This is a genomic window from Streptomyces sp. NPDC014889, from assembly GCF_043081205.1.
Taxonomy (GTDB): Bacteria; Actinomycetota; Actinomycetes; order Streptomycetales; family Streptomycetaceae; genus Streptomyces.
On the sequence record NZ_JBIBWH010000022.1, the window covers coordinates 57,521 to 102,104 of the forward strand.

At 68.8% G+C, this 44,584-nt stretch carries 37 protein-coding genes and 2 pseudogenes (1 of these 39 only partly in view); 20 read left to right on the top strand and 19 right to left on the bottom strand.

The genetic code is table 11. The features are described from left to right. A protein-coding gene (locus tag ACF09J_RS32705; protein ID WP_392309088.1) for a hypothetical protein crosses the window boundary here: on the top strand, positions 1 to 344 show its 3' portion. 31 nt of this gene lie to the left of the window's left edge; only the last 344 of its 375 coding nucleotides appear in the window; its start codon lies beyond the left edge, outside the window; the stop codon is at positions 342 to 344. Positions 345 to 424: 80 nt separating this feature from the next. Continuing rightward, positions 425 to 1,990, top strand: coding sequence for a UvrD-helicase domain-containing protein (locus ACF09J_RS32710; protein ID WP_392309089.1), 1,566 nt, complete (start codon positions 425 to 427; stop codon positions 1,988 to 1,990). Positions 1,991 to 2,253: 263 nt separating this feature from the next. Here the strand turns inward: ACF09J_RS32710 and ACF09J_RS32715 are convergent, their stop codons facing one another. The 5 genes from ACF09J_RS32715 to tpg (ACF09J_RS32735) form a co-directional block, all read right to left on the bottom strand. Continuing rightward, the gene (locus ACF09J_RS32715) at positions 2,254 to 2,976 is read right to left on the bottom strand and encodes a helix-turn-helix domain containing protein (protein WP_392309090.1); all 723 of its coding nucleotides are present in this window, start codon (positions 2,974 to 2,976) and stop codon (positions 2,254 to 2,256) included. Next, positions 2,976 to 5,051 carry a hypothetical protein gene (locus ACF09J_RS32720; protein ID WP_392309091.1) on the bottom strand — a complete coding sequence of 692 codons (2,076 nt, stop codon included), beginning with the start codon at positions 5,049 to 5,051 and terminating at the stop codon, positions 2,976 to 2,978. The genes ACF09J_RS32715 and ACF09J_RS32720 overlap by 1 nt, the downstream gene beginning before the upstream one ends. Before the next feature lie 24 nt (positions 5,052 to 5,075). Then, positions 5,076 to 5,672 carry a helix-turn-helix domain-containing protein gene (locus ACF09J_RS32725; protein WP_392309092.1) on the bottom strand — a complete coding sequence of 199 codons (597 nt, stop codon included), beginning with the start codon at positions 5,670 to 5,672 and terminating at the stop codon, positions 5,076 to 5,078. A 119-nt stretch (positions 5,673 to 5,791) separates the two neighbouring features. Further along, positions 5,792 to 6,763 (bottom strand): hypothetical protein, encoded by a 972-nt coding sequence (locus ACF09J_RS32730; RefSeq protein ID WP_392309093.1) that lies wholly within the window; start codon positions 6,761 to 6,763, stop codon positions 5,792 to 5,794. 15 nt (positions 6,764 to 6,778) lie between these two features. Next, a complete protein-coding gene (tpg, locus tag ACF09J_RS32735) occupies positions 6,779 to 7,348 on the bottom strand; it encodes a telomere-protecting terminal protein Tpg (RefSeq protein WP_392309094.1) in 570 nt (189 codons plus the stop codon). Positions 7,349 to 7,452: 104 nt separating this feature from the next. Here tpg (ACF09J_RS32735) and ACF09J_RS32740 point away from each other — a divergent pair, with 104 nt between their 5' ends. After that, positions 7,453 to 8,511 (top strand): hypothetical protein, encoded by a 1,059-nt coding sequence (locus ACF09J_RS32740; RefSeq protein WP_392309095.1) that lies wholly within the window; start codon positions 7,453 to 7,455, stop codon positions 8,509 to 8,511. Positions 8,512 to 8,561: 50 nt separating this feature from the next. On the opposite strand, the gene ACF09J_RS32745 is transcribed toward ACF09J_RS32740, so the two are convergent. Next, on the bottom strand, positions 8,562 to 10,727 hold the full coding sequence (locus ACF09J_RS32745; RefSeq protein ID WP_392309096.1) for a helix-turn-helix domain-containing protein: 2,166 nt from the start codon (positions 10,725 to 10,727) through the stop codon (positions 8,562 to 8,564). 435 nt (positions 10,728 to 11,162) lie between these two features. Here ACF09J_RS32745 and ACF09J_RS32750 point away from each other — a divergent pair, with 435 nt between their 5' ends. From ACF09J_RS32750 to ACF09J_RS32810, 13 genes and pseudogenes are all read left to right on the top strand, one after another. Next, positions 11,163 to 11,882: a TnsA-like heteromeric transposase endonuclease subunit gene (locus tag ACF09J_RS32750; RefSeq protein WP_392309097.1), complete on the top strand. Its 720-nt coding sequence runs from the start codon at positions 11,163 to 11,165 to the stop codon at positions 11,880 to 11,882. After that, positions 11,882 to 14,071, top strand: coding sequence for a Mu transposase C-terminal domain-containing protein (locus tag ACF09J_RS32755; RefSeq protein ID WP_392309098.1), 2,190 nt, complete (start codon positions 11,882 to 11,884; stop codon positions 14,069 to 14,071). The genes ACF09J_RS32750 and ACF09J_RS32755 overlap by 1 nt, the downstream gene beginning before the upstream one ends. 97 nt (positions 14,072 to 14,168) lie before the next feature. Next, positions 14,169 to 15,197, top strand: coding sequence for an ATP/GTP-binding protein (locus ACF09J_RS32760; protein ID WP_392309099.1), 1,029 nt, complete (start codon positions 14,169 to 14,171; stop codon positions 15,195 to 15,197). A 212-nt stretch (positions 15,198 to 15,409) separates the two neighbouring features. Then, positions 15,410 to 16,273, top strand: a complete 864-nt coding sequence (locus ACF09J_RS32765) for a hypothetical protein (RefSeq protein WP_392309100.1) — start codon at positions 15,410 to 15,412, stop codon at positions 16,271 to 16,273. Then, positions 16,270 to 16,986: a hypothetical protein gene (locus ACF09J_RS32770; protein WP_392309101.1), complete on the top strand. Its 717-nt coding sequence runs from the start codon at positions 16,270 to 16,272 to the stop codon at positions 16,984 to 16,986. Before ACF09J_RS32765 ends, ACF09J_RS32770 begins: the two co-directional genes overlap by 4 nt. A gap of 155 nt (positions 16,987 to 17,141) precedes the next feature. Then, positions 17,142 to 17,537 (top strand): hypothetical protein, encoded by a 396-nt coding sequence (locus ACF09J_RS32775; RefSeq protein WP_392309102.1) that lies wholly within the window; start codon positions 17,142 to 17,144, stop codon positions 17,535 to 17,537. Positions 17,538 to 17,605: 68 nt separating this feature from the next. Further along, on the top strand, positions 17,606 to 21,358 hold the full coding sequence (locus ACF09J_RS32780) for a hypothetical protein (protein ID WP_392309103.1): 3,753 nt from the start codon (positions 17,606 to 17,608) through the stop codon (positions 21,356 to 21,358). 31 nt (positions 21,359 to 21,389) lie between these two features. Continuing rightward, a complete protein-coding gene (locus ACF09J_RS32785; protein WP_392309104.1) occupies positions 21,390 to 21,536 on the top strand; it encodes a hypothetical protein in 147 nt (48 codons plus the stop codon). 634 nt (positions 21,537 to 22,170) lie between these two features. Continuing rightward, positions 22,171 to 22,443 carry a hypothetical protein gene (locus ACF09J_RS32790; protein WP_392309105.1) on the top strand — a complete coding sequence of 91 codons (273 nt, stop codon included), beginning with the start codon at positions 22,171 to 22,173 and terminating at the stop codon, positions 22,441 to 22,443. A 187-nt stretch (positions 22,444 to 22,630) separates the two neighbouring features. After that, entirely contained in the window at positions 22,631 to 23,578 is a 948-nt protein-coding gene (locus ACF09J_RS32795; protein ID WP_392309106.1) for a helix-turn-helix domain-containing protein, read from the top strand. A 438-nt stretch (positions 23,579 to 24,016) separates the two neighbouring features. Beyond that, positions 24,017 to 24,790, top strand: coding sequence for a transposase (locus ACF09J_RS32800; protein ID WP_392309107.1), 774 nt, complete (start codon positions 24,017 to 24,019; stop codon positions 24,788 to 24,790). A 218-nt stretch (positions 24,791 to 25,008) separates the two neighbouring features. Further along, positions 25,009 to 26,940: pseudogene (locus ACF09J_RS32805) on the top strand (Helicase associated domain protein); the annotation flags it as partial. A gap of 158 nt (positions 26,941 to 27,098) precedes the next feature. After that, positions 27,099 to 27,416 carry a hypothetical protein gene (locus ACF09J_RS32810; protein ID WP_392309108.1) on the top strand — a complete coding sequence of 106 codons (318 nt, stop codon included), beginning with the start codon at positions 27,099 to 27,101 and terminating at the stop codon, positions 27,414 to 27,416. A 40-nt stretch (positions 27,417 to 27,456) separates the two neighbouring features. On the opposite strand, the gene ACF09J_RS32815 is transcribed toward ACF09J_RS32810, so the two are convergent. The 3 genes from ACF09J_RS32815 to ACF09J_RS32825 all read right to left on the bottom strand — a co-directional run bounded on the left by ACF09J_RS32815 (position 27,457) and on the right by ACF09J_RS32825 (position 29,631). Then, the gene (locus ACF09J_RS32815) at positions 27,457 to 28,602 is read right to left on the bottom strand and encodes a hypothetical protein (RefSeq protein ID WP_392309109.1); all 1,146 of its coding nucleotides are present in this window, start codon (positions 28,600 to 28,602) and stop codon (positions 27,457 to 27,459) included. 38 nt (positions 28,603 to 28,640) lie between these two features. Further along, entirely contained in the window at positions 28,641 to 28,862 is a 222-nt protein-coding gene (locus tag ACF09J_RS32820; protein ID WP_392309110.1) for a hypothetical protein, read from the bottom strand. 358 nt (positions 28,863 to 29,220) lie between these two features. Then, entirely contained in the window at positions 29,221 to 29,631 is a 411-nt protein-coding gene (locus ACF09J_RS32825) for a PPOX class F420-dependent oxidoreductase (RefSeq protein WP_392309111.1), read from the bottom strand. A gap of 474 nt (positions 29,632 to 30,105) precedes the next feature. On the opposite strand from ACF09J_RS32825, the gene ACF09J_RS32830 reads away from it, so the two are divergent. After that, positions 30,106 to 31,167, top strand: coding sequence for a hypothetical protein (locus tag ACF09J_RS32830; RefSeq protein ID WP_392309112.1), 1,062 nt, complete (start codon positions 30,106 to 30,108; stop codon positions 31,165 to 31,167). Positions 31,168 to 31,519: 352 nt separating this feature from the next. Here the strand turns inward: ACF09J_RS32830 and ACF09J_RS32835 are convergent, their stop codons facing one another. The 4 genes from ACF09J_RS32835 to ACF09J_RS32850 form a co-directional block, all read right to left on the bottom strand. Next, positions 31,520 to 31,840 (bottom strand): hypothetical protein, encoded by a 321-nt coding sequence (locus ACF09J_RS32835; protein WP_392309113.1) that lies wholly within the window; start codon positions 31,838 to 31,840, stop codon positions 31,520 to 31,522. A 257-nt stretch (positions 31,841 to 32,097) separates the two neighbouring features. Beyond that, entirely contained in the window at positions 32,098 to 32,655 is a 558-nt protein-coding gene (tpg, locus tag ACF09J_RS32840) for a telomere-protecting terminal protein Tpg (protein WP_358738335.1), read from the bottom strand. Between the two features lie 10 nt (positions 32,656 to 32,665). Next, positions 32,666 to 34,885 (bottom strand): telomere-associated protein Tap, encoded by a 2,220-nt coding sequence (gene tap / locus ACF09J_RS32845; protein WP_392309114.1) that lies wholly within the window; start codon positions 34,883 to 34,885, stop codon positions 32,666 to 32,668. Between the two features lie 145 nt (positions 34,886 to 35,030). Then, positions 35,031 to 35,387 carry a hypothetical protein gene (locus tag ACF09J_RS32850; RefSeq protein ID WP_392309115.1) on the bottom strand — a complete coding sequence of 119 codons (357 nt, stop codon included), beginning with the start codon at positions 35,385 to 35,387 and terminating at the stop codon, positions 35,031 to 35,033. A gap of 272 nt (positions 35,388 to 35,659) precedes the next feature. On the opposite strand from ACF09J_RS32850, the gene tpg (ACF09J_RS32855) reads away from it, so the two are divergent. Then, a complete protein-coding gene (gene tpg / locus ACF09J_RS32855) occupies positions 35,660 to 36,214 on the top strand; it encodes a telomere-protecting terminal protein Tpg (RefSeq protein WP_392309116.1) in 555 nt (184 codons plus the stop codon). A gap of 19 nt (positions 36,215 to 36,233) precedes the next feature. On the opposite strand, the gene ACF09J_RS32860 is transcribed toward tpg (ACF09J_RS32855), so the two are convergent. The 6 genes and pseudogenes from ACF09J_RS32860 to ACF09J_RS32885 all read right to left on the bottom strand — a co-directional run bounded on the left by ACF09J_RS32860 (position 36,234) and on the right by ACF09J_RS32885 (position 42,023). Further along, on the bottom strand, positions 36,234 to 37,331 hold the full coding sequence (locus ACF09J_RS32860; protein WP_392309117.1) for a hypothetical protein: 1,098 nt from the start codon (positions 37,329 to 37,331) through the stop codon (positions 36,234 to 36,236). 25 nt (positions 37,332 to 37,356) lie between these two features. Beyond that, positions 37,357 to 38,100, bottom strand: a complete 744-nt coding sequence (locus ACF09J_RS32865; protein WP_392309118.1) for an AAA family ATPase — start codon at positions 38,098 to 38,100, stop codon at positions 37,357 to 37,359. Then, entirely contained in the window at positions 38,097 to 39,692 is a 1,596-nt protein-coding gene (locus tag ACF09J_RS32870) for a Mu transposase C-terminal domain-containing protein (protein ID WP_392309127.1), read from the bottom strand. Before ACF09J_RS32870 ends, ACF09J_RS32865 begins: the two co-directional genes overlap by 4 nt. Before the next feature lie 153 nt (positions 39,693 to 39,845). Then, positions 39,846 to 41,057, bottom strand: coding sequence for an AAA family ATPase (locus ACF09J_RS32875; RefSeq protein ID WP_392309119.1), 1,212 nt, complete (start codon positions 41,055 to 41,057; stop codon positions 39,846 to 39,848). A 322-nt stretch (positions 41,058 to 41,379) separates the two neighbouring features. Beyond that, positions 41,380 to 41,487 (bottom strand): annotated as a pseudogene (locus ACF09J_RS32880) (IS630 family transposase); the annotation flags it as partial. Continuing rightward, the gene (locus tag ACF09J_RS32885) at positions 41,484 to 42,023 is read right to left on the bottom strand and encodes a winged helix-turn-helix domain-containing protein (protein WP_392309120.1); all 540 of its coding nucleotides are present in this window, start codon (positions 42,021 to 42,023) and stop codon (positions 41,484 to 41,486) included. The pseudogene ACF09J_RS32880 and the gene ACF09J_RS32885, both read right to left, overlap by 4 nt. Before the next feature lie 316 nt (positions 42,024 to 42,339). Between ACF09J_RS32885 and ACF09J_RS32890 the strand changes: the two genes are divergently transcribed. Together ACF09J_RS32890 and ACF09J_RS32895 are read left to right on the top strand one after the other, a co-directional pair. Then, complete coding sequence (locus tag ACF09J_RS32890; protein WP_392309121.1) at positions 42,340 to 43,257, top strand: cellulose-binding protein; 918 nt, start codon at positions 42,340 to 42,342, stop codon at positions 43,255 to 43,257. A 482-nt stretch (positions 43,258 to 43,739) separates the two neighbouring features. Further along, positions 43,740 to 44,584 (top strand): MFS transporter (locus ACF09J_RS32895; protein ID WP_392309122.1); only part of this gene is annotated, 845 nt, incomplete at its 3' end.

Sequence of the window (44,584 nt, forward strand, 5' to 3'; positions counted from 1 at the left end):
GTGCCCTGCACGTGCTGGGACACCAGTTGGGTTCACGGTTACCGATCGACATCCTGACCACGCACTACCCGGACCGGCACGGCCAGGTCCTGCTCAACATCGCTCTCAGCCGCTCGGTCGATACTGCCCTGCGCCGCAGGGCAGCGGTCCTGGCGCAGCGGCCACAGGATGTGCTCAGCCAGTGCGTGACCGCGGACCTTGCCCGGCGTGAGCAGGAACGCACTCGGCGCCTGGAGGACCGGCTCGAGAGCCTGCTCGCCCACCACACTCTCGAAGAAGTCCTGGTCTGCGCGGCCCGCGCACTACCCAGTCGGCATGTCGGCAGCGCCGTGAGCCCATCGTGAAAGCTGCGCCGTGCCAGGACGGCGGCGAAGGCCGCTGTCCTCACTCCCCCTGATGCTTCTCTTCTTTCGCGGAGCCCTTGTTGCATACGCCCACCGACGAACAGGCGCACGCTGCTGACGTTTTCCGGGCCGGTCACCATCTCGTCCTGCAGGCCGGTGCTGGGACAGGGAAGACCAGCACGCTCGGCCTGCTCGCGGCCGGCACCCGCCGCCGCGGCCGCTACCTCGCCTTCAACAAGAGCATCGCCCAGGACGCCGTCACACGCTTCCCCCGCACGGTGCTGTGCAAAACCGCCCACGCCACGGCCTTCGCCGCCGTCGGTCACCGCTACTGCCGCCGACTCAACAGCCCACGCCAGCCCGCATGGAAAACCGGCCAGGCGCTCGGCATCACCCGTCCGGTCCGCATCGGCGCTCACGAGATCAGCCCCCGGGCGCTCTCCCACACCGTGCTGCGCACCGTCACCCGCTACTGCCACTCAGCCGACCACACCCTGGCCCCCCACCATGTGCCACGCCTGCGCGGCCTGGACACACCCGGCGACCACGCCCAGCTTGCCGACAAGGTGGTGAGGTTCGCCACCAAGGCCTGGGCCGACCTGCATAACCCCGACCAGGGCGTGGTCCGTTTCGAACACGACCACTACCTGAAGATGTGGGCCCTGACCGGGCCGAGGATCGAAGCCGACTTCCTTTTCCTTGACGAGGCCCAGGACACCAACCCGGTCCTGGAAGAAGTCTTCGCCGCTCAGCGCGACCATGCGCAGCTCGTCATGGTCGGCGACTCCGCCCAGGCCATCTACGGCTGGCGCGGCGCCCGCGACGTGATGACCGGCTTCGATGCCACCCCCCTCACCCTGACCCGCTCCTTCCGCTTCGGCCCCCTGATCGCCCAGGAGGCCAACCGGTGGCTCATGCTCGCCGACGCCCCCATCCGCCTGACCGGCACCGAGACCATCTCCGCCGAGGTCGGGAGCCTCACCCGCCCGGACGCGGTGCTGTGCCGCACCAACATCGGCGCCATGGCCGAAGTCATGCGCCTGCTCGGTGCAGGCCACCGCGTCGCGCTCACCCGCGGAGGACAACAACTGGCCGGGCTGGCTCTCGCGGCCCGCGACCTCAAGGACGGCCGCCGCACCACCCACCCCGAACTCGTCCTCTTCCCTTCCTGGGGCGAACTGCAGGACTACGCCGCCCACGACCCCGCTGGACGCGACCTCCAGCCCTTCGTCGACCTCATCGACACCCACGGCCCCGACGCCATCCTCACCGCCGTCGACCAACTCGCCAGCGAGGACCACGCCAACGTCACCGTCACCACCGCCCACACCGCCAAAGGCCGCGAATGGCCCACCGTCCAAATCGGCGACGACTTCCCTCCACCAAAGGACACCGACCAGCACGACGAGCAAGGACGCCCCATCCCAGAACCCGTCAACGACACCGACGCCCGCCTCGCCTACGTCGCCGTCACCCGCGCCCGCCACCAACTCGACCTCGGCGGCCTCTCTTGGATCAACACCCACCCCACCGCACTGGCCCCAGCTACTCCGAGGTTTTCGGTTCAGGGTGACGATGGCCCGACAGCGGGTGCGGACAGTTCCCTGCCGATTCGAGCTGCCGGCCTAAGGTCAACGCTGATGTAGGTGCAACTGCTCGATGCTACGAACGGTCCAGGATCAGGTCCCCGGCCGAAGCACACGCCGTCGTGCCGCCCACTGGGCGCTGCACCCACGCCGTTAGTAAAGGAAAGTCCCTCCAGCCAGATCGACGCCGGGACAGTACTCTTGAGTCGAAAGCCCCGGTGGACCGCTGACCTCGGTCAAGTCGCCGGGGCTAAGCCATGTCCAGAACGAACGGCACCGACGCCGGGACCAGGATCGCTCAGCGCTGGTCCTTGGCGAGTAGGTCAGCGTGCGCGCCAGGTGCGGACTTCGAGGTGGATGATCTGTGCGTCTGCACGGATGCGTCCGGTTTCCACGAGCCACTGGCGTACGGCGGCGGTCACGTCGCCGGCGGCGGCATCGACGCGGCGGGCGAACTCGGCGGCATCGAAGCCGCCGGTGGGGCCGGAGCCGTAGGAGCGTTCTTCGGTGTGGTCGGCGCGTTGGATGATGTTGCGGCGGATGCCGGGTGAGTCGGTGCGGCTGCCGGAGGGGTGGACATAGCCGGTCTTGGCGAGGCGGACGGTGAAGGCCAGGCGCAGGCCGCGCCGGGCGGCTTCGGCGATCAGGGGGCGCAGGCGGGTGGAGCCGGAGGCGATGGCCTGGACGCCGACGCGGCCAGCGCCGGTGCCGGTGGGGGTGATCAGGACGGCTTTGGTGCGTACCCGGGCGGGGGCACCGGTCGCGGTCGTGCGGCGGTGGGTGTGGCGGGCGGCGATGGCGGCGAGTTCGGGCAGGTCGGTGATGCCTCCGGCTTCGACGGCGGTGAGGACTTCGCGTAGGGCGGTGACGAAGGCGGCGCCTTTGTTCCGGGTGTAGAACTGCGAGACGAGGGAGGGGTCGCGGTTGATGATGCGGGCGATGTCGCGTTTGGTGTAGCCGGCCTGTTGGAGGCGGTCGGCAAGGCGTGCCGCTTCGTTCGACCCTCTCTGGTTTCTTGGGCGGTTGCGGCGGGGGCGGGGCGGCATCAGGCCTCCTGGCCGGTGGCGGTGAGGGCGGCGCGTCCGGCGTCCCGCAGGGTCAGGAGTTCTTCTTCGGTGGTGGGGGCGGGCAGGGGGCCGGTGAGGTGGCCTTTGAGGAGGTAGTCGCCGGGCTGGTGGTGGTGGGGCCAGTTCTGGGGCTGGGTGAGGTAGAGGGCGTCGGTGCGGAAGGCGATCACTGTGCCGGGCGGGGTGTGCAGGGCTCCGGCGTAGGTGTCCTCGTCGCGGTGGCGTTGGGTGAGGAGGGCGGCGCGGGCGCCGGACCAGATTGCGGCGGCCCATTCGGGGTGGGCGTTGGGATCCCGGGCGAAGCCGGTGGGCTTTTGCCAGGTGATCAGTTCGTCGTCGAAGGCGATGATCTCGGCGTCTGGGGGCACGTCGCGTTCCAGGGTTCGGGGGGTGGTGCCGGTGACCATGCGGGGGCGTTGGGCGAAGGAGCCGATGCCGTACAGGAGGATGGAGCGCACGGCGCGGGAGGCGAGGTGGGCGGCGCGGGCCTGTTGAGCGTCGCCGTGGAAGTGGGCCTGGGCGGAGAGGTTGGTCCAGGTTTCCTTGAGTTTTTTGGCCCAGTCGTCGAGGGGTTTGCCGTCGTCCCACAGGATGCCGTCGAGGATTTCGATCTTCCACGGCTGGAGTGGGTTGGTCAGGGCGGCGTGGATTTCGGGGCCGCCGGCCCAGGTGGTGAAGGTCGCTCCGGGCGCGGCCGGGTAGTGCCAGGCACGGTCTCCGGGGGCGGGAGCTGGGAGGAGGCCGACATGGTTCCAGGTGTCGGGGACCATCACGCGCACCTGCCAGTGCCCGCACCCGTACAGGGCGCGGATCTGTTCCTTCTCCGGCCAGGAGGCGAAGGTCGCGGCGGTGATGCGGCGGGGGGTGCCGACCGGGGACTTCCAGGTGTGTTTGGCGTAGGCGAAGGTGCGGTCGTACTCGACCAGTTGGGGCAGCTGCTCGGGCACACGGGGCGGAGTGATCAGTTCGTTGCGGCCTTGCCCTGCGGTGGCGTGCAGCAGGCCGCGCAGCTCCTGCGACAGGACGGGGAAGCCGTCGGCGTACTGGCCGCGTTGCGGGATGGTGCGGGTCCACAGGTCACGGCCGGTCTGGGAGGGGGATCCCATGATGACGGCGTCGGGCCAGTGACGGCGCAGGGCCTGCCACAGCAGGACGAAGGCGTCGCGGATGGTGGCTGGGGTGTCTCCGTCGGTGTCGAACCACTCCCCTACCGAGCGGATCTCCACGTGGCTGTCGCCGTTCTCGAGCTGGTAGCGACCGACGGGGTTGCGGGCGTGGACGAAGTGTCCGGCCATCCGGTCGCGGCCGCGGCCGGTGTCGGTGCGCCAGCCCGGTGTGGGGGCGTTCAGCCAGGCGGCGACCGCGTCGCGCAGGTAGGGGTAGCGGTCTGCGTTGCGGTGCCAGGGGTCGCCGGCCGTGATGTAGATCCGCTCTACGCCTTCGGGGATAGTGTGGAAGACGGCGGTGAGGATGTCGGCGGCCGACCTGCTGCCGAGGTCGAGGTGATGGGTCTGGTTGCGGTGGACCAGGAGTCCTGTGGTGGTGTCCAGGAAGACGGTGGAGCGGGCCTGCTGGGTGAAGTTGGGCCGGGTGGAGGCCAGACCAGGAGTGTGGGCGAGCCAAGCATCGCCCGCCTCGCCTTCGGGGATGGAGGGCAAGATTCGTGGCGCTTCCGGTGCGGCGGTGACCGCCGAGGCAGGCTCAGGCGGCGTGGCGCGCCGTGCGGGCGCCGACGCTGCGGACTGCGCGGCCGGTTCGGGCTCGGCTTCAGTAGAGGGTGCGCTTGGAGCGTGAGCCGGGGGCGGCGCTGGGGCGCTGGTGTCTTCGGTGAGGCTGTCGGGGGCCAGGGCAGGAGCGATGGTGACGACGTCGGCCACGCTCAGCCCGGCTGCCGGGGCGATTCGCTCCGCTTTCGCCTTCTCGTAGGAGGCCAACTGGACGATCCGCTTGTCCCTGTCGGCTTCCAGCCGTGCCAGCGCTGCCCGGGCCTTCTTGATCTGATCCCGCAGGGTGCGCAAGTCGGCGAGCGCGGTGTTGTAGCTCTGTGCGTCCATCGGGGTCCCTTGTGCGGCTGTGGGTCAGCTGGGTGTGTGGGGGGTGACGTAGGCGATGGCGCCGCCGGAGTGGGATTCCAGGCGGGTGCCGAGCAACAGCGTGGCTAGGGCACGGTCATCTCGTCGGTGGGAGGTGAGTTCCATGGTGGGGGCGGCGAGGTCGGTGATGTAGCCGGCGAGGCGGGCGTCGGGGAATGCGTAGCGGCCCGTGCTGTTGCGTGTGTAGGTGTCCAGGCCGGTCAGGGTGGCGACGACGTAACCGGACACGGTGACGGGCAACACTCCTGCGGCGGCGATGCTGGAAGGGTCGCAGCGCCACCAGCCGCGCAGGCTTTTGAGGAGATGATCGGGGCCCAGGTGTGGGGCGTACCCGATCCATTCGCGGTCGTCCTCGTCGACGCGGCGTGCGGCATCGACGCGCAGGACGGCGATTTCAGATGCATTGAGGCGGTGCAGGGGGGCGTGTGAGCGCTGGTGGAGGGCCTGGACGACGTCGAGGGGGATCATGACACGGACGCCACGGTGGGAAAGGCGGGGCAGGATTCCAGCGTGGATGAGGCGGCGCAGGGTGGTGATGGCGCAGCCGAGTTCGGTGGCGGCCTGGCCTGTAGTGAGCAGCACGGCCGTCTCTCCCCTCCAGCCCATGAGTGTCTGGTGTTGCGCCAGGAACGCTAGTGGCTCACCCCACATCATGCAAGCCTGATCAGATATCTGATCAGGCTTGTAAAATTCTGTGCTTGTTACAAGACGTTGAAGCGGGCCTGGTCTGCGGCGGGTCCGGTCGCTCCGGTCTTCAGCAGGCGGCTTTCGATGGCCTGTTCGCTGCGGCCGAACTCCTGGCTGAGTTCGGGGATGGTGGCTTTTTCGGCGCAGCGGCGAGCCAGTCGGTGTTCTTCCTCATCGGTCCAGCGGGCGTGGGAGTTGCGGTGGACAAGGCGTCGTTGTTGCAGGATCGGGGAGGGGGTGGGCGGAGCTGCAGGGGCAGTGCGCTTTCGGCCGCCAGGTGTGGAGAGCAGGCCCAGCCGGGTGAGTTCTTGGTAGATGGCGCCGCGGCTGCAGCCGAATTCTGCGGCGAGGACGGTGAAGTCGCGTTCCTGGCGGAAGCGGGCGGCGAGCCGGGCACTGTCGGGGGTGGTTCCCGCGCCGCTCTGGCGGGGAGCAGGGAGGGAAGCGGGATTGGTGAGGGTGCGGGCGGCGGCGTCCAGGAGGCGGGCCAGGGACTGGAGGTCGCCTGGGTCGAGGGCGCCACAGAGTTCGCCGCGGATCTCTCCTTGTTCACTGCTGATGGTGAGTTCGACGGTGAGTTGCCCGTTGTCGCATCGGGTGCCGCTCAGGAGGTAGCGGCGGCCGTTTTCGGCGAAGGCCGTCTCGAGACAGGGTGCCCGCCCAGCATGGGGCGGGTTGGCCGGCTCGGGTTCAGACAGGGGGGCGGCCCCCATGGGGGTGGCAAGGAGGGTGTGAACGTTCCAGGTAGCCAGGAAGCGGCCGCCGGTGTCGAGTTGGTAGGTGACGGGGCCGGCTTCGAGATCGGCGACGCCGTACAAAACGGTGAGCCGCTGTCCGACGAAGGGATTGTGCGCCTCGGGGGTTCCTGGCACTGGCTGGTAGGTGATCGTGCCGCGGCCGGGTTCCTCCTTGGGGTTGAGCAAAACGGCGTCGGGATCACCGTGCCAGCGTCCGCGGCTGTCCTGGAAGGCGTAGATGAGGGTCATGGGCGATTCCGAGTGTTAGTAGTGGAACTGGATGAGGTGCAGGTCGGTGATGGTCACTGCGGCCTGCTGCTGGCCGAGGGGCAGGGCGCGGAAGAAGTAGGCCTCGCCGATGCCGTCGGCGAGGATGCGGCGTAGTTCGTCTTCTGGGGCGTTGCGGTGGCGGGCGTCGAAGAGGTGGCGGGCGTGCAGTGCCGGCAGGTCTTCGGTCACTCGGAGCAGGCGGGGGTCGTCGAACTCGCCGCTGAGGGTGGTGAAGCGGAAGCGGGCGTGGAGTTGTGCGGTGACGCAGCCGTCGTGATCGAGGATCTGCTGGTGTGCGCGGTGGCGGATATGCGGCTGCCAGGTGCGGTAGATCTCGTGCTCGATGAGGGTGGCGTGGGTGGGCTGGAGGTCGTGTGTGTCGCCCTCGGCCCACCGGGTGAGGGCTTCGGGGTAGGCGAACAGGCGTGGTGCCAGGGCGTCGGGGCTTTGGGTACGCAGCAGGTGGCGCAGGCGTGCGGCGGGACGGGTGGGGGGTAGCCGCGTCCAGTGCCGGGCATCGGCGAGGTCGAGCGCGTGGGCGATGGAGGTGTTCGGCAGCGGCACGGTAAGAGCGGTCTCCTCAAGGGCGTGTTACCGGTGTCCGCCTTGGCTCGTTGTCCGTGCGGAGGGCTCGGGCGGGTGTCCGGCAGGGCATGCGGGAGGCAGGTATGGATGCGGAGGCGGCGCCGAAGCCGGTGGAGCTTCACCCGGTGCTGGGCGAGTCGGCGGCGTCGTTTGTCCGGCGGCTGGCACATCTGAACGGGCTGCCCGCTGCGGAGGTGCTACGGGAGGCGGGGGCGCGCCGTCCGCCTGGGGACCTCGATCCGTGGGCACATGAGGTGTTCTTCAGCAAGCAGGCCGCGGACCGGCTGGCGGTCATGGCCTGGCGCACACCCCAGGAGCTGCGCTGCGCGCTGCCCACGCTGGCGTGGGCAGCGGGGCGGCCCGGCCGCCGGCCGGCAGTGCGCATGGAGCCTTGGCCCGGGCGGTGGACACCGCTCGCGCCGTGCGAGGGCTGTCTGGCGCGACGGGAGGATCTGGTGACGCCGGTGGTGCTGGCCAGCGGCGAGCCGTGGCAGGTGTGCGTGCGCCACGGCCGCTGGCTGCGCGCCGCCGGCGACCGGCCCGCTCAGGTCAGCCTGACTGGTTTGCAGGAGGTAGTGGAAGCGCACCGACGGCGGGTGCGCCTGCAGCAGCAGGTGGGACCGTATGCGCGGGCGCTGTTGGCCGATGCCCTGCAGGTGACCGCCGGCTGGTGGCAGAGCCGCCAGATGGGCGCGGAGGCGGAGAGGGTGTGGGCCCGGCGGGAGGCGGTCTTGGGCCCAGGACGGCAGATGTGGTCGGTGCCGGTGGTGGTCTACCCGGAGGCCGTCATCGTCGCCGAGGCGATGGCCGTGTACGAGCGGCAGCGGCGCTGGGGTCGGGAGTTCGACAACGGTGCACCGGCCTGGGTCTCGCGGCACTGGATCGCCTTCGTGGGCGAGCGCCTTGGCATGCCGGGCCCGGTGGAGCAGGGCGGCTACCGGATGCTGCGGGAGTGGACACTGCAGCACCGCATCGCTCAGCCCGTGGTGGACCGGCTCGCACAGCCGGCACCGCCGCCGGGCTACCGGACCGAGCGGCTGCCTGTGATGGATCCCCACCAGTGTCTGCCCGAACACGGTCCGCTGGAGGACGCCTCCTGTCTGGACTGGCGTCTGGGCCGACCGGTGATGGCTGCGGAATAAGGGATGGCCGGCCGCACGGCTCGGGCGGGCGGCGCATGCGGTGGAAGTGGTCACCATGAGGGGCAGGTGTCCTTCAGTACCTGTGCGGGGTTGACGCCCTCGGCGCAGCGGGCCGTGTACCAGGTCATGGAGCGCACCGTGACGGGACGGACGTGGCCGGGTGCGATGCCTAGCCGGAATCCGCTGTCGGGCAGGTCGGTGATTTCGGTGAGGTGAGGGGTGCTGGTGGGATACAGGATGTGGTCGCCCGCCACGGCGAGGGGGAAGTAACCGCTGCGGGCGGTCCGGGCCACCTTGCGGTGGAGATTGGCGCGGGCGCTGGCGTGGACGGCAGCACGCAGGTCGGGGCGCCAGGTGGGCTCCTTGGGGGTGGGCCATGTGACCAGAGCAGTCTGGTCGGGCTGGGTGGGCGGTTGGGCCAGAGCGGCGAAGGCGTCCTCGGCAGTGGCGTGCAGGGCGTGCAGCAGGGCCCGGGTCGCGGCATGAGCTTGCGGCAGTGCGGCGAGGGCGGCCAGCAGGTCGGGGGTGTCCATGGCGGGGGTGATGCCGAGGCGTTCCAGGACGGCCAGGCGAGCCAGGCGCAGGTGCTGGTACCAGGGAGCGAGGTAGGGGCCTGTGGGGCCCGGGCGCAGCCAGCCCTGGACGGGCTTCGGCTGTGCTCCGCGTGCTGCGGCGTAGGCGACGGCGGGGGTGGTGTGCCAGGCAAGGCCCGTGCTGGCGAAGGCTGGGGGCAGCAGGGGGTGTGGGGGGATGGCGGAGAGGTCGACGAGCCAGCTGCCGGGCTGCTTGGGGTCGAAGTCGGAGTAGTGGACGTGGTGGGCCGGTGTGTCGGCGACGCGGATCTCGTTGCTGCCAGCGAAGTGGAGGAGGTTGACCGCGAGGCACACCACGTGCTCGCGGTCGGTCTCGTCCGTTGTGGGCTGACGCCACCAGTCGGTGCCGGTGTCAGCGACGGCATCCTGTGCACTGCGGTGACTGGCCAGCTGGTGGCCGGGCGGGGCCTCGCAGGGGGCCGGGTCGACGACCGTGGTCAGGGCGCCGCGGACGCCGGGGGTCATCAGGGCGCCGGTGACTGTGTGGTGGTGCGCGGATGGGCGCAGGTCACGCATGAGCTGGTGGCCGCAGGCTTCCGGAGGGCCCAGCGGGGTGCGCACGAGTGAGGCGTATTCGCCCAGGGTGGCGGCCAGTTCGCCCGGGGTGAGGTGGGCGGGCAGGTTCCATGCATCGTGGTGCAGGGCGCCCCAGTCGGTGAGGGCGAGGTGGATGCTGTCGCAGGCGGGGTCGCCGTGGGCGGGGTGCAGCCGATTCCAGGGGCCGAGGCCGCTTGCGTCGGTCTGCCAGCCGATGGCGCGGGCCTGCTGCAACAGCGGGTGGTCGCTGCGGGGATGCCGCTCGGGCAGGGTGGGCGCAGCGGCGGGCAGGTGCAGGCGGGCACGGGCGGTGGAGGTGAGCACCAGCAGCGGGCCCGGCGGCAGGGATTCGGGGCGGACGGGGGCCGCACCGAGCGGGGCGTTGATGGTCCAGGCCAGCACAGAGCGCAGGTCGTCGGCAGGGCAGGGGCGGGTGCGGCCATCGGCGAGGTGAGCGATCAGTCCCTGTGGGCCGGCTTCGAGGACGGCGAGGGGGCCATCAAAGGTTTTGCGGGAGCGGGGCGGCGGGTAGTCCAGACGCGCCGCGGGGCCGGGTGGGTATGGGGTGCGCTGGGACGGCAGCGTGTCAGCAGCCGCGGACATTACGGGGGTCTCCGGCCGGGGTGCGGGCGGGACGGGCTGGGCTCGCCCGGTGCCCAAGGCGAGGTTAGGGCAGCGGGTGCCCAGGTGTTGGGGGTGGCCGCCGACGCGCTGCCTCGTGGGGTGCTGGCAGCGTCGGCACGGTGCTTCGTCGGCCGCGAGCGTGGGGATCTCGTGCCGGAGGGCGCCCAGCGCGGCCCAGTCCGGTGTCTGCGCGGGCGGGAGCGCCGACATCGGGGAGGCGGTCTGCCGGGCCAGCAAAGCGTTTAGAAGGTGCCGGTAGAGGGCCGCGGTGTCGCCGCGCGGGGTGGTGGTGCCGCGCTCCCAGGAGCGGACGGTGTCCTCGCTCACCCCGCAGGCGTCGGCGACCTGGTGCAGGGACAGCTCCGCCTCCCGGCGCAGTCTGCGCCGTTCCGCCGGTGCCGGAAGCCCTGCAAGCGCCTGTCCGGGGGCGTGAATGTCGGAAAGATCGAACAGCTCGTCCATGGCTGGGTCGGTTCCCCCACTGGTGCTGGCCGGCGGATACGGGCGCTGCGTCCGGGCATGCTGCGCTTGGCAGCGCAGCATGCCCGATCCATACAGTGCGTGGCGTGGCCTGCATGAACCGTTTCGTCGGGCCTTGACCTGCAAGGACGCCGTGCGAGCGGAGCGAGAAACTCCGCCCGTTCGAGCGAGGCGCACGCTTGGTGTTGTCCTGCGCCCCCCATCGCCATCCCTCAATATGTGCGGTCACCAGGCAAAACGGGCTGCTCGATCGTGCGCTCGAGGAGGCGCGCGGAGTGCGGCGCGCGCTCACTCGTTCGAGCGCGTTCGAGCCAGATCGCTTTCTGTGGCTGCGGTGAGCGGCCACGGTGGTCGACGTCGCCCAAGTCGATCACGTGGGCGGTAGTTCGTTCTGTCGCTTTCGTGTGAGGTGGTGTCGTGGCTGAGGTGGTGTGGGCGCAGTTCCGCTCCCCCGCCGGTCGGCTGCTGGAGCGGCCCGTAGGCCAGGTGCGCGGGGAACGGCTGGAGGAGCGGGAGGAGGTGTGGAGGCCGGCGCGGCATAGGGGGCGGCGCGCGATCGCCACGTGGTGGCGGCCGGCGGGCCAGGCCGGGCACGTCGGCTGCGCCACTCTCCAGGCGCTGCAGGCGGCCGTGGCGCTGGAGTTCGATCCGCAGGTGGCGGCGTTCGCTGGCTGGCCGGTACGGCTGGGCTGGGCTGGCAGCGACCAGGGGTACGTACCGGATTTCTTCGTCCGGCTGGCCAACGGGCGGGCGAGGCTGGTGGTGTGCCGGTCGTCGGGCCGTGCGGGAGCCGGGTGGGAGGAGACGCTGAGGCTGCTCACGGCGGCCGGTGAGCAGGCCGGCTGGGAAGTGCGGGTGTATGCGGGCTCGGACAGTGATGTGGCCGCGCGTAACCGGCAGCGTCTGTCTCGCTACCGGCACGCACGGCTGGCGGACAGGGACACCGCACAGACCCTGCACCAGGCGTTCGCCCGGCCGCGCCCGTTCGCCGAAGGGGTCAGCGCCAGCGGTCTGCCCGAACTGGCCACGGTGGCCAGGGGGCTTCACCTGATCTGGACCCGTGAGCTGGCCATCGACTGGGACGCCCCGTTCGTGCCCGCTCGCTCCCTGGTGTGGTCACCGCGGGAGGTGCTCTGATGACGGCACTTGCTCCGGCGCCGCCGGACGCCGTGGCCGTGGGCCGGGCGGTGCGCTGGCGTGGGGAGACCTACCTGGTCGCGGCGTTGCAGGGCAGCAGCGTGCATCTGCTCAGCCAGCACACCGACGGAGAAGACGCCGTCGTCCTGCTGGACGCTCTGCAGGCCTCGGCAGGCTTTTGCGTACTGGACTCTCCCTGCGCTGGCGACGCGGACGCCTCTGCCGAGCGGCCGGCGCCCTCGCGCCCGGGCCTGGGCGGCATTGATCTGCTGGACGGGCTGCCGGACAAGGCCCGCGAGGATGCCGAGTTCTGGCTGGACCATGTGCTGGAGGTCCACACGGGTCTGCCCGGTTTCGCCGCACCCGGCACCGTGCCGCGCTCCTGCTACGACCCTGAGCGCACCACGGTGCGGCAGCGATACGAGACCAAGGCAGCAGAGCTGACAGCAGCTCACCACCATGTGTCGGCGGCCACGGTGGAACGCAAGCGGCTGGCCTGGCTGGAGCAGGGCCTGTGGGGGCTGGTCGACAAACGGCGGGTGCGCGGTCCAAGCGCGCACGGCCGGGTCGACGAACGGGTGGTGACGCTGCTGTGGAAGGTGCATCGACGCAACAAGAACCGGTCCATCGGGACCAGGTCGCGACTGTTCGAGCTGCTGAGAAGGACGTGCGTGAGGAAATTCAAGAAGCAGGCGGAGAAGCTGATGCCGTCCCGGGCGACGTTCTACCGGCTCCTGGACCGGCTCGGCATCGTCTGCGGCAAGGAGGCCGCCCGCCGCAAGGACGCCGATCACCGTCCCGAGCCGCCGTTCACGCTGGCCATGGCCACCCTGCCGGGTGAGCAGGTGCAGATCGACACCACCTCGCTGGATGTGCGCGCGCTGGATGAGACCGGCCGCGTGGTCTCACTCGAACTGACCGCGGCCATCGACGTGGTCACCCGGACGATTCTCGCCGCCGTCGTCCGTCCCAAGTCCAGCGGCACCAAGACCGGGTCCAACTCCCGCCGACACGGCGGGCGGGCCACCAAAGCCGTCGACGCGCTGTTGCTGCTGGCCCAGATGTGCACACCACAGCCGATGCGCCCCCACTGGTCGGCCAAAGCCCGCGCCGAGGGCTCCGGCCTGCCGTATGCACAGCTCGTCGAGGCCGACGAACGCATGCGGGACGCGGCCGCCCGGCCGGTGATCATTCCGGAGATGATCATCATGGACAACGGAAAGGTCTTCGCCGGGCGAGCGTTCATGGACGCGTGCGCCCAGTTGGGCATCGCTGTGCGTCCGGCCTGTTACAACTCCCCCACTCACAAGGCGATCATCGAGCGGACGTTCTCATCGCTCAAAACGTTCTTCAGTCAGTTCCTGCCCGGCTACACCGGGAAGGACCTCTCTCATCGCGGCAAGAAGGTCGACGGCGAGCGGCTGTGGCGGGTGGACCAAATCAACGACTTCCTGCAGCAGTGGATCGCTGTGGGCTGGCAGCAGCGCCCTCACGAGGAACTGCGCAATCCGTTCCTGCCGTCGATGCCGCCACGCACGCCGAACCAGATGTTCGCCGCCCACGTCGCCAGCAGCGGCTACGTACCGCTGCGGCTGAGCGCCGAGGACCGGCTGCGGCTGCTGCCCACCACCTGGGTGAAGGTCACCGAGAAGGGCATCCGTGTGAACAACCGCACCTACGACAGCCGCACCCTCAACCCCTACCGCAACACCATGTCGGGCTGGCCGGGCAAGGGGCAGCGGTGGCCGGTTCGCTACCACCCCCACCAGCCGGAGAAGGTGTGGCTGCAGGACCACCGCAACGGCGCCTGGGCGGAGGCCGACTACGTCTACCAGCGTCTGATCGGCGACGCGTGGAGCGAGCACGTCTGGGACCAGGCCACCGCCGCCCACCTCGAAAACGGAGGCGGCACCCGGGACGAGGCCGCCATCGCCCGCGTGGCGCGCTCTCTACTCGAGCACGCCGGCCGCGGCCCCTCCCGCACCGCGGTGCAGCAGCCGGCGCCCGTCGACCGCGGCATGTCCGTCGGCCCCATGCCCGCCCAGAACCCCTACCGCGACATTCCCGCCCCCGACTACCAGCGCATCAACGCCCTGCCCAGCATGGACGTCGACCTGCACCGACTGTGCCTGCCGCCCGTCTCCCTCCCCCGACCCGGCGACGGCCACGGTCCGCAAACATCCCGCTGACTCACCCCCGTGTCTCTGTCCTGCCTCTCCCCCCGGGATCTCCCCGGTGAGACCCATCTCCCGCCTACGGCACGCCCCTTAAGGACCCTCCTGCGTCATGTCACTCTCCCGCCCCGATGCCGCTCCCGGCGTATTCCTGCCGGCGACGACCCGTCCCGGTTGGCAGGCCCAACTGGACCTTGTCGTCGTGCCCCCCGATCTGGCCGCATGCCCGCCTGCCGGCTCCGCGCCCGCGGCAGATGATCCACGCATCCGCTATCACGCCACAATGCGCACCGTACAGACCCCGGCCCTGAAGAAGGCCGTCGCCGTCGCCCGGCGCCTGTGGCTGGCCGGCAGCCCGCGCAGCGAAGGCCCCCTGCACCTGGCAGTCGATGGGCCGGGCGAAACCGGCATGACCACGGTCCTGCGCCAGATCGGCCGTGTCTTCGAGGGCCTCGTCCGTGACCACCTGCCGCCCGACCCGAAACGCATCCCAGTCATTCACATCAACACCCCGCTGGCCCCGGGCAGCAAGCTGGACATGTCGATCCCGTTCGCCGAGTTCCTCGGCCACAAGCACACCAAAGACCCTGAGAGCGGCCAGCGCAGCATCGACATGACCGGGCCCGTCTGCCACGTCATGAAGACCTGCGGCACTCGCCTGGTCCTAGTCGACGGCATCGATCGGCTGGACAACTCCGAACTCAAGACGGCCTTCGACTACTTCAACTACTTGGCCGCCGAGTGCAACGTCTCCTTCGGCTACTGCGGGCCCGGCTCCCGAGAGATCGTCAACGAAGTCCGGCGCGGCAAACGCCCCGGACCGCCCGGCGGCGGATCCGGCGGCATCCCCACCCTCGCTGTCCTGCCCGTCTCTTACAGCAGCGACGACTACGCCCTGTTCCACGAAGTCATCAAAGCCTTCGACCAGGACCTGCGCCTGCACCAGCACACGCCTGGCGACCTCCTCCAGCTCGCCACCCACCTGCACCGGCGCACCGGCGGCTACATGAAGCCGCTGTCCTATCTCATCTGCCAGGCTGCACAGGAAGCCATCGAAACCGGCATCGAAGCGATCACCGAGGAACTGCTGGACGACCAGTTGGTGGGCCGGTTCGACGACGATCCGATTCTGCAGGTCTGACGCACATCCCAGCGCTTCCTCTGCTCGTTGCGCTCCACGGGCACACTGCACCAGGCTGAGACACGAAAGGGTGCCACACCGCCGTCCACGTGGCCGACCTTCGGCTTCAGCCTCGCCTGTAGCCCCTCTGCCGCTGGCCCCGCACCGCGCGCCCGGCATGCACCACAGCGGCGGTACATACGGGTCGTCGCCCTCTCCCAGGAAGGACAGCCGTGGTCCTTTACCACTGCTGGATCGAAACTAAATCGCCCGGTTCCACCGAGTGGCAGCACTACGAGTACTTCGAGGAGGAAGCCGATCGGCCCGGCGTGTACCTCGCCGACGAAGGGATGTGTGACGGCGTTGACGACCTCGCGCAGACGGTGCTGAAGAACTCACTCGCATCCGTTCTGCATGCGCACGCCGACCAACCGGAAGTGCAGGTCCGCGCCTACGCCCAGGTCTGCGACGAGACATCAGTGGACCCCACCGGCATCTGCCAGGCATCCCCTGACGACATCGCCGAAGCACGCGAAGCCTTGCGGCTGAAGGCACTCACCCGCCATCTGCGCTCTGCGTGCCACAGCGTGTACGAGGCCCGCCGCAGCCTTAAGGCGGACATCGTGAGAGCCCACGACGAAGGGCTGGACCTTCACACCATCACGGACACAGTCGCAGCGTACTTCGACGCCCAGTCCGTTGCCCGCCTGGTCGACGCGCCCGCCCTGTTTAGCGAGTTGCGGGACCTGATCCGCACACGGCCGGAGCTGGCTGGGCGCACCATCGTGCGCAACGGCGGCCTGACGGGGGTGACGGTGGAACTGCGGTGGACCGACGAGGAGCATGACGCGGAGGAACTGCGGGAACGTGCCTGGAACGAGACGATCGAGGAATACGATCGGGAGCTGGCCGCCTCGCTCCTTTCGGCCGCTCGCAGCGCCGCTGGCGAGCTCCTCGCTCTTCTCTCCGCCCACTTCGAGGTCAGGCCGGCCACGCCTCGCGGCGTGGCTCCGTACGCTCTTGTCTACCGCCCAGTCACAGTGCAGCGTCCTACACAGTCCGCAGTCGGCAACGAGGTGGAAGGAGCGGCCGCATGAGCAGGCGCCGCAAGCCCCATCCCCGCTCACGCTCAAGCGCTGTCGGGCGTAGGACCATCGTCGTCGATCTTCTTGAGATCGGTTCGTCCCACGGCAACCTGACGTTGCGGGCAGGGCGGGACACCGGACAGCTCGCGTGCGTCGCGCTGCCGGCCGAGGTGCTCCCGAGCTTCCTCACCAACCTCGAACAAGCCCGCCTGGACTCCGAGGAGGAATACTGGAGCGTGGTCCGCCACGTGCTGGCTACCGCGTCCGGCAGCAGCCCCGCAGAGACGTCACGGGCCCTTGAGCGGTGGCTGCTCGCGCAGAACTGGAGCAAGGTTCTCGGCGCCCTGCCCGACGACGCCGCCCATTCCCTGCCGTTGGTCACCTACGTCGGTCACATCGGGTTCCAGCTGGCGCCCCCGTTCACCACAAACCGGGTGCTGGCCATCTTTGACCCCCTGCAATTCCACCGCGTGCAGGCAGCGTTGCTGCACCACTGCTCGCTGGCCCAACAGCAAGCGGCAAGCTCACCCATGCATCCACGCGACGCCCTCGCTCTGGCCCTGCGCGACCTGTGCAGCCTGTCTTGGCCCCCGGCGCCTCCCGCAGCTCCGTCCCCCGAGGCTGCCGGCCGGTACATGCAGGACCGATACGAGGCGTTCCACCGCCGCTCCCCCTACATGCGTGCGGAAGAGAACTCCCTCGACCTGGGACCGACTGCGTCCTGAGCGCGACCCGATCGGACGGCCGACCGTTGTCCGTCCGGCGCGAGTGCGGCTCCCCGCAGACCAACCACCCAGGGCAGACAGGTAGCCGTGTGTTTTAAGGAACGGCCCGGGAGGGGCAGATGAATGCTTAGATTGGAGTGATGGTGAGACCTGGAGTGAAGCGGGCCATTGTTGCCGGGAGTTCAGTGGTGGCCTCGGCGGCGAGCGGGCTGGTCACCAACGTGGTGACGGATCAGCCGACAGGTGCCTGGTGGGTGGCGCTCGGAGTTTTGGTGGTTGTCGCCGTTGTCCTGCAGGTGCTTGTGACGGCCGACAGCGGCGCCGCGCAGGCGCCTGGCGCCGGATCGGTGGCGATCGGCGGTGCCGCGCACGAGGCGATCACAACGCAGGTCAATCTGACGGGCGATGTGCCCGCTCAGGGTGCGGGTGCGGTGTCTGTCGCCGGAGACGCCCGCGGGCAGATCTCCACCCATGTGGTCGCGTCTGACGGCAGCCCGAACACGAGTGGCGGCTCTCAGGGGGCAGGTGACAGCGACGGGGGTGCACCGTGACCGCCAGGCGGGCTGGCGCCTTCGGGGACGCTTCGGTTGCGGTCGGGGGTGACGCACACGGGTCGATCATGACCAATCCTGTGTTCGGTACTTCGTCTGTTCCCATGACGGTTGCGCTCAAGGACACGCGGAAGGTGTTCAGCGATGTGGGCGTTGCAGAGTTCACCGGTCGCATTTGGCTGGTGGAGTCTGTCGACTCCTTTCTCGCCGAGCAGAGTTGCGGCTTTCTGTGGGTGGAGGCAGAAGCGGGACTGGGCAAGACGGCCTGGGCGGCGTGGCTGGTTCGTGAGCGTGGCTATGTGTCGCATTTCGCCCGCCACTCCCAGGGCGGATCCGTACGGGTCGGGCTGCGTAATCTGGCGGCTCAGCTGATCCACCGGTTCGGCTTGGCTGCGCAGTTCGCGCCGGGCGGCATGCTCGCTGATTGGGTGTCCGACCCGGAGGGCTTCGACACGCTGCTCAGCGAGGCCGCAGAGCGGGCACGCGTAACACGGGGCGAGCCGCTGGTGATCGTCATGGATGGTGCCGACGAAGCGGACGTCCCGGCGGGCGGGTTGCCCTGGGGGTTGCCGTCGCTGCTTCCGGAGGGGGTCTTCGTCGTCGGGACATACCGCACCGGGAAGCGGCCCGCCTATTCGGAATCGCCCTCGCGGGTGGTGCGCATTGACCGGGACGACGCACGCAATCAGGCGGACCTGCAGTTGTTCCTGGACCGGGCTGTGCGGGCGGAACCGGTGGCAGGGCGGCTGGCGGCAGCGGGTGTGAGCCCCGACGAGGCTGCGGTGCTGCTGGCCGAGCGGTCGGGCGGGGTGTGGGTGTACCTGCGATACGTGCTCGCGGGCCTACGGACGGGGCAGCAGCCGGTCGACGAGCTCCACTCACTGCCGGCGGACCTGTCCGGCTACTACGCACGGCAGTTGATGCGCTGGCAAGGGGTACCAGGTTGGGCAGACGTCGGGAAACAGGTGCTGGCGACGTTGGTCGCTGCTCCCGAAGCCCTGCCCTACAGCACGTTGTACCGGTTGACGGGCGCGAGTGATCAGGAGGCGGTGCGGGGGTGGTGCGACCTCGTGCTACGGCCGTTCTTGACTGCGGACGACGCTCTCGCGGAGCGGAGGTATGAGCTCTACCACGCCACTGCGCGAGGCTTCTTCGGGGGCGCGCTGGACGGCGTGCACGATGACGGGTTGAAGGTCTTAGCGGCGGGCCTCGCTGAGGGCGTTGCGCGGGCCCACCTGCGGATCTCAGAGCGGTACGTGCGGGATTTCGGCGGGTTCGGCAGTGGTGACGGCCAAGAGCCCCTGGCGTTGCTTGCCGCCGATCCCTCCTTGGCCTTGATGGACGGCGGATATCCACTGCGTCATCTCGCCCATCACATGATCTTGGCTGAGTGGGGCGCCGGACTGCGTCAGCTGCTGCAGGCCGAATCGCCGGCCGGAGACCGCCAGGCTCGCAACATCTGGTTTGCCGCACATGAGTATGCGGGGCCGCTGGACGCCTATCTGGATGATCTGGAGCGGGCCCGAAGCGATGCCGCCCGCCGGACGGACGAGGCCATGAGGCGGCGCCTTCCGGCAGCTGAGCTGGCGGAAGAGCTGCGGTACGGGCTGATGACCGCGAGTGTCGCCAGTCACACGGACAGCGTGGGCCCGGAATTGCTGGGACAACTGGTCGAGCGAGGAGTGTGGACTGCGGAACACGGTCTGGCCCATGCCCGCCGTCTTTCCGATCCAGGTGACCGCTACAGGGCTCTGCTCGTGCTGCAGCCTCACATAGCGGAGAGCCAGCGACTGCGGACCATCGAGGAGGCGCTGGAGACCATACGGCTGTGCGACTACGTGGTGGTCAGCAGCCTGAACGGACACCATTACGTCAGCCCCGCACTGGTGATCCCCTACTTACCCGAAGACCGCCAGGCCGACGTGGCCGATGAGGCCGTGGCCACAGCTCAGGAATGTATGGCCGGCGGACTGCGGGGACGTCTCCTAGCCATCGCCGCTGTTCACTCTCCCCCAGAAAAGCGGTCGAAGGTCGCCCTGCAGGCTCTTAAAGAGATCCGCTCAGAGGAGGATGCGTGGGACTCCGACGAGAACGTCAGTGCCCTGGTCTCGCTGGTGTCGCTCCTGCCTGTCCAGGAACGGGACCAAGCCCTGTCCGAGGTACGGAAGGCATTGCTCGACGGCTCCTTCACGCCGCGGCTCACCGAGGACTGGAACGTCCTGCTGCCGTTGCTGTCTCCGGAAGAACAGAACGCTGCCCTGTCCGCAGCCATCGCTGAAGCCGCACCGTTGGAATATCCCCAGGCGCTCGCCCACGATTTGGCCGTCCTTTTGCCTGTGCTGCCTGCCGAACACCGGGAGCCTGTCCTGCTGGAGATGCTTACGCAAATACGTTCCATCTCCCATCCCGCTGATCGCGCTGGCGCGCTGAGCATGCTTCTGCCACATGTGCCCCCTGAGATCCGCTCGGCGATGATCAAGGATATTCTCGGCGCCAACTCCCGCCCCGATCAGCATGTGCTGGCCCGGCTGGCGCCGTACGTGACCGCCGAACAGCTGAAGGACCGGCTCAGAGGCGCACTGTTCACTCCGTCGACCTCTCGGGTAGTGCAACTGGCCTCCCTGGTACTCGAGCTGCCGGCAAGTCGGCAATCGGCATGGGCCGCAGAAGTTCTGGAAGTCGCAACGTTGGTAGGCTCCTTGACCGCGATAGCCACCGGGAAGATCGCTGTACTGCAGACTGCCCTGGAAGCTCACCGGACAGGACAGGCCCGCGAGGCCCTGGACGCTCTGCGTTTGGCTGATGCAAAAGGCCATAGGCGTGACACGCTACGCAGACGGCTCCTGCCCCATCTTTCAGAAGCTGACGTGCAAGAGGCCGCCCTGGAGTGGTTTTCCGAGCCTTATGAACTGCTGTATGCCGATCAGCCGCTGTTGGAACAGGTCGTTGCATATCTGCCAGCGGATCTGCTGGCCAGCGCCCTGTGGCACTGGGTGGAGCAGGATGACTGGGTTGATGACCTGAGCGTGCTGGGCCCGCATCTGTCGGAACAACTTCAGGAAGAGGTTGTGACGACGATCCTGAATCGGAAAGAGGTCGACAACCCTCCTGTCCTAGTCGTCTCGCTCATTCCCTACCTCCCCAACCGACTGCTGGAGCGTGTGCTGGCGGCTGGACGAGGCTTTGAGGACGCCGGGTTGCGCAGCGCTGCGCTGAGTGCACTGGTGCCGCGCCTACCTGTTGAGCAGCGCAGGGGCGTGGCGCAGGAAGCGTACGAGGCGGCACTTGCATGTTCGTGGCGGCCCTGGCTGCCAGAGGTTCTGCCACGGATGCTCGCCGGCCTCCCTGAGGGGTTGCAGCATCGCGTGGAAGAGGCGCTCACCTCTGTCCGAGCTGTCGATGACGAGTGGGAACGGGCAGAGGCTTACACCGTCCTGTTGTCGGTGCTCTCTGAGCAGGAGCGGTCCGCGGTGTTCCCAGAGGTGCTGGATTTCATGTCCCAAGTGGATCCAACTGTCCGTGCCCAGCATTTGGTCGAGCTTGTTCCGTACATGCCCTGGGAGCGGGTGGATACGGTGCTTGCCATCGCACCGGATGACAGTGCACTCGCAACCGCTCTCCTCTCTCGAGCCCAGGATGATCACGGCTGCTCCCCACAGGAGTTCGTCGCACTGGTCCGAGGTGTGCTGTCCCGGACATCGCAGAGCAGAGCATTGGAAGTGATCACCGAGAATCTGTCCCGGCTAGCTTTGGCGGCTGGTGACGAGGTTCAGGATGTATTAGCTCAAGCCACGGATGATGTGCTGACCTGGTGGCCCTAACCGGTCGCGTTCGCAGGTTCTGGCCGCACTGGTGACGGCGGCCGAGGTCCGTCCCGCCGTCATAGCCGAGCTCCTCCACACCTACCGCCAGCTGCCCGTCGACGCCCTCGAAGCGGACAACACGCGCGAGGACCTGCCGTCCGTACGCTCTCCCGGACGCACCCGCACCAGGAAGTAACTGCGAGTCAGTCCCGGTTTGTCACTCGAGCCCATTCGGCGACCCGCGTCAACGCCGCCAAACGCCATAAGGTCACGGCTGCGTGCACCATCCCTCGACAAGCGGCCGATCGAGCCTCCACCGCCTCCACCTCACCGACAGGCCGCGAACTGCACGCACGGGTCTGCCATAAAAACTGGTCCGCGGGCTGTGCCCGGGTTCGGAGCGAGGAACGGGCTGCCTGCAAGCAGCGGAAAACGAGGGCCACCAGCCGCGCACTCAAGCCCATCGGCTACGTGAACTGCGCCGCGGCAAGGGTGCTGCGTCGTCTACCACCAGAACGGCAACGGCACGGCGCAGCCACCTGTACAGCCCAGAGCCGACGCGCCTTGGACGCGCCGGTTGATGGGAGTGGGCGAGGCGGAGCATTCGGTCACTTGCGTTCTTCATATGTCTTAAAAGCTGCCTGCCGGGGCTGCTTCCGTGCATGGCAGGGCAGTTTCGCACGGGTGATCTGCCGCGGCAATCCCCTATGTCAGGCTCATCGGGCTGCGCGCCCCGCTCACCGCGGGAAGCGCAGTCGGGTCGCCGACCGTCTGGCGGACTGCGTGGCGACCCAACTGCCCTTTCATCAAACGAAGGAAGAAACCAAGAAATGTCGTCCCTTCGACGTGCTGCACGCGCCGTGTGGCTCGAGGCGCTGAGCAGCCATTTTGAAAGTAACACCAGGCTGCCGGTGTTTGCTGCTTTTCGTGGATTCAGCGAGAAGGCTGTAAACATCGAACTGAGCGCCCCGCTGGCGGTGGTTCTGGCGTACATCGCGAGCAAGAGCGGTGTCTCGTCATACTCCGTGGTCCTAGCAGCTGGCGCGGCAGGTGCTCTGGGGCGCCGCTCCTACCTGCGTTACCGCCACATCCGGATGTTGTAGCCATCCGGGGTGGCGGGGGGGGGGGGGGGGGGGGGGGGGGGGGCCCCCCCCCCCCGGGGGGGGGGGGGGGGGGGCCGGCCGCGGGGGGGGGGGGGGGGGGGGGGGCCCCCCCCCCCCCCCACCCCTGCACTCTGTTGACCATTCCTGCTCTTTCTTTCCGCTGTGCACACCGGACCAGGAGGGACCTGTGCTTGAGGACAAGCTGATCTGCTGCCACTGCCGTGTTCCGTTCGTGCGACCACATCGCCTGGGCCGGCTGCCGTCCTACTGCTCCGTCGCCTGCCGCAGCGAAGCGCACCGCACCCACTCCCCCAGTTCTTCCGCAGCAGACGTGTCGACCCGGATCAATAAATCGGTGCAGAGCAAGACCAGGGCATTGGCACGGGCTGCTGCGGGTCCTTCCTACGAGTCGGCGCTGACCAAGCTGGCGCGGTGCCGCAACATCCAGCAAGACCTCTCCGATCTCATGGCCGTCCTCTCGCGCCAGGCCCTCCATCAGGAGCAGGCGTCCTGGGACGACATAGCCCGGTCTTGGGGGTTGCCTGCGGAGGAGGTCCGCGCCAGTGTGGAGGCCGCAGACGCGGCGACAAGAAAGCGGCGACCGCTGTCAGGACGCTCGTACCAGGACGCGGACTGTGTGCCGGCGCAGCACCGGCTGGGTCGTGCCCTGTCTCATCTGCAGCGCCGCGACGGACGGTCCGTGCGCGCGCTGGCGCGGGCGCTGGACATCTCACCCTCGTACCTGTCGTTGATCCTGTTGGGACAGCGGGTCCCGTCCTGGGATCGGATCGCTCCCCTCATCCAGGCCTGTGGCGGTCAGCCGGATGATCTGCATGGCTTGTGGGAGCGAGCCCGCGGTCTGCAGTTCGCGGACAAGACACCCGACCAGTACCAGCAGGCACTGCAGGCCATGCTGCGTGGTCTGCATGTCGCCGCGTGCGAACCCGACATCAAGGAACTCACCGCAACCTCACCGTTACTGCGGGCACGGCAGGTACGGGCCATGCTCCGAGGGGCGCCGAACGGGCCTGCGCTGGCCGAGTGGCCTGCCGTCAGTGCGCTGGCCCGTGCTCTGCAGGCTGACGTTCACGAGGTGCGTCGGCTGTGGCGCGGCGCCTTCGACACCTCGCCGTGAGCTGGTGGGCCAGCTGTTCTCCCTTGCGGCAGTGAGGGCTGACAAGCGGCACCCAGAGTTGGAGGCGCCAAGGCAGGCGTCCCGTGGACATCACCGCCTTCGTAGCCGTCGTATGAGGATGCTCGCGTCTCCAGATCCGCCAGGACGACGGTGGCCGTTTCCTGGACAAATGGTCGAAGTCGCGCAGGTCGAGCTCTGGATCGCCGTCCGCCGGCACCGTCTGCGTTAGCTGCGACTGCGCTCCGCTATCCGAATGCTTCCATGGGCGACACAGGCGCTTCTGGTGCCCTTGGGCGACTTCGTGATCACGGTGCTCAGCAAGGTGCGCTAGGCCGTATCCAGTGAAGGCGTTCCCCGAAGCGCGACTATAACCAGCTCCCGGTGCCTCTCCCTAGAAGTTGTCCCGTAACTGCTGGTCAGAGGTGAGATGATCTTGTTGTGGCTGGTGTGATCACGGCGTCGGAGCCCTCGTGGATAGGTCCATTCACCGGGCTGAGCCCGCGGCAGTTCAACAAGTTGATCACCGCGCTGCGGCGTGAGGGAGCCGATCCGGTCCGCAAGGGCCGGCCGTGGTCGCTTCCGTTGAAGGACCGGGTGTTGCTGGTGGCCGCGTACTGGCGCACCAACCTCACCCTGCGCCAGCTCGCCCCGCTGTTCGGCGTCTCGAAGTCGGCGGCCGACCGGATTGTCGACCACCTCGGACCGGCTCTCGCCCTCCAGTCCCGGCGGCGGTTCCGCAAGGACACCGTGCTCATCGTGGACGGCACGCTGGTCCCCACCCGCGACCGAGCCGTGGCCGCCTCCAGCAAGAACTACCGCTACTCCACCAACCACCAAGTCGTCATCCACGCCGACACTCGCCTGGTCCTCGCCGTCGGCAAGCCGATGCCCGGCAACCACAACGACTGCCGGGCCTGGGAGGAGTCCGGCGCGAAGGCTGCCGTCGGTACCACCCCCGCGGTGATCGCCGACGGCGGTTACCGGGGCACCGGCCTGACCATCCCGCACTACCGCCGATACAAGGACGAGGAACTGCCCTCCTGGAAAGAGGAGCACAACGCCTCCCACCGCAAGGTCCGCGCCCGCGTCGAGCACACCTTCGCCCGCATGAAGAGCTGGAAGATTCTCCGCGACTGCCGCCTCAGAGGCGAAGGCGTCCACCACGCCATGCTCGGCATCGCCCGCCTGCACAACCTCACCCTCACCGGATGACAGGCAAACGAGCAGGCCAACCTGCATGCCCCAGAGCATTTACGGGACACCGTCTAGCGCCGCCATAATAGGGGTTCTCACGGCATCTGCGGCAATCTCACCCAACCTGCAGGATCGCAGGTCAACCGCTACGCACAGGGTCCAGAATCCGTCGCGATCAACCTACGGGACCGCAGGCCAACAGAAGGCAGCCACCGCAGAAACAGCGAGACCTCACAGCGATCGAGCGCGAGATCCTCGCCGGGTTCGAGATCGACGTCCTGGAGATCCGTGACCCCTCCCCCGTCGTCGGGGAGTCGGAGGAGGCGCAGCGGGGCCGGCGCCTGGCTCTGTTGCAGACCGCACTTTTGGAGCACGCGGCGGCGTACAACCTCCGTACGGTCATGACCTTCCACCAGAAGGTCGAGGAGGCCGCCGCGTTCGCGGAGAAGCTCCCGGAGACCGCTGCCGAGCTGTACGTCAACGACGCCACCGACGACGACCTGGCCGCCGCCGACAAGCTGCCGAAGTCCTCCATCGACGCGGAGTTCTACGAACTCGAGGCCGGCCGCCACGTCCCACCGGACCGCGTCTGGTCGGCATGGCTGTGCGGCGACCACCTCGTGACCGAGCGGCGCGAGGTCATCAGGCAGTTCGCCAACGGCATCGACGCAGCCGGACGCCGGGTCCACCGCGCCTTCCTCGCCAGCGTTCGCGTCCTCGGAGAAGGCGTCGACATCACCGGCGAGCGCGGAGTCGAGGCCATCTGCTTCGCCGACACCCGCGGCTCCCAGGTCGAGATCGTCCAGAACATCGGCCGCGCACTCCGGCTCAACAAGGACGGCAGCACCAAGGTCGCCAGGATCATCGTCCCGGTCTTCCTGGAACCCGGCGAGGACCCCACCGACATGATCGCCTCCGCCAGCTTCCGCCCCCTCGTAGCCGTCCTCCAGGGCCTGCGCAGTCATGACGAGCGCCTGGTCGAGCAGCTCGCCTCCCGCGCCCTCACCAGCGGCAAACGCAAGATCCACCTCCAGCGCGACGCAGACGGGCGGATCGTCGGGGCCAGCGGCGAGAGCGACGGCGAGGACCAGGAGCAGGACAACACGCAGGCCGCCGCCGAAGCGGCGCTGCTCCACTTCTCCTCTCCCCGCGACGCAGCAACGATCGCCGCGTTCCTGCGCACCCGGGTCTACCGATCGGAGTCGCTGGTGTGGCTCGAGGGCTACCAAGCCCTCATCCGCTGGCGGAAGGAGAACAAAATCACCGGCCTCTACACCGTGCCCTACGACGTCGAGGTCGAAGTCGGAGCGACCAAGGCGTTTCCCCTGGGGAGGTGGGTGCACCAGCAGCGGAAATCCCTGCGGGCCGGGGAGCTGGAGGAACGACGCAAGGTCCTCCTGGACGCGCCGGAAGCCGGGATGCTCTGGGAACCCGGCGAGGAAGCCTGGGAAGCCAAGCTCGCCGCGCTCCGCTCCTACCACCGGGCCACCGGACACCTCGCACCCCGCCAAGACGCCGTCTGGGACGACCCGGCCGGCGGCGGCCCCATGCCCATCGGACAGCACATCGCCAACCTCCGACGCAAAGGCACGAAGAACGGCCTCGGAAAGGACCCGAAGCGAGCCGCCGCACACGCAGCGCAGCTCACCGAGATCGACCCCGACTGGAACTGCCCATGGCCACTCAACTGGCAACGCCACCACCGCATCCTCACCCACCTCGCCGCCGACGAACCCGGCGGGGTACTCCCCGACATCGCACCCGGCGTCCTCTACGAAGGCGACGACATCGGCAAGTGGCTCCAGCAGCAGAAACAGCCAGCCACCTGGACGCAGTTGTCCGCTGAGCAGCAGGAACGGCTGACCAAGCTGGGCGTACAGCCGCTTCAGGAGCCGTCTCCCGCCCCGGCAGCAACGCGTTCAACGAAGGGCCCGAGCAAGGCACAGCAGGGGTTCCAGCGGGGCCTGACGGCACTTGCACAGTGGGTGGAACGCGAAGGCGCCCACCGGCCGGTGCCACGCGGCCACGCTGAGGAGATCGCGGTCGACGGCGAGGCAGAGCCGGTGGTCGTGAAACTGGGCGTATGGGTCTCAAACATTCGCGCGAGGCGGGACAAGCTCACCCCCGAACAGCAGGCCGCCCTCGCCTCCTTGGGCGTGCCCTGGGCGAAGGCGGCGGTGCCGGCCCCGTCCTGCCCGGCATCGGTGGACGACGGTTCCGTCCGGCCCGCGCCGTCGGACGCGCAGGCGCAGGAGGAGGACGACCAGGGCGACACCGTGACGGAGGGCGAGGCTCAGGCAGCGCGGGCAGGGCGCGGATGTCGCGCATGAACGAGCTGATGCGCAAGCACACCAAGGCCGAACTGCTGCGCATGGCCTACGCGGGCGGCCTGGTGAACCACAACTCCCCCGAGCAGTGGCGCAAGGAGGAGATCGCCTCGGCCGTCGTGGACATCGAGTTCCGCGCAGCCGACCAGACTGCCCCGGGCCGGCCCGCCGCAGTCAGCTCGCGGCCCGTTCCGGCGAAGCCGCTGCTGGAGCGGGACCACCATGACGAGTGCGAGAAGGAGTCGTACGAGGGCGGCACCTGCACCTGCGGCCTCATCGAGCAGTACGGACCGCCCTCCGAACGGGACGACTACTGAGACAGTCACCCGATCGGGGAGGCACGTTCGGCGCCACGGCTCAGGCGAGGCGCCGCGACGCGATCAGCCGGTTGGTCAGCTCTACCGTGGCGAGGTACCACCAGAAGATCCAGTCGAGGAATGCTTCGTCGTACTCGCCGCGCTGGTCGGCCCGGCGGTGGCGCAGGTCGAAGCGGTTGGCGATCTCGAACAGCGCGCCTTCGTCCTTCCCGAGGTGCTGCTTGATCAGGGCACGGCGTTCCTCAAGGATGCGGGCGAGGTTGAAGATGGCCGATCGCTTGCTCTCGGCTGACGTGTCACGCCCTCGGAAGAGGGCGATGGCGTGGCGGACACCGGCGGTGGTGTCGGGTGGGCTGTCGTTGAGGGCGCGGTGCACCAGCTGGCTTCGGGCGTCGTCGGTGACGGCGACCAGGCGCCCGAGGTCCTCACCCTCGGCGGCCAGTTCGTAATCGATGCCAGCCTCGCGCAACAGCTGGTTGACTTTCCACCGGTACAGGACGCGTGCCGGGCCGTTGTGAAACTCCGAGTGGTGCCATCCGCAGCCGCTGTAGGAGTGGAAGCGCCGCGTCCGGGGGCGGCTCACCAGGTCGTGGAACACCTCGATCAGCCCGTAGAAGGTGTCTTCGCCCCACGCCTCCGGCGCCAGCGGCCACAGATCAGGGATGCCAAGTCGCCTGTCGATCACGTCGGAGGGGTCAGGCAGCTCGCTGTGATCGTCGATGCATTCCTCGCCGAAGACTTCGACCAGGTAGCCGTTGTCGGCGAACTCGCCGATGAGCCGCGCGAAGTCCCGTCGGGTGTCCCGCACAGTACTGCCATCGTGAGCGAGTCCATTGCCGCGGCGCTGCGGCCAGTACGGCCGGGGCGCGGCCGCATGCCTGAGCTCGGGCGTTCGGCGGATGAGTTCGGTGAACCAGTCGTGCTGGTCCATCACGGCCCGTTTGGTGCCCCAGCCGGTGGCGGTGGTCGCCCAGGGATCGGATGTCGGCGCGGTGTGGTTGGGCAGATCCTCGAAGTCGGCGACTGCGGTTGTGCCGGCCAGGGCCTCCGTCATGAGCCAGACAGCCCGGTCCTGCCAGGAGCCCGCGGACCGGAGCACGCGCTCGCCCTCGGATATGAACAGCGATGCGGGCCAGAGGAGTTCGTAATTGCTCAGGTCCAGACTCACCACAACATCATCACCCATAGGAGATGTGTCCCGACCCTGGGCAATGAATTGCCGTCTCAGTCCCGGATGAGTTCCTGGAACTGCGGACATCCCACCGCATGCCACTCCCTGACGAGGACTTCCCCGGCAACGACCACGACCTCCGCGTACCACGGCAGACAGTCGTGGCACGCACGGATCTCGTACGAGTTGCCGTCTTCGTCGTACGCCTTGAGATCGACGGAGCCGACCGGCGCCCGGTAGGTGACGTCCTGCTGCGGATCGGAGCCTTCTGCCATGGCGGCCAGTATCTACCAGCGCTCAGATGGCCTTCGGGGCAAGGAACGTGACCCGTCCGCCACGATTGGCTTTGATCACCAGAAGGGACAGCACTTGTCCATGAGTTTGGGAGGCAGCCAGCGCTCTGGCTGAATCGAAATGTCCACGGGATTGGACAGCACTGAGCTGGCGCGCGGGGCCTCACACAGAGCTGCCCGGTACGGCCTGGTGATACCGACGGCCACGCCCGATGTCCCCTCGGACGGGCCTGCACCGGGCGGTCGAAGCTGTCGGTGTCCTCGCGCTTCTCTGAAGCGCCGATGTCTCCCGTGGAAAATCAGGGCTCAGCTATCGCAACGGCGGTCCGGTGATGATCGGTCAGGCGGTCGCGGTGCCGACCACCTTGGTCGGGCTGATACGGACGACAACACGGAGAACCTCTGCCGGGAGGGCGAGGTACTCCTGGCCGGCGCCGGAGCCTTCGTACTGTTCGGCGAGGGCAACCGCTAGAGACCGGCCGGTGTCCTCGGTGATTGTGGCGAGGCCGCGTATCTCGGCGTAGCGCAACGGGTCGACCGGATCGTAGATGGTCAGGCTGGTGCGGGGGTCGCGGCGCAGGTTGCGTTCCTTGCGGCGGCCGGCAGCGGTGGAGACGAGCAGGTCATCTCCGTCGCGGCCGACCCAGACCACCGACGTCTGCGGGCTTCCGTCCGGATTGACAGTGGCGAGGACGGCGGGAACCGGCGCATCGAGCAGCGCCCGGACGGAATCGTTCAGCATGGCTGTCATTCGGGCGAAGCTATCTGCCGCCCGGCCCGTCTCGCACCTGGATTTGGTCGACTGAGAGGTGATGCCCTGGCGCCGGGCTACGCCTTGCGGTTCGGGTACCCGCGGGCGCGTTGCCGCCGCACCTCCCACTACGGGTCGCTTGGCCCGGCGCGAATGCCTCCCCCGCCCGTTCACCGGCACGCCGGATCCGCGGCCACGCGTCGATGCGGGACGGGACCTCAGGAGGGTCGTCTGCCGGTGAGCCGAGTGCTGTCGGTTCTCGTGAACATCGAACACGGCGCAGTTTGGGTGCCTCCCGAACTGCTGAACAAGCGCTGTCGGAACTCGTGAACAGAACCACACGATCGTCAGCGGACCCGCCCAGGACTGCCCGCCTTGCCGCCACACCTGCAGGAACGCTGCAGGAAGCGGCGAGGGGCGTTGTCAGTGGGTGGCCATAGCCTGGCGAGACGGGAACCGCAGAGAGGCACGCCCATGAACGCCAGTTACTACCGGAGCCAGTTGGACAGAAAGAACAAGGCTCGCGCTGACGCGGAAAAGAAGGTCGGCGAGTTCCGCAAGAAGGAAGCCGACAAGCGCGCGAAGGCCACGAAGGAGAAAGCCGCAGCCGCCAAGGCGAGCAGCCAGGTCACCGTCAACAGCAAGCAGCGTGCTGCCCAGCGGTACGAGAACGAGGCCAACAAAGCTGGCCAGGACGCCAGCACATGGAGCGCCAAGGTCGGCAAGCTCTCCAAGGAGGTAGCTGACCTGTCGGCCAAGCTGGCGAAGGCGGAACAGACTGAGCGGGCGGCCGCGGAGAAGGCTCGCCAGCGTGAACAGCAGAAGACGGAGCGGCGTGCCGCAGCTGAACAGCAGAAGATCGAGAGCCGCCTGTCGACGACGGAGGGTCAGGTGCGCACGGTGATGAAGGAACTGCGGGCCCCGAAGCCGGAGAAACTGCGGGTGCTGCTGCTGGCAGCCGCCTCCGCCGGTGACCTGCGAGTCGGCCAGGAACAGCAGAGAATTCGCGCGGCCGTGCAGAGTGCCACCCATCGGGACCTTGTCGACCTGGCTCTCCACCCGGCCGCTACCGCGGACGTCTTCCTGGACGCGCTGACCCGGTTCCGTCCCCACATCGTGCACTTCTCCGGTCACAGCACGCAGGACCTGATCGCATTCGAGAAAGGCGAGGACGGCTTCCACGAAGGTGCCATCGTCAGCGCCGGCGCCTTCGCCCGGGCCATCGCCGCCGTGGACGACAAGCCGCTGCTGGTCCTGCTCAACTCCTGCCACTCCGCAGCCCAGACCGGGAAGCTGATCGACACCGTGCCGTTCGCCATCGGCATGTCCGACAGCATCGGCGATGTCGACGCCATCACCTACGCCGCCCGGTTCTACGCCGCCGTCGCCGACGGCCAGTCCGTCCAAGCCGCCCACCTGCTCAGCCGGGCGGCCATCGAAATGAACGGCCTGCTCGACCGCGACCTGCCGACCCTGGCCTGTGCAGCGGACGTCGACCCCAGCGCTACGAAGCTGGTGACGCCGCCTCCGGAGTAGGACGTGGGCATCTCGTGCATGAGCATCCGATCCCCTGCTGTGGATACGTCTGCGAGCCCGGACCGATCGGTTGAGCCGAAGCTCAGGAGTTGTCACCAGCGGGGTCGGATGAACTGGCGAATGGGATCGGCCGAAGCAGTCTGGTTGTCACAGGCGAGGCATCCGACTTGTCACACACGCTCATTCAGCAGTTCTTCTGTCACCAGAAGCGAAGATCGAGAGCCTGCGGCTCTTCATGGCGGCCTATGGGGGCATGGCCGTTACAAGCGCTGGGTTCGGAAGGCTAGTCGAAGCCAAGGGTGTCCGGCCCGGACTCGCACCGGCCGGGCACCCTTGCGCACCTCGCACCGTCTCACCTGACCAGGAACTTCACCGAACCGAAGTGATCGACGCCGCTCTGACCCGGCTCGAAAAAGGCCACGACCGCACCGTCCTGGCAGTCCGCACCCCGGTACAGAACGGCAAGGCGGTCGGTGTGATTGGTCGGCCGGTTTGCTTCAGCCTGCGTGTTGTAGCAGCGACCGTCCTCGGGATCGGGGAGCTCGAATCCCTGCCACCACCCGTCCACGTAGTAGACGAAAGATCCTCGCGCCGCCTGGGCGGGCGTCGCGGACAGGGTGCACAGGGCCGCGGCGGCAACGGCCGCAGCCAGCGCCTTTCGGAGGTTCTTCATGAAATCGCTCCCTCAGGGACGTCTTGCGAGCGGCCAGTGTGTCCGCCCGGACGCGCCCGCGGGGCGACCGTCACCCGACTGGCCGTTGCGGAAACGATCCCGCCTCACTCACCGGGGCTACCCCTCGCCCCGTAAACCCGTCGACGCGGGCCTGCCGCCACCGGAACAAAACCCGGTGACAACGAGCCCGCCTCTATGACAACTATCGTGCTTCGGCTCATCGGTCCGGGCTCGCAGGCTGTTCGGGGGCGTGGCTGCTACAGGTCGAACTCGAGGTGCTCGATGTCCGTGAAGCGGACTTCCTCCAGCTGGCCGGCGCGGCGGCCGTTGTCCTGGAAGTACATCTCCTTGAGTGCTTCGGCGGCGATCCGCTGGAGCTGCTGATCGCTGGCGCCCTGCTCCTGGGCATCGAAAAGGCGGGCGGCGTAGCGGGGCGGCAACGCGACGGTCAGGTGCCGGATGCGGTCCTCGTCCGTCGTGCCAATTGGTGCGGTGTAGCCGATGCGGGCGCGGGTGTCGATGACGATGCCGCCGGTGGTCGCCGCCTTTTGCCGCGCCTGGGCCCGGATCTGCGGCTGCCACCGCTTCTTCACCTCCCGCTCCAGGCGGGCTGCGAGGTCCGGGCGGGGCTTCTTGATCTGGTTCTTCACGTACCTCTCGACCGTGCGCTGCGAGATCCGCAGCATCTGGGCGACCGCCTTGGTGCCCTTCATCTGCTTGACCAGGTAGCGCATCTGCGCGGGCGCGCTCTTGGGCGCTGGGCGGGTGAACGCCTTGTGCACCGCGGCGTCCAGGCCGTTGCCGAACAGGCTCATCGCGCTCTACCTACTCCCCGGTGTCCTGGTCGGTGACGGTGCCGTCCTTGATGTACCGGGCGAGGTTGAGTTCCGGGGCGTTGAACTGCTCGCGGATGCCCTCGCCCCACAGCACGCTCTGGGTGCCCTCGTGTTTGACCAGGCCCGGGTTGATGCCGAGCTTGAAGCCGCCGGGCAGCGGCTTGCCGTCCCGGTAGGGCAGGAAGTCCAGCGGGGAGGGCCCGTCGGAGGCGTAGACGGCGCAGTCCGAGAGGATGGACACCGGGTACTGCCCGGTGAAGGCGGCGTGCTTGACGATCTTTCGGTGCATGTTGATCCGGGTCCGGGAGATGACGGCGGCGCGGATGTCCGGGCGCCAGGTGGGCCGGGCGAGGGCCCGCCACGGCTGCCCGGGCTTCCAGCCCTCCCCGCGCGGGCGCTCGCGCAGCTTGCCGATGCCGCCCTTCACTGTCGCCTTGATCGCGGACACCACGATCGCCAGCTGGGGGTCCCGCTGCCGGGAGCCCTCCATCGCCTTCAGGAACTCTTCCGGCGGCAGATCGGCGTGCACGCCGAGGTCGGCCATCGTGGCGAGGTAGGCATCGCGCAGCCGGTTGTACCAGCCGTCCAAGTAGCGGCCGTTGTCGCGGCGGACGTACGCCTCAATCGGCGTCACGTTGTAGCCGAGCTCCACCGCGTACGCGACGGTCGGCGTCGCGTACCAGGCCGGGCCTGTCGGGCGCTCGCCCTTCGGGGTGAACGGGCTCGGCAGCAGCTCGACGGCCAGCTCCGCCCACTTGTCCTTGGCGACCTTCACGCGGGAGAGGTCGACGTGGCTGAGGTCGACCAGCCAGGAGCCGGGCAGTTTCGGATCGAAGACGGGGTTCTTGACGTGCGTCGGCGCGCCCAGGCCGACCGTGAGGCCGTTCGCACCGGCGGCAAAGGCCATGTTCACATCGATGCCCACCAGGTTGGGGCGCAGGCATTCGGCGTCGGTGAGCGGGCGCGCCCAGTCGTACGCCTCCTCCACCAGAACCTCGGCCGGGGTGCGGTGGTGGAAGCGCGGCAGGTCCGCCAGGACCGGGTGCCCGTCAGGTGCCTCGCACGGCGCGCAGTCCACCGGATCCTTGCCCAGCGAGCCGGGGTTGTGCTCGGAGTGCCGCTTGCCCGTCGCGTCCGGTTCGGAGGCACGGGTCGGCGGGTGCAGAGCAGTCATCAGCTCCAGACCGGTCACGGCGGTCGACCCGCGCGGCGTCATCACGCGGGCCGCATACGTGCCCAGCAGCCGGGCCAGGTCAGCCGGCGGCAGCTGCCCCGCATCGGCCCAGTGCCGGGCATCGAGCGCGTCCCACGACGGGATGCACAACTGCACGCAGGATCGCTCCGAGCCCTGCGCGGGGCGGTAGATCCTCGCCCACGGCCCGAACCCGCGCTTCGTCAGCTGCCAGTCGGCGCGCGCAAGCTGCTTGACGACCTTGTGGCCCTCCGGCAGCCGCCCGGCCAGGCGCTCCTGTTGTGTGAGCGTGACGGGCAGGCCGTAGTACTCGCACGCGGACCCGGTCAGCACGATCAGCGGGTCGGCGTCCTTGCCCGGCCCGGACAGCTTCGGCTGGCCGAGCCGCCCCTCGCTCAGCGTCCACTCCACCAGGGCCGCAATCGACTTCGCTGGTACGTCACGTACCAGGCCGCCGACGCAGTACGCCAGCACCTGACCGTCCTCGACGTCGACGACCGCGAGCGGACCGTTCTCGAACCGTGCATCGGTGGCACCGGCTGGGCTGCCAACGGGGGCGGCGTTCCGCGCGGGCGACCGACGCGACATCGGCCTGGTCGTGGCCCCCGGATGCGGCACAGCGGCAGGGCGCAGCGCGGTGTCCTCGGAAGCCAGCTCCTGGATCGGGGCTGCGGGTCCGGTGCGGGCTTGGGCCGGTTTAGCGACCGATGGCGCAGAAACGGCCACAACGTCAGGCGTCTCGGGGACCGCCGTGTCCTCAGAGCGCACCGGAGCGTTGGCGGGGTAGAGCCGGGCGAGCTGCTTGAGCATGCGGGCATAGGCGTCGCGCTCCGGCGGCCGCGGCTCGGTCTTGCCGGCCTCCCAGCCGCTGACCGTCGCACGCCGCACCTGCAGTGCGGCGGCCACCTCGTCCAGCGTCAGCCCGTGCGCCTGGCGCAGCCGCTTGCGCTCCGCCGGGGGCGGCAACGGGGAGCGGGACGCAATGAGCGCATCGACCGCGTCGAACAGCTCGGACATGCAGCACCTCCAGTCCCGCAACCCTAGCGTGAAGCGCACATTTCGCGTACCAAACGCGTACGGACTGCGTAAGAAACGATCGCGTCGCCCGGGCTGTCGCTGGTGCCCCATCTCACCGAACTATGGGCGCACCCCAGTGAAGTTGTCAGGCATCGCGGTACTGGTTCCGGGCAACACGGACGACGCGGCCAGCCTTAAGCAGACCGTCTATGTAGACGGAGACGCCGTTGCGGTTGGCTTGCTTGCCCGCTGCGGTCAAAGCATCCGCAATATCACCGAGAGACATGGGCTGAGGCGACGCCCTGAGGATCTTGACGATGGCATCCGCTTTGGTGAGGTCTTGGACCGCCAGCCCCGGCTCGGATACCGCTGCACTCAGCTTCTTGAAGGCGTCCCGCTTGGCTTTGAGCCCCTCGATGTGAGCGCCGAGTCGGTCACGCTCGAGTTCGGCTTCACGGAGTTCACGCTCGACGCTGGCGAGGTCCTCGCTGTAGGAGTTCATGAGGAGAAGACTATAGAAACCTAGTAGAACTTAGCTAGGTTTCCTTAAAGATGGACGCTGCTCGACCGGTCGGGTGCCGCGCGAACCCTACGGAGCGGCGATCAGGTTCAGTGAGACGAGCTCAGGCTCGAGATAGGACAGCACGGTCAGTAGCCGAGGACCCGCAGGGATGTCTCGCGTACGCCGGAACTGGCCAAAGACAACGGGCGAGTGTGAAAGACCTGAGGGAGCAGACGGCCGCTGTGCGGCGGCAGAACGGCTCGGGGGCGGACATGGGGGAGATCGTCAAAGGGCTTGAGCGAGCGCTGCTGAGCCGTCCGGTGCCTACTGGTGACGCCGCTGTGCGTTTCCTGCTCAGGGCAGAGAAGGGCTCCACGAAGAACGTGGCTGTCCTCCTGGGGATCTCCCAGCGCACGGTACAGAGGTGGGTCACGACCCGGCCGGGAATGCGTCGCCGTCCAAGTGCTGTGCATGCGGGGTTGATCGATGAGGCCGTCAGGGCACGGTGGCAGCCCCTGGTGCGCGCCCGCCGACGGGCCCGGGCCGAGGCCGACGGGTTTGTCTTCCACACCAGGGCGCGGTTCGGTTTCGCCGCTCCGGCAGGCTCATCGGACGATCCGCGGGTACGGCTGATCACCCAGTACCTGTCGGGAGAAGTGGCCCGCGAGCTGTTCGCCGCCCGGGACGCCGGCGGGGGTGAGCAGCAGCAGATGGTGATCCTCGCCCGTGCTTTGGGGCATGCCTACTTCCGGGACGGAGGCTTGCGTGCCCATGGGCTCGGGATCGCCTTCACCGACGTGGAGTTCGCCGATTTCTCCATCGACTGACGTGCACGCGGGTTCGAGCTCAGAGCGAGGGCGGGATCTGGTGCCGTGTCAGCATCGTGTCGTAGCACTGTGCTTCCTTTCGTTCGCGCCAGTACCACTGGATGCGGCCGACAGGGCCGGTGCGCTGACCGACAGGCGGCTGCGGCGGGCGGAGCCTGGCCGCCTCCGCCATGCGCAGCAGGTGGGTGCGGTCGTGGGGACCGGCCAGCAGATGCTGGTCCTGGCCAGGCGCGAGCCGGGCGAAGGACACGGCGGCCTTCAGGAAGACGCATGCCCACGGCGGCACCCGGTGCGAGGCGCAGCCGTCGGTGTAGCGGGCGCGGTCGTGTAGGGCCAGGGTGGCCGCGGCGGCGTCGTAGTCGCCGGGGCGGGCGGTGGCGAGCTGCTGGAAGGACGCGCCGGTAAAGAGCGCGGTAGCGAGGGCGGCGGCCAAGCGGGGGTGGGCGGTCACGGTGGAGAGGCGTCGGGCGACTTCCTGGACCGCCGGCTCGGTGAGGGGTGTCGGTGGCGGGCGGTGCCGGAAGGTGATCGGCGGCGGTACGCACGGAGCGGTACAGGGGGCGGGGCTGTCGTAGGAGACGAGGCGGTCCAGCGCGGGCAGAGTGAGCCACTGATCTGTCGGCTGGGCGGGCTCGTCCGCAGGCGGGGGTTCGGCGGCATGTGTGCCGTAGTAGTGGCGGCGGGCGGCCCGGAGGTCGCCGGTGACGACGTAATCGGCCGTCTGCAAGGCCTGTTGCAGGGCGGCGGGCAGGTGAGGGCGGTGGCAGACCAGGGTCAGGTGGATGCCGGTCAGGGCGCGCAGTTCCAGGAGGCGCATCGTGCGGCGGGCGGTGAGGCGGTGGGCGCGCAGGACGGTCAGCCGGTTCACGGGCAGGGCGTTGATCCAGGCGGTGGCGGCTTCCCAGGCCGGCTGACGGCCTGCGAGGAAACGGCCCGGGAGCAGGGGTGGTTTACCCAAGGCGGCCAGAAGGTCGTGGGCGAGGCCGGTTTCGCTGGTGGTGCCCGGGCCGGGGTGCAGGGTGATCCGGCCGGACGGCGGATGGTGGGCGGCCAGCGCGCTGTGCGTGTGAACCGCGTCATCGCCCGGGTCGAGGACCACGGCTACGGACGATGGCACGGCGAGCGGCATGGCGACGTGGTGGTCAGGCGAGGCGGCTGAAGGCCCAGCGCAGCAGCTCCTGATCCACACGGGGGCGCCCGGTGCGGGCTAGGGCGGTGCGAGTGTGCGCGGTCAACTGCGCCCAGGCACGGAAGTTGCCATGCGCGGCGTGCTGGTCGGCAAACGTGATGTCGTCGGGGTCGGCGTCGGCCCAGACCGGATGAAACAGCGGGATGGCCTCCAGGACCTCGCTGGGGGTGAGGCGGGTGAAGTGCTGCCAGATGAAGATGCGGGAGGACAGCATCGGCTCGCGGCGCAGCACGGTGTGGCAGCCCTCCCCGCCGACGAAGATGATCGCCAGCTGGGTGGCCGGTTCGTCCCACAGATAGCGGAAGTACTCGAACGCCTCCCCGTTGAGCCACTGGGCCTCATCCACGAGAAAGATGCGGGGGCGTTCAGCCAGGGCGGTCTTCAGCAGGCGGTCGAATTCACTTGGATGGCGCGGCGGTTCACCGGCCAAGTCGAGCGCGGTGAACAGCTCGTAGCGCACCGCACGGGCGGTGGGACGGGCACGGAAAGTGATCTTGCGGACGTCCTCGTGCGGTTCGAGTCCGCGCAGACAGATGTTGACGGCGAGCGTCTTGCCGAAGCCAGCGCCGCCGTGGATGCACATCATGGCGCGGGCGGCGACGGTGTCGGCGATGTTCTCGCGGGCAGTGAGCAGAGCGCGGGTGGTGACCACGGACGCATCGGGCAGGTCAACGTACTGGTAGGTGGCCGCGGTCACGAGGCGTCTCCGTCTTCAGCAGTCTGTGCATTGGGTTCGAGTGGGCCGTCGGAGGCAGGTTCAGACGGGACGGGAGCAGGCCGGCCGGGCGTGGTCCGGGTGGCGAGGGAGGGCGGGGTGCGCCAGTCGGCCGGGGGTGCGGCGGGCGGGATGAGGTCCGGCAGCGCGAGCTGCGCGAGGTCGGTGTCGGCGCTCTGAGCGAGCTCGGCGTCGGCCTGCGCGGTGGTCAGCGCGCCAAGCCGCCGGGGCGCCTCAGGCTGGTTCACGGTGGCGTAGCGCTCGCGCTGGGAAGCCTCCAGGTCCTTCTTCAGACGGCGGGAGCGAGCGGCCCGCGCTCTTCGTACGGCGCTGACCTGTTCCTCGGTGGCCTGGTCGGCCAGATCCGCAGGACCCAGGTAGCGGCCGGTGGCCGCGTGGTAGACCTCGATCCGGTGGTCGTGATGGGGCATGAACCGGACGCGGACCTGGATCCCGGCCTGGCCGGTCATCCAAGGCCCCACGTAATCGCGTCTCCTGAAGCGGACTCCGCGGGTGGTCAGCGTGCGGGTACCGGCGTCCTCCAGGGTGAACGTCCACAGATCCGTCGCGGGCAAGTCCCGCAGCGGGGTGGGATCGTCCTGCCACGCCTGAAGCGGGGTCTTGCCCCGCAAGGGCGCCGGGCGGTGCTCGGTGTTCCACCACAGCGTCCAATCCAGCAGCCGGGCGGTGAAGTCCTCGAAGCCGAGCAGCACTTCGTCCTTCGGGCGGGAAGTCCGTTTGCCGGGGCGCGGCTGGCGGGCATAGCCGGGCAGCGCGGCCAGGAACATGCTCTCCACCGCCCGGTTCAGCCCCTCCACGGTGCCCTTGAGGTGAGGGGTGTAGGCGGGCAGGTCCTCCACCGTCACGTCGAGGAGATCGAACGCGGCGGTCACCGTTCGGGACAGGAAGTCCTTGCCACGGTCGACACGCACCTTCTCTGGCAGACCACCGAACGGACCGTAGGGCTCCTTACGCAGGACCGCGGAGCGCAGCGCGGCCAGCACCGACTCCCGCGACGGATCCCCCGGCGTAATGGCCACCCCGGTGATCGCGTTCGTCGCGCAATCGGTGAACCACGTGATCCACGGCCTGCGGGCCTTGCCGTCGACATCGACCAGCACCGGCGCCTGCATGTGGTCCGTCTCCCACACCTGATTGCGCCAACCGCGCGACCGGGCCAGGAACACATCGTGCTTGCGCGCCGCACGCTCCCCACCCGCAAGCCCGGCCCGCTCCCCCGGCGTCAGATCACGACGGATCGCCCGGTGCAGCGTCGTCAGCGACGGTGCGTCCGCAGGAGGAGACTGCCGGGCCGCGCGGAGAACCAGCTCGCGATGGACTGCCCGCACGTTCCCCTTCCATAGCGCCAACAGCCCCCGGACTTCAGGTGTGATCGTGAACCTCGCACCGGCCCGGGTACGGGCGCCAGGGTCGCCGGCTGCGGCCTCATCATTCTCAGCAGCGGCCACCCATCGCCATACTGTGCGCTCCGACACCGCCAGTGCGTCCGCAGCAACCCTCACATGACCAGCTGTCAGCTCTTTTCCCGCCCGCAGTGCGAGCAGCCGCCGCACCGCCGGACCGCGCAGTACTGTCCGCGACGCCGCAGGCAGCCCACCGCGTGCGCGGACAGTGTCACCGTCCTCCATGTCAGCCCCCTCGCGCAGTGGGACGTCGTGTGCGTGCCGGGTACCGGGAAACCGCCCCGTGCAGCAACGCCGCTGCGTTCACAGCGGCGGCGCGACTCGCTGGAACAGTCGCCGCAGCAGGTCCCGGTCGACGGACGTGTCAGCAGCGGTGAGCAGCGCGTTCTGCAGGTGCGCAGTCAAAGCGGCCCACGTACGGAACGTGCCGTGCCCGCACGACCGGTCGATCCACGTCAGATCCGACGCCGAGACGGTGCGCCACAGCGGATGGAAGCCGGTCACCACGGTCGCCACTTCCGCTGCCGCCAGGCGCGGAACCTCCTGCCACGCACCGACCCGTGATGCCAGCTGCGGCAGCCGGGACAGCGCCCGCTCGCTGCCCGCCCCGCACAGCACCAGCGTGATCCGCGTGCCGGGGTGGTCCCACAGGCTCTGCAGATACTCCAGGCACGGCACGGGCAGGCGCTGCGCCTCATCGACGACCAGCACCCGGGCCTCCCCCAGAGCATCCGCGACCGCGGCGTCGGCCAGCGCCGACGTGTGCGGGAAACGGCCCGGCAGCGCCAGAGCGTCGAACACCGCCCGCCGCATGCCGACCACCGACGGGCGAACCGGCACCGGCACCCACGTCACCTTCCAGCCGGAGGGCACCTCACTGAGCGCCATCCGCACGGCCGCTGTCTTGCCCCGGCCCGGGTCGCCGAACACACACACCGCGCCCTCCGTCGCCATCGCCTGACCGACCGCCTCGGCCACCGCCCGCACCGACGACGTCCGCACCAACTGCGCGCCCGCCGGCAACGCCACACCCGCCAGCGCACCGCTCTCCCCCACCGGCAAACCCGCGGTCGCCTCTGGTCCGAGACGCGGTGACCGTGCCGCAGCCGCCTTCGCCGCGCCGCCCTCACGCGTCCCAGCAAGGGCGAGGTCAGCCAGCGCCTGCCGCGTCCGCTGCTCCTCCCGCTCCCGCCACACCACCGCGCGGTCCGGCAGGACCCTGCCGGCCTGAAGGTCCCGGCGCACCACCCGGTGCAACGACGCCAGAGAGGGCACCTCGCCCCCGGCCTCTGTCAAATGCCGATGCAGCACCGCCACGTTCCCGCCCGCCTGCGCCAGCACCTCCCACGCCTGGTCGGACAACTCCAGCCGGGCCCGCGGCCTGCGCTCCACACGGCCCTCCGTCCGCGCCGCATCCAGCCAGCGCCACACCGTCCGCACACTCACCCCGCCGACCTGGGCGCCCGCACGCACATGGGCCGTCGTCAACGCCCCGGCCGCATCCAGCTCAAGCAACCGTTCAACCAACACCGGCCTGGACACTCTCAGCCTCGCCGTCACCTCATCCCACGCGCCCGGCTCCCCCACCCCGCACCCTTCCGCCCGCGCAAACCGACACCGACCACCGTGCCGCCGCACAGCCACCGAAGGATCAAAAGTGCCGTTCTCAAGACAGTGGAGCGGAGTGGGGTGTACCGCTCCATGACAGCCGTACCCGCTACAGAAACCGCCCCACGGCAGTGACCTCGCTCATGCTCAACGCCCGACCAGCGAGAACATCCCGACCTGACATGCCGTCACTGACACCCACCCACTGACACCAAACCGGCACATCGCAGTAGCAGGTCAGCGCTGCGATGGAGATCCGTCTGCGGGAACGTCCGCGGACCCGCACCACCGGGGTCCGGCCACGCTGGGACCAGGTTTTCGCCTGCGGCGGCGTCATGGAGAAGCCCGCTTCGTCCTCGAAGACGAGCCAGGCGCCACGGGCCACCGCGAGCCTTCCGCGCAGGGCCACACCTCCTTGACCCACCCGGCGACAGCATCGTCGTTCCGCTCCATGGCGCGTCGGGCCGGGACCTGGCAGGACCAGCCGTTACGCACCAGGAGCTTGCGCACACCCTGGATCGTGTAGGTCAGGTGGAAGCGCCGGCCGATCACTGTCTTCACACGGCTCAGAGTCCAGCGTTGGTCCTCCCAGCCGTGCGCGGCCGGCCCCTTGGCCAGCTCCGCCTCCAGTTGCGTGAACTGCTTCTCGCTCAGCCTCGGCAGCGACACCGGCCCCTGTGACCGCAGAGCACGTGGACCGCCCTCGTCCCACGCCTGTCGCCATCGCTGCACCGAGCGGACGCTGACGCGCAGGTCTTTGGCGATCACCGAGCTCGCCTCGCCCCGGGTGAACCGCTCGGCCGCCTGGAGCCGTAACTCCTCGCGGAACTGCTGGCGTTCGGAGGTCAGCCCGCCCCCTTGTGGATACCGCATGCCTCCGGTGATACCGCAGCCAACGGCCAGCCGTCAGCCCCTACGACACCACGAGTTCAACCTCAGTAGTTGTTGATGGCCGATTGCGACGACCGGGCCCGCCGTCGCTCGGAACGGCGGTTCAAGGCAGCCGGCTTCGCACGCGAGAAGATGCTTATGTCCCTGCAGTGACTGAAAGGTTACATAACAAACTGAGGCTGAGTGATTACTCAGCGAATCTTTCTGATAAAAAGGATCATCCAGTGACTCAACTCAGCGAGTTGCTGGCGAGTCGCGCTGCAGCCGAGTTTCCCCTCTCATTCTCCACAGGAACTCCATGACTGAAACCTTCCCCCCTTCGCTCTTTGACCTCGTGCGTCGCGGCTACGACCGCGATCAAGTCGACAGCCGGGTCAACGAGCTTGTCGGTGACCGCAACAAGGCCCTCTCTCGCATAACCGCACTGGAACAACGTATCCAAGAGCTGCTGGCAGAGACGGAGTACCCCCAAGCGCAGGGCAGCGACGCTGAACCCTCGTATGCGGTCCTAGGCCCACGCATCGAAAAGATCATTCGTCTCGCTGAGGAAGAAGCCGAGGAGCTGGGCCGCGCGGCCCGCGAGGCCGCCGAACACGAGTATGCGGGGGCCGCGGCAGCGGCCGACCGTCTGCGGGCGGACGCCGACACGTTCGCGGCAGATCTTAAAGCCGAAAACGACCGACAGTCCATGCAAATAGTCGAGAACGCCCAGGCGCAGGCCGCCGAACTGCGCACTGAGGCAAACAAACACGCGGCAGCCGTCCGGGAGGAAGCAGACGCTTTCTTCGAAGACACCCGCACCCGCGCCGCCCGGGCCGCAGCGGATTTCGAAGCAGGTCTTGCCAAGCGACGCGACCAAGCCGAACGCGATCTGGCCTCACGTCAGGCGAAAATCGAAGCACGACTCGCAGAAATCGAGCGCCGCGCCGAACACATGCGCCTGGAAGCCGAGAAGCTACGGAGGGACGCCGAGCGCCGCGCCAGCGAGACCAAGCAAACAGCGCAACACCAGGCCGACGACATCCTCACCGAGGCGAACAACAAGGCCGACCGAACGCGTAGCGAGTTGGAACGAGAACTCGCTGCTTTGGCCATCCGCCGCGAGAGCATCAGCGCACAACTGACCAATATCCGCGCCATGCTCGCCACCCTTACAGGCAGCACAGCAACTTCAGCCCTTGCATTCGATGACGAAACAACATCCACTGCACCTTGACTCCGTATCGAGACACGAGGGTTCGCCGGAGCCGAAGGAGTTCGCTCAGACGGCTCGCTTTGTCACGCCGGTGATCTGCTCCCAGGCAGTGAAGCGGACGATCATTCCGGCTCGGTGGTGGAACTGCGGCGAGCGGTGTTCCATGAGCGCGGTACGTACAGGATGCTCGGGCGGATCTCGGGGTGCCGACGTAGCCGCAGCCATGCAGACGGCGCACCCACTTCCACGGCTGGACGTGGGGCCCGGATAGTCGCCGCCTGCACTACGGGAGAGGTACCCGGGCGGCACCAAGACAGTGGCGGGCCCGCTCATCCCCCCTGGCGGGCCCGCCCCCTCTGTTCACCTCGCGGCGTTGCGAGCGGAGTTCACGCGCAGCGTTATGTCCTGCCTATGGCTTGTCCGACTGTGGCGTTCTCCTCCGCGTGAGCGGCGGGCAACGCCTTGGCCGTCTCCTCCCCCGCTCAACGAAGGACCCCCACTTCGTGACCATCTCCTTACATGAGGTCCAGCCGGCCGGCCGGCATGCTGCCCTCCCCGCCGGCAGCCTGTTCCGCCGGGTCTACGCTCCACGCGCCTGCGACGCCCTCGCGTACTCCATGGCGACCTACGGCATGCCGCTCCTCGTGCTGGCCACCACCGGCTCCGCCTCCCTGACCGGCCTGGCCTTCGCACTGGAGTGGATACCCCGGGTGGCCGCGTTCGGCTTCGCCGGCACCCTGGTTGACCGCAGCGGCGCGGCGATCGTGTGCTTCATCGCCTCGCTGGCCCGCGCCCTGCTGGTCGCCGGTGGAGGTGCCGCGCTGGTCGTCCTGCAGCCGGGCACGGCCGAGACCGTCACCGTCATGGCCCTTGCCGCCGTGACCGGGGCGTTGACACAGTTCAGCTTCATCGCCAACGAAGCGGTCGGCGCCATCGTCAGCCGCCGCACCGACGGGCAGCCCCACAAAGTGCAGTCGGTGCTGATCGGCATCGACCAGACGGCCACCCTCATCGGTCCGGCCCTGGGCGGCGCCCTGCTGCTCACCGGGCCGACTCGCATGCTGGCGTGCCTGAGCGTGCTGTCCTTCCTGTCCGCCCTGCTCGCCCTGCAGACCCCGTCCACGCCCCTGCGCGCCGCGCGCCACGGCGAACCGGCGCCGGGCGGCGGCCTGCGGCAGGGATGGCAGACCCTGCGCTTGCTGCCGTCCCTGCGCCGGCTGGTGGTCGGCCTGGCCTGCTCCAACCTCACGCTCGGGCTGCTGCAATCGGCCAGCCCCATCCTCGTGGAGGACCGATTCGGCCACTCCGCGGCCGCCGCCGGCGCGCTCTGGTCCATCGCCGCGGCCGC

What these genes read in the sequence shown, in the direction of transcription:
- ACF09J_RS32715 (WP_392309090.1), bottom strand. Translation starts at nt 2,976, where the DNA reads ATGCCGCCCCGCCCCCGCCGCAACCGCCCAAGAAACCAGAGAGGGTCG.
- ACF09J_RS32720 (WP_392309091.1), bottom strand. Translation starts at nt 5,051, where the DNA reads ATGGACGCACAGAGCTACAACACCGCGCTCGCCGACTTGCGCACCCTG.
- ACF09J_RS32730 (WP_392309093.1), bottom strand. Translation starts at nt 6,763, where the DNA reads ATGACCCTCATCTACGCCTTCCAGGACAGCCGCGGACGCTGGCACGGT.
- ACF09J_RS32740 (WP_392309095.1), top strand. Translation starts at nt 7,453, where the DNA reads ATGGATGCGGAGGCGGCGCCGAAGCCGGTGGAGCTTCACCCGGTGCTG.
- ACF09J_RS32745 (WP_392309096.1), bottom strand. Translation starts at nt 10,727, where the DNA reads ATGGACGAGCTGTTCGATCTTTCCGACATTCACGCCCCCGGACAGGCG.
- ACF09J_RS32755 (WP_392309098.1), top strand. Translation starts at nt 11,882, where the DNA reads ATGACGGCACTTGCTCCGGCGCCGCCGGACGCCGTGGCCGTGGGCCGG.
- ACF09J_RS32760 (WP_392309099.1), top strand. Translation starts at nt 14,169, where the DNA reads ATGTCACTCTCCCGCCCCGATGCCGCTCCCGGCGTATTCCTGCCGGCG.
- ACF09J_RS32770 (WP_392309101.1), top strand. Translation starts at nt 16,270, where the DNA reads ATGAGCAGGCGCCGCAAGCCCCATCCCCGCTCACGCTCAAGCGCTGTC.
- ACF09J_RS32780 (WP_392309103.1), top strand. Translation starts at nt 17,606, where the DNA reads ATGACCAATCCTGTGTTCGGTACTTCGTCTGTTCCCATGACGGTTGCG.
- ACF09J_RS32790 (WP_392309105.1), top strand. Translation starts at nt 22,171, where the DNA reads ATGTCGTCCCTTCGACGTGCTGCACGCGCCGTGTGGCTCGAGGCGCTG.
- ACF09J_RS32810 (WP_392309108.1), top strand. Translation starts at nt 27,099, where the DNA reads ATGAACGAGCTGATGCGCAAGCACACCAAGGCCGAACTGCTGCGCATG.
- ACF09J_RS32815 (WP_392309109.1), bottom strand. Translation starts at nt 28,602, where the DNA reads ATGGGTGATGATGTTGTGGTGAGTCTGGACCTGAGCAATTACGAACTC.
- ACF09J_RS32820 (WP_392309110.1), bottom strand. Translation starts at nt 28,862, where the DNA reads ATGGCAGAAGGCTCCGATCCGCAGCAGGACGTCACCTACCGGGCGCCG.
- ACF09J_RS32825 (WP_392309111.1), bottom strand. Translation starts at nt 29,631, where the DNA reads ATGACAGCCATGCTGAACGATTCCGTCCGGGCGCTGCTCGATGCGCCG.
- ACF09J_RS32830 (WP_392309112.1), top strand. Translation starts at nt 30,106, where the DNA reads ATGAACGCCAGTTACTACCGGAGCCAGTTGGACAGAAAGAACAAGGCT.
- ACF09J_RS32835 (WP_392309113.1), bottom strand. Translation starts at nt 31,840, where the DNA reads ATGAAGAACCTCCGAAAGGCGCTGGCTGCGGCCGTTGCCGCCGCGGCC.
- tpg (WP_358738335.1), bottom strand. Translation starts at nt 32,655, where the DNA reads ATGAGCCTGTTCGGCAACGGCCTGGACGCCGCGGTGCACAAGGCGTTC.
- tap (WP_392309114.1), bottom strand. Translation starts at nt 34,885, where the DNA reads ATGTCCGAGCTGTTCGACGCGGTCGATGCGCTCATTGCGTCCCGCTCC.
- ACF09J_RS32850 (WP_392309115.1), bottom strand. Translation starts at nt 35,387, where the DNA reads ATGAACTCCTACAGCGAGGACCTCGCCAGCGTCGAGCGTGAACTCCGT.
- tpg (WP_392309116.1), top strand. Translation starts at nt 35,660, where the DNA reads ATGGGGGAGATCGTCAAAGGGCTTGAGCGAGCGCTGCTGAGCCGTCCG.
- ACF09J_RS32885 (WP_392309120.1), bottom strand. Translation starts at nt 42,023, where the DNA reads ATGCGGTATCCACAAGGGGGCGGGCTGACCTCCGAACGCCAGCAGTTC.
- ACF09J_RS32890 (WP_392309121.1), top strand. Translation starts at nt 42,340, where the DNA reads ATGACTGAAACCTTCCCCCCTTCGCTCTTTGACCTCGTGCGTCGCGGC.